Raw genomic sequence first — 57,671 nt, 5'->3', positions numbered from 1 at the left:
AACTATCTTTTCATTTAAACAGCAAAGCTCATAGGACACTATAAAAGAATCTGACCTCCGGTAGAAAGCAACAAGCTTAACGCGCAAAAGCATCTAAATTATCATCTATTTCCCAAACAGCAACTGTATTAAATCATATTATACATCCGTATTTTATATGTAAATTTATGTACCCAAAAATTGATATTATGGATGATTTCATTGCAGCGCGTGCGCAGATGGCTATATCTCTTGGCTTCCACATTATTTTCGCCTGCGTAGGAATGGTGATGCCCTTCTTAATGGCTTTTGCCCACTGGAAATACCTTAAAACCAATAACGAAGTATATAAAGGCCTTACAAAAGCCTGGAGCAAAGGTGTTGCCATCCTTTTTGCTACCGGTGCCGTTTCAGGCACCATGCTTTCCTTTGAACTTGGACTTCTCTGGCCGGGATTTATGAAACACGCCGGGCCTATTTTCGGAATGCCTTTCTCTTTAGAAGGAACTGCTTTCTTTATTGAAGCCATTGCAATAGGTTTTTTCCTGTATGGCTGGGATAAATTTAACAAATGGTTCCATTGGTTCTGTGGATTTCTTGTAGGATTAAGCGGACTGGCCTCAGGAATTTTGGTGGTTGCTGCCAATGCATGGATGAATTCACCTTCAGGGTTTGATTATATTAATGGACAGTATGTAAATATAGATCCTATTAAGGCTATGTTTAATGAAGCCTGGTTCCCACAGGCGCTCCATATGACTGTTGCTGCATTTTGTGCTACAGGATTTGTAGTAGCCGGAGTTCACGCTTATTTAATAATGCGTAAAAAGAATGCGGAATTTCATACCAAGGCATTTAAAATAGCTGCCGGTTTTGCACTGATTGGTGCATTTGGCGCGCCCTTAAGCGGAGATGTAGCCGCTAAATCGGTTGCAAAAAGACAACCTATTAAACTTGCTGCGATGGAAGCCCATTTTGAAACGGAAAAAGGTGCTCCATTCATTCTTGGTGGTATTCCTGATGAATCAAAAGGAGAGGTAAAATATGCGATTAAGATTCCAAAAGTGTTGAGCTTCTTGGTAAGCAATGATTTCAATGCTGAAGTAAAAGGTCTGAATGACTTCCCAAGAGATGAATGGCCTCCTGTTGCCATAGTTCACTATTCTTTTCAAATTATGATCTTCTTTGGTGTTGTGATGATATGCATCGGAAGTGTTTATTTATATGCTTTTTTATTCAGGAAAGAATGGCTTTCTAAAAACTGGCTTCTAAAAACATTTCTTTTCGCGACTCCTTTTGGATATATTGCGCTGGAAGCAGGCTGGACGGTAACTGAAGTCGGCCGGCAGCCCTGGATTATCTACGGTGTGATGAGGACTATAGATGCGGTTACCCCGATGCCGGGAATTCAGTATTCTTTCTACTTTTTCACAGCTATATTTGTTTCTTTATCATTGATCATTATTTTCCTTTTGAGAAGACAGATCAAGATGGTCCCAAAACTTTACGACCCTACCGATATTCAGTTTAAAACTAAAAACAAAGAATTATGATTTACGTTGTTATAGGCTTTCTTTGGCTTTCCATGTGTCTTTATCTTATTTTAGGCGGAGCTGATTTCGGAGCAGGAATTGTTGAACTTTTTACTTCTAAAAAGGCGCGTCCCAAAACAAAAGAAATTATGTATGAATCCATCGCACCCGTTTGGGAAGCGAATCATATGTGGCTGATTATTGCCATTGTTATTCTTTTTGTAGGATTTCCGGAAATTTACACAACAATGTCGACCTATCTTCATATTCCTCTAGTTCTGATGCTTTTGGGAATCATCGCAAGAGGAACCGCTTTTACATTCAGGCATTACGACGCCGTGAAAGATGACTGGCAGATTTTATATACCCAAATCTTTTACTACGCAAGTCTATTAACACCTTTTTTCTTAGGACTTATTGCTGCAGCTACTGTTTCTCAGTCGATCAATCCAGATGCTAAAACATTTTTAGACCTGTATATTTTCAGCTGGCTGAACTGGTTTGGTGTTGCCGTAGGTTTATTTACAGTTGCCCTTTGTGCTTATCTGGCATCAATTTTTTCATTAAGAGAAACCCGTGATAAGTTGGATCTAACCTTAATGATCAAAAAATCTAAACAAACTATGATCTTCGTAGTCTTAACAGGAGCATTGGTATTTTTAACAGCGTATTTATCTGGTATTCCTTTGGTAACTTGGGTCTTTTCAAAACCATTGGGTATTATGGCTATTTCCTTTGCTACCGTTGCTTTAGTATTAATTTTCCGCGCAATGAAAAACCGAAAATTACTTCCGGTACGTGCGCTGGCAGGCTTCCAGGTGATTATGATCTTAGTCGCTGCAACCTATCAGCACAATCCGGATATCATCCTATTGGGAAACGGACAGCATCTTTCATTGCTGGAACACATTGCTGCCCCGAAAACAATTTCAGCACTAGGCTGGGCTTTGATGCTGGGATCGCTATTTATATTGCCTTTTCTCTTTTACCTGATGTTTTCTTTCAGTAAATTAAAAAAATAATAATAAATAATTTTTAAAGTTTCATAACTTCTAAATATAAAGAAACTGATGTAGAATTCTACATCAGTTTCTTTTTAAGATTAAATATTATAATTGTTAGCCAATGATATCAAGTCTACAAATTAATCTTTAATGAACTTTGTCTGATAGCTTTTTTTGTTTGTCTTTATTAGCAACAGATAAGTTCCTTTTGTAAGATTGGCTACGTTATTTTTCAGAACAAATGTTTTTACTATTGATCTTCCCACCATATCAAAAATTTCTACTGACTCCAACTTTTCATTATTATATAATTGTATATTGAATTCATCCTGAACCGGATTAGGATAAATAGATAGTTTCCCTGCTTTATCTATTTCTGATGTACTTAGCACTGCAGTTCTAATATACCTTGACAAATATGTTTTATATGATCCCATTGTATATCGATATTTATTTATAATCAGAAACTTATTTCCTGGTACTATTTTAGCATCAATTATAAATCCGGTATTATCTTTTGTATAGTAGAAAGAATTATTATTAAAAGTATAATCTTCAGCACCATTAGACTTTAGTCTCATAATAATTTTCATATCAGGATAATTTCCAGGACTACCACCAATCATTTTTCCTCCAAAAAAAACGATATTTCCATCTGAATCAAAATCAGCAGTATAAAAACTTGGCTTTATAAATTCTGTTATAGTTTTTACTCCATTTATTCCAAAATTAGTATCGATTAACCCATTAGAAGTATACTTCTTAATTGTCATTGTAGATGAAACATTATCAATAGAAAAAGTAATAATTTCATCAGTATTTTTATTCAAATAGAATGTTCCTAAAAGCGCAGTTGGATTACCATATGTTGTATCTATGTTACCATTAAAATCAAGTCTGGAGCTTCCAGCCACATTACCTATGTATAAATAATTATTAGAGAGTCTTATAATTGAAGTAGCAGTATTAAAGTTGAAATTGTTATCAGTTTGCCCATTAGACAGCAGTTTCTTTATTTTACCTGATAAATCTTGAAGATACAAATTTGAATTATTATCAATAAATGCTTTTTCAATTGGATAATTTATTGTCACAGTACCATTAACACCGTAAGACAAGTCCAAAACTCCATTTGAATCATATTTATTTATAGTACGACCTAGATTTGGGGACGATAGATTCCAAAATATATAAATATTTTGATCATTAGCAACAAGAGTTTTTCCAGGTTCAAAATTGGCTACCGGAATCGGAATGGATCCATTAACTCCAAAACTCAAGTCATAGCTTCCGTCCTGAGTTTTTTTTTTCAGATTTAACCCTCCAGTTGACAATAGAGTATTTCCATTTGGTGTAAATAGATATGGAAATGTCTCCCAACCAGTAGGGCCTCCAATATAATTTGGATCAGAAGTTACATAAAATTGACTTTTAATACTAATTACTAAAAGGAAAATAAAAAGATAAAGTAGTTTCATAAAGTTTGTTTTTTTATCCTCTCTAGAAAATTTGTATAAATATAGTATTTCTTTTCAAAATATTATGGTAACTTTATTATAAAACGATTTCTAACCAATTTTCCCTTAACGACTTTTCTTTATTTCACATTAAATTTCATTTCTGCACTAATAAAAACTGTTTAAAACAACTAATTATCCCATTAAAAAAACATCAATGAGTATCTGTATTTTTAACTTTTTCATTTTCTAAAAAGTTAAATTTCTAGTCAATCTTTTAGAAATTGCTGATTAGGCATTATGTTATTATGTGTGTTATTCCCCTCAATATTATAACAATTGATAATTCTGTCATTTATATGAAATACATAAGTATTGGCCCCTATAAAAACTCATTGCCTGCAAAATTGTATTGATAATAAAAAATTAATATTAAAATCCTAATAGATAAATATTTCTTATTAAAGCTGATATTTTCATTAAAGATCATTCTAAGTTAATCCTCAAATATCTAGACAAAAAAAAGCGAACGTTAAGTTCGCTTTTTTTTGTCTAGATATTTTTTATTTTATGTTAGCTTAATCATAAGAATATCATCAATCTTCTCCACTTTTACCAAATTATTCTTAGTTAAAGTCTTAGAAGCCTTATCCCATTTCTTCCCTGAAAGCTTACTTGCCGTCTTAACATCATTTAGAGAAAGCTGGTCACCTGATTTTAAAATATCAAGAATTGCTTTTTCATCCTCTCCCAATTCAATTTGAGCCACTGCTTTTTCCGGTCTCATCTGAGGGAAAAATAATACTTCCTGGATAGATGCATTATTCGTAAGGAACATAATTAATCTGTCCATTCCGATTCCTAATCCTGATGTTGGCGGCATTCCGTACTCCAACGCTCTAAGGAAATCTTCATCAATAAACTGTCCTGCTTCATCATCTCCCTTCTCAGCCAGTTTCAGCTGTTCCTCAAAACGCTCTCTCTGATCGATCGGATCATTAAGCTCTGAATACGCATTTGCAATTTCTTTTCCGCAAACCATTAATTCAAAACGCTCAGTAAGGCCTTCTTTACTTCTATGTTTTTTAGTTAAAGGTGACATTTCAATCGGATAATCCGTAATGAAGGTCGGTTGAATGAAGTTTCCTTCACATTTTTCACCGAAGATCTCATCTATCAGTTTTCCTTTACCCATCGTTTCATTCACTTCAATTCCGATTGACTTGGCAAAATCAAACAATTCCTGCTCAGTTTTTCCAGTGATATCAAAACCTGTGAATTTTTGGATAGCTTCTGTCATTGAAACTCTTGGATATGGAGCTTTCCAGCTGATCTGATGTTCCCCGAAAGTAGATTCAGCATTTCCGTTCACCTGGGTTGCACAGAATTCCAATAACTTTTCAGTAAAATCCATCATCCAGTTGTAGTCTTTATAAGCTACATAAATTTCCATAGCGGTAAATTCCGGGTTATGGGTTCTGTCCATCCCTTCATTTCTGAAGTTTTTAGAGAACTCATACACTCCGTCAAAACCTCCCACGATCAATCTTTTCAGATATAATTCGTTGGCAATTCTTAAATATAATGGAATATCCAACGCATTATGATGCGTTATAAATGGTCTTGCCGCTGCTCCACCTGGAATTGACTGTAGAATAGGTGTTTCCACCTCAAAATATCCTGCAGTATTAAAGAAAGTTCTCATCGCATTGAACAATTTTGTTCTTTTTACGAAAATTTCTTTGATATGAGGGTTTACTGTTAAATCTACATAACGCTGTCTGTATCTTAGTTCAGCATCATTAAAGGCATCATGCACAACTCCATTTTCATCAGTTTTTGCCTGAGGAAGCGGACGTAATGCTTTTGTAAGCAGGGTGAAGTTCTTAACCAACACTGTTTTCTCTCCAACCTGTGTTGTGAATAAATCACCTTCAATACCAATAATATCTCCTATATCTAAAAGGTGTTTGTAAACTTCATTATACAAAGTTTTGTCTTCACCTGTACAGATCTCATCTCTATTAAAATATACCTGAATTTTACCTGTAGAATCCTGCAATTCAGCAAAAGAAGCCTTCCCTTGAATTCTGCGGGACATCAATCTACCAGCGATCTTCACCTGTTTATTTTCAGAGAAATCCTGTTTTATAGACTCAGTAGTGTCTGTAATTGTATACTCATCCGCAGGGAATGCATTTATTCCCATTTCTCCAAGCTTGGTCAGCTTTTCTCGTCTAATGATTTCTTGTTCTGATAATTGCATTGTATCTATTTAAAATAACGTGCAAAATTAGTGATTTTTGAATTGATGGTCAATGCCTTTTCTCAGAAATTTATTAAATGTAGGAGAAGAATGTCAATTGTGAAGTGTCAATTGGCTTCGCCGTGAAATTATCAGCCCGAATTATTAACAGTTTAATTGTCAATTGTGAATTTGTTTATATCGTTATCAATCCACCATTCACTTGCGAAGCAAATTCATTTTTCACTTTACATAACAATCTTCCGATCTTGCTCAGGAATAAAGGTCCAGGCTAATATTCTGCTTATTTTCTGGCCTTGCGCCATATCAATAGTTTTGAACTCTATCGCTTTAACTTTCTTTAAAAGTGCAGTCAGTGGATGCAGATGATCTTTTTTAGAAACCAAACAGGTAAACCAAAGTACCTGTGATGAATACAAAGCACTTTCATGAATCATTTTTGTGATAAAGGCCAATTCGCCTCCTTCACACCATAATTCGGATTGCTGGCCACCAAAATTAAGATGAGCTTTCTGAGTTTTTGATTTATTAAGATTCTTTGTTTTCCTAATATTTCCCTTTATGGCAGACTCTTCAGAGTCATGAAAAGGAGGATTGCACATTGAAAATGTGAACCGATCTGTACTGCCAATAATGTTTTTAAAGATATGAGCCGGATCAGGCTGCTGCTTTAATTGAATATTCGAAGATATATCCGGATTATGCTGTAAAATATGTCTTGCATTCTCCAGGGAATTCCGGTTGATATCTGTTCCCAGCATAGTCCATCCATAGGATTGGTGAGCAATTAAAGGATACACAAGATTGGCTCCTACTCCAATATCCAACCCCGTTACAGAAGTTCCTGTCGGGACATCTTTATGGTGTTCAGCCAGTAAATCGGCAATATAATGTACATAATCCGCCCGCCCCGGAATGGGAGGACAAAGGTTAGAATCAGGAATATCCCAGTCCTGTACATTATAAAAATGCAGCAACAGGGCTTTATTAAGCAGTTTTACAGCCTTTGGAAGGCTGAAATTAATTGTCACCGTTTGATAGGCATTCACAAAAACATACTGCTTCAGTTCCGGCACACAAGAAATAAGCTGATCAAAATCATACGGATTACGATGCAGATTTCTTGTGTGCAGACTGGACTTTTCGATAGTCATATTTTATTTTTTCTGACTTAAAATATAGGCTACCATTTTTTTTGCATCTTCTTGAGATACCTGAGGATGGGCGGCCATAGGAACACTTCCCCAAACTCCACTTCCGCCTTCTATAATTTTGGAAGCCAGCAGGTCAATATCTTTTTCCGAATATTTCTCTGCGATTTCCTTATAAGAAGGTCCTATCATTCTCTCGCTGGCAGAGTGACATCCCGAACAGTCTAATGTCGCGATAATCTGATCACCTGAAAGGTTTGATGCCTCAGGTTTTGAAACAGATTGCGTTTCAGAAGATGTGGATTCCACTGCCGTATTTTCTTTTTTAGAACAGGAAAAGATCAAAAGACCTAACGCTCCTGCCAAAAGGAATTTTTTCATTATTTTTTTGCTGTAGAATCTGTTTTAGCAGCTTCAGGAGCAGGCGTTACGGGAGTCGCAGCTACCGGTGCTGCAGGTTTTGCTGAAGAATCTGCTACAGTAGGTGCTGCTGGCTCTTCAAGCATGGTGTTGCTGTCTTGCAATGTATGATCTGGTTTTTTAGAACAGTTTACAACAAATAAACTTCCGATAAATGCAATTGCTAATACTTTTTTCATTATTTTTTCTATAAAATTTAAGCAAAAATATAAAAAATAAATGGTTGAAATAATGATATCTGACCACTTTACCTACATTTTCAGGAAATTTTAAGATTATTGTTTATTATTAGCAAAGAAATTTTAAATTTAAACGATGATAATACTTTCTAAAATACTGTTTTTCACCAGTCATCATGGTTTTTATACAACGATTATTCTTTTTGTATTTTTTGGGCTGCTTTTTAAGATAATGAAAAAGGTCTGGCTACTCATTCCTATTATTCCGCTGGCTATTCTGAACGGATTGGCCGGTGAATATTTAAACGCATGGTTCCTGAACACATATGGAGTTGAAAGCACAGCAATTATAACATCTGATACTGAAACAAATTCCACACTGAATGAGCGGTATATTCATGATTATGAAGCTATTGTAAAGAAACAGGATGGAACATATGTAGACACTTTTTTTTCAACTACAACAGCAGCCATCTACCCTCTCGAAAATGCCATCAGAATTCCGCAGGTAGAAAAAGCGTTTCCGGTAAAGTATATTCCGGGATATGAGAAAAACATTGTGATTCTTTACTACCAGTCTGAAGAAGGAAAAGTGCTGTTGGAATACGAAAAAAAGGCCCCTGTAGAATCTGCAAGAATCAAATATGAAACAGACAAAACCAATAAAAAATTCATTCAGGAATATATTGAAGCTTTGGAGGAATACAACAGGTTCAATGAGAAGGCAGAAAACAAAATAAAAATTGAAGAATTAAGAAAAGAATTGTCACAGCTGAAATAATGATTCCAGCTTTAAGTTTTTTTAAGTGGTATTTTTATTTGTTTTTATCATAAAAATTTTTCTACATTTGTCACATGTTTACAATGAGCAACAATACATGGTGGTGGCTTTCAAACTCTTCGTCGGGTCTGGAGTTATTGTCACGTTGCTAATTTTGCAATACAAATAATTAACAATAATATATAAAGGCTTTGACGGATACCGTCAGAGCCTTTTTCATTATGTACCATCAACAAAAAATAAACAGCAAATGCTTAATCAGAAAATAAAAATAAAAACAGTATCAAAGAAAACATTGGGAGACTTGCAGACTCCGATGAATATTTACCTTCAGATCCGCGATAAATTCAGAGATACAATTCTTTTGGAAAGCTCGGATTCTAAAAATATTGATAACAATTTTTCTTTCATCGCGATCAATGCTGTGGCAGGAATTGAAATTAAAAACCTTAAGGAATTTGAAATAAAACTACCCAATTCTGAACCGGTTAAACAGTTTATCATTGATAATACCATTACAGATGTATTTGCAGAGTTCAGCAATATGTTTGAGTGCGAAAAGACCAATGATCCCATTGAAGAAACTGCCCAAAGCCTTTTTGGATACACCAGCTTTGAAGCAGTACAGTTCTTTGAAAATGTCACATTAAAAGCACAGAGCCCGGAAGTAGAAATCCCAATCCTTCGGTACAGATTATACCAGTACGTCATTGCCATTAATCATTATAATGACGAAATGCACATTATTGAAAACCAAATGGAAGGGGTGAAATCCGATCTTCATCTTCTGGAAAATTTAATTAAGAATAAAAATTCGGTGATCTACCCATTTGAAAAAACAGGTGATGAAACCTCCAATATTACTGATGAAGAGTATATTGAACTGGTAAAAACTGCACAGAAGCACTGTATGCGAGGGGATGTTTTCCAACTGGTGCTGAGCAGAAGGTTTGAGCAAAAGTTCCAGGGTGATGAATTCAATGTTTACCGTGCTTTGAGAAACATCAACCCTTCTCCTTATCTTTTCTTTTTTGATTATGGAAATTACAAATTATTCGGTTCCAGCCCTGAAAGCCAGTTAATCATTAAAAACAACCAGGCTGTTATCCACCCAATTGCGGGAACATTCAAAAGAACGGGACATCTGGAAACCGATCTTCAGGCGGCAGAAGCTTTAAAACATGATCCTAAAGAAAATGCAGAACATACAATGCTGGTAGATCTGGCAAGAAATGATCTGGGAAAACTGGGAAAAAATGTAACGGTTACCAAACTGAAAGAGATCCAGCTTTTCTCTCATGTCATCCACATGGTAAGTGAAGTGACGGCAGATCTTCCGGAAGATATCAATCCTTTAGAAATGGTTTCAGCGACTTTCCCTCAGGGAACGTTAAGCGGAGCACCGAAACACAAAGCCCTTCAGCTGATTAATCAATACGAAAAAGATTCCCGTGGGTATTATGGCGGATGTATCGGGATGATAGGACTGAACGGCACATGCAACCAGGCTATTATGATCAGAACTTTTTTAAGTAAAAATAACACGCTGTATTACCAGGCTGGTGCAGGAATAGTTGCCAAATCAAATCCGGAAAGTGAACTGCAGGAAGTGAATAATAAGCTCAACGCGCTTAAAAAAGCCGTAGAAAAAGCAGAAAAAATAGGATACTAATACACAAAGCAGCAAGAAATGAAAAATACGATAGAACCATCAGCATCCAAAGTCTTAGTTTTCGACAATTATGACAGTTTTACTTACAACCTTGTTCAGATCATTGAAAGAATTCTGAATCAAAAGGTAGATGTCGTAAGAAATGATAAAATCACCTTGGAAGAAGTTGATCAATACGACAAAATAATACTATCTCCAGGCCCCGGAATTCCTGAGGAAGCTGGTATATTATTAGATCTTATCAAGAAATATGCACCCACCAAAAGTATATTGGGTGTATGTCTGGGACAACAGGCGATTGCTGAAGCTTTTGGAGGAAGTCTGATTAATCTTTCTGAGATCTTCCATGGAGTGGCAACCTCCACTGAACTGGTAAAAGACGACACTAAACTTTTTAGCAATTTGTCAAGTGGCTTTGAAGCCGGCAGATATCACAGCTGGGCGGTCAGCCGTGAGGATTTCCCTGCAGCACTGGAAATTACCGCTGTTGACAAAGACGGAATGATCATGGCTCTGCAACATAAAACTTATGACGTACATGGCGTTCAGTTCCACCCCGAAAGTATTTTGACTCCTGAAGGAGAAGTGATTATTAGAAATTTCCTTTTACATTAAATTCCAACCTCATGCAAACACCCTCAACCACTATAAAAACTCCTCAAATGAAAGAAATTCTGGAATACCTGTTTAATCATCATACCTTATCCAAATCTGAGGCTAAGGCTATTATGATTGAGATCGCGCAGAATAAGTTCAACGCGACAGAAGTAACGGCTTTCATCAGTATTTTCCTGATGCGAAGCATTACCCTGAAAGAACTGGAAGGTTTCAGGGAAGCCTTGCTGCAAATGGCTGTTTCCGTACAATTAGATGTCGCTGATGCACTGGACATTGTAGGAACCGGAGGAGATGGCAAAAATACCATCAACATTTCAACGCTGGCTAGTTTTGTAGTGGCGGGAGCAGGACAGAAAGTAACCAAACACGGAAATTATGGAGCCTCAACCATTACAGGTTCATCCAATGTTTTGGAAGAGTTGGGGTATCAGTTTAAAAATGATTCCGACCAGCTGAATGAAGAACTGGAAAAAGCCAATATCTGCTTTTTGCATGCGCCTTATTTTCACCCAGCCCTCCAATCTGTCGGTTTATTGAGAAGATCTCTGGGATTAAGAACATTTTTCAACCTGTTAGGCCCGTTGGTAAATCCTGCAAAACCGCAATTTTCAGTAATTGGAGTCTATAACCTTGAAATTGCCCGGATCTATCAATATTTGTTACAAAAAGACGACAGAGACTTCATTTTGGTTCACGGACTGGACGGATATGATGAGATAAGTCTTACCCACGACAGCAAGATTATTACAAAAAAGGGCGAAGAAATTTATTCTGCCGAAGATCTTGGTTTTGATCCTGTAAGCCATAAAAGTATTGAAGCAGGAGAAACCCCTCAGGAATCCGCAAAAATATTCCGGAATATCCTGGAAGGAAAAGGAACAGTACAGCAAAACTCTGTGGTACAAGCGAATGCAGCGGTTGCGCTTTATCACACCCATAAATTCGGAAGTTATGATGACTGCCTGCTGATGGCACAGGAGAGTTTAGAAAGCGGAAAAGCTTTAAAAAGCCTTGAAGCACTACTTCATTGATAATGATGTTCCTCAAAAAAATCGATAAATGTCATTCAGAACGAGGTAACACGAAGTGAAGAATCTTATTCATTATATGATAAAATTTATATCATGAAAATAGCAGCAGCTCATAATTATTATGTTTATATCCTGACAAATAAGAACAGAACTGTACTATATACAGGAGTAACTAATGATCTAAAATCAAGATTGTATTGGCATTTAAATCCGGAGATTGAAAGTAAAATCCATTTTACCACAAAATATAAATGTTTTTATCTTGTCTATTATGAGCATTCACAAGATATAGAGCAGTCAATTATTCGAGAAAAACAGATAAAAGGATATTCGAGAATGAAAAAAGAAAAACTTATAAATAATTTTAATCCAAGCTGGGACTTTTTAAATGAAACGATAGAAAAGATTTCTCACTACATTTCATTACGTTCGAAATGACAGTGCAAATGTCATTCAGAACGAAGCAACGCGAAGTGAAGAATCTTAAAGAAAAACACAATAAAGATTTCTCACTTCATTACATTCGAAATGACAGTGGATATATTTTAATAAAAGAACACTTCAATGACAATATTAGACACTATTATAGAAAGGAAAAAAGAAGAAATTGCTTTTTCGAAGTCAAAAATCTCTGTTGAGCAATTAAAAGGTTCGGAGTTTTTTGACAAAAAAAAATTCTCTTTACAAGAATCTATACAAAATAAGACTGGGATCATCGCTGAATTTAAAAGACAATCCCCATCAAAAGGAATCATTAATAATACGGTTTCCCCTTTGGAGGTGGCAAAAGCATATGAAAACTTCGGGGCAAGCGGAATCTCCATTCTCACTGACAAAGATTTTTTCGGGGGAAGCTTTGAAGACATTATCACTGTTCGGAAAGAGATCAGTATTCCTATTCTTCGAAAAGATTTCATGGTGGATGAATATCAGTTTTATGAAGCAAAAAGCATGGGTGCTGATGCGGTTTTATTAATTGCCGCCTGCCTTTCTCCTGGCCAGGTTAAGGAGTTTACCGCGCTTTCTCATGAATTGGGGATGGAAGTTTTACTGGAGATCCATACCGAAGAAGAGCTTGCTCATTATCATTCCGAAATAGATCTGGTGGGAATCAACAACAGGAATTTAAAAGATTTCAAAGTTGACCTCCAGCATTCTATTCAATTGAAAAACAAACTTCCGAAGAATACTTTATCTGTTGCTGAAAGTGGAATTTATTCTCTGGAAGACTTCCATTATTTAAAAGAAAAGGGATTTAACGGTTTTCTGATGGGCGAATATTTTATGAAAAATACAGATCCTGCCCAAGCATTTGAAGAATTCACAAGCAAAGCAATATAGATATGAAACCACAACAGATAATCCATGCAAAATCACCTAAATTAAAGGTATGTGGGTTGACCCAGCTCGATCAGGTCCAGGAATTAATTTCTATGGGTACGGATTTGCTTGGATTTATCTTTTATAAGAAATCACCAAGATATGTATTGAATCATCTGCATGCGGAAGATCTGTCAACCATTGACCATCAGGGAAAAGTGGGTGTTTTTGTTAATGAAGATCTTCATACCATCACAGAAATCGTTCAAAAAGCCAATCTAAATTTTGTTCAGCTTCACGGCGATGAAAATGAAATTTTTATTGATGAATTAAAAGAAAAACTGGATTCCAGCGTTCAATTGATCAAAGTAATCAGAATAGGAAGTGAAAAGCAGGAAGTGATCCGTATGATTGAAAAAAACATTAACCATCAATCATCTGGCATTGATTATTACCTTTTTGATACTGATTCAAAAGATTTCGGCGGAACAGGAAAACAATTCGACTGGAATGTTCTGAATGAATTTGAAATGCCGGTTCCCTATTTTTTAAGTGGCGGTATTTCAGAAGATAATGTGGAACATGTAAAAAACCTAAGACAACAGCCTTTTGCATTAGATATCAATTCGAAATTTGAAATAAAAGCAGGAGTAAAAGACGTAGACAAAATAAAAAAATTCAAACACAATTTTCGATAATGAAAAGTATGTAAAATGACTTTTCGCAAAAACGTAGACTGACAATGATGAATATACACCAACTAAAAAAAACATTTTATAAAACATTATTTCCACCAAAATTTGAAAATGAAAGAATCCAAACCTTATACAATTTTGTCTCTCAAAATGAGAATAAAGTCAAACATTGGGAAATAGACGGATTATTATCTCAATTCATTAATATTATTAAAATTTATAATGAAACTGATATCGAGTATTTTTTCAAAACGATTAATTTATGGAACAGCTATTACCTGGTTATTATATCTGATAAATTTTTAGATCCTCTGGTAAAGGCCAATATAACGTATGATTTTGGAAACATTTATGCTAAAATTTTCCTTACCTACGAAAATCTGGATTCTTATTTTTTAATTGATAATCTTGAGATTGCGGTTACCATGTATGATTCAAAATTAGATAAAGACACTTTAGTGAATGTAGCAGATAAAATCAAGCTCCTGTATGAGAAAAAACTGATTACCAGGCAGCAGTTTGATTATAATATGACTTTTATAAATAATTTAACGGATGCATTACCAGATTAAAAAACCAGACGAATTAACGGAAACTGAAATACAAAATATTCTGAAATTATGGGATATCTCAGCGTGGAGCACCATGACATCAAAAGATTTCCGTGCTTTTTTCATTCAGTCTGAGTTTCATGTTCTTCTTGATTCCATGGAAGGAATACAGGCTCTTATCCGGCTAAACTTTGATTTTACACTGGAAATCTCCGGTAAAAAATATCATTTTGCAGAAGCTGTCGGCCTTGTTTCCGCTGAAAAAAATAAAGGATATGGCAAAAAACTGATTCAATATTTTTTCGAAAATTGTGTTCAGAAAAACAGAGATGTTATTGGATTCTGCTCCTCTGAATTGCGTATTTTTTATGAAAAATGCAAGGTCCCTATTTTATATAACAAAGCAAAAGAAATACAGGAAAAAAATGATTCCGAATGGATGAGCAGCGAAGATGATGATATTTTAATTTTCAATGCATCCGAGGAGAAAAAAACAATACTGAATCACCTCGATTCTACTAATAAAGCCTATTTAATACTATAAAAAGAAATGAATTATAAAAACCCCGACGAACACGGATATTATGGAGAATTTGGAGGTGCCTTCATTCCCGAAATGCTCTATCCGAATGTAGAAGAACTGAAAAACAACTATCTTGAAATCATTGAATCTGAAGATTTCCAGCATGAATATCAAAACCTGCTTAAGGATTATGTAGGACGTGCCACTCCACTCTATCTTGCCCAAAATCTGAGCAAGAAATACGGAACCACTATTTATCTGAAAAGAGAAGATCTCAACCATACCGGTGCTCATAAGATCAATAATGCTCTGGGACAGGTATTACTGGCCAAACGCCTCGGAAAAACCAGAATCATTGCAGAAACAGGAGCCGGACAACACGGTGTTGCGACTGCAACGGCCTGTGCACTACTGGGACTGGAATGTATCGTTTATATGGGTGAAATAGACATTCAGAGGCAGGCTCCGAATGTGGCAAGAATGAAAATGCTGGGTGCGGAAGTCATTCCTGCCACTTCAGGTTCAAAAACACTGAAAGATGCTGTTAATGAAGCTTTAAGAGACTGGATCAACAACTCTGTAACCACTCATTACGTGATCGGAAGTGTAGTGGGACCTCATCCTTTCCCTGACTTAGTCGCAAGATTCCAAAGTATTATTTCTAAGGAAATCAGAGAGCAGCTGCAGGAAAAAACAGGCCGTTCAACTCCGGATTATGTGATTGCCTGTGTAGGTGGCGGAAGTAATGCAGCGGGAACATTCTATCATTTTGTGAATGAGGAAAATGTAAAGATCATTGCTGCTGAAGCAGGCGGCCTGGGCATAGATTCCGGTAAATCTGCAGCGACAACATTTCTGGGAACGCTAGGTGTTTTACATGGAAGTAAAAGCCTCGTAATGCAGACTGAAGACGGACAGGTTATTGAACCTCACTCTATTTCAGCTGGTTTGGATTATCCCGGAATTGGCCCGTTTCACGCTCATTTATTTAAAGAAAAAAGAGCTGAATTTTTCAGTATCAATGATGAGGAAGCCCTTCGATCTGCTTTTGAACTTACCAAACTGGAAGGTATTATTCCGGCGTTGGAAAGTGCGCATGCTCTGGCAGTTTTAGATAAAAAGAAATTCAATGAAAATGATGTAGTGGTCATCTGTTTAAGCGGGCGTGGGGACAAGGATATGGAAACTTATTTAAAAAATTTGTAAAATGTCGGATGTAAAAAGTATAATGTCTTTCTTTATTATACTTTTTACGTTGTACATGATACATCGTACTTAATACAACAATATGAAAAAACTCAACATATACTTTACCGCAGGAATTCCGCAATCGGAAGATACTGCAGATATTATACGGCTTATTCAAGATTCCGGGGCAGATATGATGGAAATAGGAATGCCTTATTCTGATCCGGTTGCGGACGGACCTGTAATTCAAAAAGCCCATGAATTGGCTTTACAGAACGGAATGACGATTGAGAAACTTCTTTCTCAGTTAAAATCCATAAAAAATGAAATTAAAATTCCGGTTATTTTAATGGGATATATCAATCCTGTTTTGAGCTTTGGATTTGAAAATTTCTGTAAAGAGTGTTCCGAAAGCGGAGTTTCCGGTTTAATTATCCCTGATTTACCTCCTATTGAATTTGAAAAGAATTGTCAGAAAATTTTAGAAAAATATCATCTTAATTTCACCTTTCTGGTGACTCCTGAAACAGCTGACGACAGAATTCTGTATTTGGATTCTCTCAGTTCCGGATTTTTGTATGCGGTAAGTTCCTCATCTACCACCGGAAATAACAATGCCGTTTTAAAAAATGAAAATTATCTTTCAAGATTGGCAGCTCTTCCTTTAAAGAATCCTGTAATGATCGGTTTTGGAATACAGTCCAAGCAGGACTTTGAAAATGTTACCGAAAAAGCAGACGGCGGTATCATCGGAACAGCTTTCGTAAATATCCTGCTGAAAGATAAAGATTGGAAGAATACGGCCATAGATTTTATTAATTCAATAAAAGGCTAAAATTCACTAAATTTGTATGTCAAAAAAATGGTATGAAATCACGATTTCACATAACCATTGAAGAAAACAGACCTGCCATATGAATACAAACCCCAATAAAGTAGTCGCATTTGAAGATTTAGGGATAAAAGAATACCAACCCGCATGGGATTATCAGGAACAGCTGATGAAAGGGATTATTGATACCAAAATACAAAACCGGAATCTGCCTGCTGAAGAACACCATACCACCTCCAATCATTTTCTTTTAGTGGAGCATCCCCACGTTTATACGTTAGGAAAAAGCGGTCACGAAGAAAATATGCTGGCCGGAATAGATCAATTAAAAGAGATTGATGCTACTTTCGTGAAGGTTAACCGCGGTGGTGACATCACTTATCATGGTTTTGGACAGATCGTTGGTTACCCTATTCTGGATCTTGAAAATTTCTTCACCGATATCCATTTATACATGAGAAATCTGGAAGAAGTCATTATCAGAGCCATTGCGGAATTTGGTCTTAAAGGCAAACGCTCACCGGGAGAAACCGGAGTCTGGTTGGATGTAGGAAAACCTTACGCCAGAAAGATCTGTGCTATGGGAGTAAAAGCTTCACGTTGGGTAACACTTCACGGTTTTGCCTTGAATGTAAATACAGATATGCGGTATTTCGAATATATAATTCCCTGCGGAATCAAAGACAAACAGGTGACATCGGTGAAAAGAGAACTTGAAAGAGAGCTTACTCCTGAAGAAGTTGATCACCTGAAAGCAATGATCAGAAAACATTTTGCAGATGTTTTTGGCGCTGAATTAGTGAATACATAAAAGAAACTTAAAAAAATAATATCAACCCTGCCGCTTTTAGTGGTAGGGTTTTTATGTATTCTGACCCTTCATAAAACTGGATTTATTAATTTTTTACTAAAATTTTATCATTTATATAGAATTTTTATTTACATTTAATATCACATAAAAGTGAAGTATTATAAAAACAACACATCATTAAAAAATTTATGCAAACTCCCATTACACCTAAAAAACCATAACCAAAGAAACACACCATTAATCACTAAATATAATAATCATGAGAAACTTTTTTTTATCAATGATGGCATTTGTGACGATTTTGTCATCTACAGCCTGCTCGGATTCTAGTGCCAATCAGGATCCTAATTTAACCAGCAAAGAAGCTAATATCGCTTTGAAAGACATTGGAAAGACTGTTCCGGTAGGGATAGACGATGAAAATGGAAAACTGAAAGTTTCATTCATTGTGACGGCCCAGTTTTATACCATTGAATCCACCAAGGAAAATCAAAAGTACATCGACATCATCAGACAGGCTGTAAAAGATGAATCACCTGTCCATGTTTACATCATACCTAACACGACTACCATCGCGAAGGTTGAAAAAGGAACTGAGGAAGATGTGGCATATTTCAAATCTGCATTAACTAAGGAAGTACGCACTGAGACAAGCAAGTTAACCAGTGTTATTCCTGATCTGGCTACATTAAACAGTCTGTTTGCACAGATCAAAAGCCAGTCTTGCGGAACAACCACGGCTTCATCACCTTGTATTACATTCAGATATCCTGTAGACGGATGCTATGCTAGAGCTCACAAAATGAGACAGATCTTAATCAACAACGGATACGACAGTGAAAAGCAGTTTGTATACGGAAATCTAAAGGCATCTACCGGTACCTGTTGTGTAGCATGGAGTTATCATGTAGCTTTATTAGTAAGCTTTAAAAATTCTGCGGGAGTTACTGAAAAAAGAATTATTGATCCTTCCCTTTTCGCCAGCGGACCTGTAACGGATACTGCCTGGAGAAATGCATGCATCAATACGTCATGTGGATCTGCATCCGTATCTTCTTATGCGAACACTGCTGGAAATGTATATTACAGAAGTCCGGCCGGTTCTTTACTGTATGACAATAATTATATCAATACGAATTGTGTACTTACTACATTTTCACTGTTGTCAGGATGTTCTCCTTCACCGGCTCCTGATGTATCAAGCTGTGGCTTTTAATTTATTATAACTTATAAAACAGCTTCTGCCGTTATTATTCTTATATTGGCAGAAGCTGTTTATCAATACTACTTTTTATGAAAGCATGGACCTATATACTATTCTTATTTATGATAACATCCTGCTCCGGAAATTCGGCTAATGCAAATTTGCAGGACTTAACATGGTACAACAAAGCAACCATAAGCCAAATTTCGGAAGATCCCGATCATCCGAAGGAATTCCTGCGTATATCTATCGGGATAAGTCCGCAGGTTTTTTACCTGTCGAAAAAAAATGCATCCTATACTTCCCTGCTGGAGAAACTTAATCAAAGCCTTCAGAAAGGGAAAAAATTCAATATCGGCATTGAGAATAACACGAATATGATCAAGCAGATTAATGAGAGTAAATAATTCCTGATCCATGTTTATCTTATAACAGAAATTCCTGCATCTACTTTTATTTCGGCTCCATGGATATAAGATGCTTCTTCTGAAGCAAGAAAAAGAACAACATGAGCTATTTCCGAGGGTTCGCCTTGTCTTTTAAAAGGGATTGTCGGGATAATATTCTGAACAGCCTCTTCAATCTGCTGCGTATTCAGCCCTGTATTATTAAAAATATTAGTCTTAATGTGTCCCGGACTGATACCATTTACCCGAATGCCTTTTTCCGTTAATTCAGTCGCAAAAGTTTTAATAAAAGACTGCACAGCCGACTTTGCTGCTGAATAAATAGAAAAGTTAGGCATTGCAATTTCAGTCGCTACAGAGCTGTTAAACACCACTGAACCTCCGCTTTTCATCAAGGGTACTATTTGCTGAACTGTAAAAAAAGGTCCTTTTACCAATACATTGAACAGTTCATCGAAATCATTTTCATTTACGTCTTCAATGGGAGTGAATTTTCCATACCCTGCATTCGCAAAAACCAGATCAATAGTATCTGTATACAGCTTCACAGCCTCCTGTAAGCTCATCAAATCTTTCATATTTCCCGCGTTGGAAACAATTCCAAAAGCTTTATCTCCTAATTGCTTAACTGCCTGATGGACGGTTTCCTCAGTTCTTCCTGTAATAATGGCACTTCCGCCTTCGTCAATAAATTGCTGGGCCACCGCATAGCCCATTCCGTTGGTTCCGCCCGTTATCAAAGCGAATTTGTCTTTAAATCTTTGCATAATTTTTTGTTTAAAATTCTCCCACAAAGATTAGAATATCCCTGTTTTTTAGAAATCCGAAACCTGCGGAATTTCATCATTATTGATTTTATCTAAAATGTATTTTTCGAAATTAGATTGTACACAATTTAATTTGGCGCTATCTTTGCCATGTTAATTACATCTGGGAAATATGCTCAGAAAATTATTTTACATATCAATAAAAAATATAAAACAATGTCATTATTAGAAGACTTAAACTGGAGACATGCGGTAAAAGCATATGATCCGACAAAAAAAGTATCAGAAAAAGATTTATATACTATTTTAGAAGCGGCAAGGCTTGCTCCTACTTCTTCAGGGCTTCAGCCATTCCGTGTGATCGTAGTTGAAAATCAGGAATTAAAGGAAAAAATGGTTCAGGGAGCATTAAATCCTGAAGTCATGAGAGATTCTTCCCACGTTTTGGTATTTGCTGCCTGGGATCATTATTCTAACGAAAAGATTGACAAAGTATATGATCATCATACCGATGTAAGAGAACTTCCAAGAGGACGTTTCGGAAGTTACACCGATAAGATCAAAGAAATGTACAATGCCCAGACCCCGGAACAACATTTTGCACACACTGCCCGCCAGACTTACATTTCATTAGGTTTAGCGATGGCTCAGGCTGCTGAATTAAAAATCGACAGTACACCGGCAGAAGGGTTTAGTAATGAAGTGGTGGATCAGATCCTTGGGCTAAAAGAATTAGGATTGAAAAGCGTAAGCTTACTGTATCTTGGATACAGAGATGAGGAAAAAGACTGGCTTTCTACGATGAAAAAGGTCCGCGTTCCTATGGAAGAATTCATTATTAAAAAATAAAGTCTGTACAAGGCTTTGCCCTACTCTTATGGAAAATTTAAAAACTCCCAAATTAGAAAATCAGATCTGTTTTCCGTTGTATGTGATTGCAAAGGAGATCACCGGATTATACCGTCCTTTTCTTGATGAGTTGGATATCACCTATCCTCAATATCTTGTAATGATGGTCCTTTGGGAAAACGACGGTCTTACCGTCAGTCATATTGGTGATCAGCTTTTCCTCGACAGCGGTACCCTTACTCCACTTCTTAAAAGACTGGAAGCAAAAGGATTTATCGCAAGGAAAAGAAATAAGGAAGATGAAAGAGTGGTAGAGGCATTTCTTTCAGAATCAGGGAGAGAACTGCAGAAAAAAGCTTGTGAAATCCCGGGTAAAATTCTTGAAAAAATAGATGTTGAGCCCGAAGATCTGGTACAACTGAAAGAAAACATTCAAAAAATAGTAAGCAAAATAAAAAAATAAAATATGAAAACATTATACACAACCAGTGTTACCGCTACAGGCGGAAGAAATGGACAGGTAAAAAGTGAAAACGGAGTGTTGGATCTTGAAGTAAAAATGCCAAAAGCATTAGGCGGTGCCAATGATGATTTTGCCAATCCTGAAATGCTTTTTGCAGCAGGATATTCAGCGTGTTTTGACAGTGCTCTGAACAGAGTTATCAGTTTGTCGAAAACAAAAACCGGTGAAACCACTGTAGTAGCTAAAATAAGCATCGGACAACTGGAAAATGGCGGATTCGGATTGGCAGCAGAGCTGGATGTGAATATTCCGGGAGTATCTATTGAAGAAGCACAGGAACTGACTGAAAAAGCGCATCAGATTTGTCCGTACTCTAATGCAACAAGAAATAATATTGAAGTGAAGCTTTCGGTAACGAATAACTAAGTTAGAATTACTTTGATTACATACAATCTGTTTCCTTTGGAAGCAGATTTTTGTTTTTAATCTGATTTATAATTTATATTTGTTAATAGCAATAATTTTTAATGAAAAAACAATCCACTTTTATAGCCTTAGGTATTATTCTAATTTTCAATAGTTGTTCAAAAAACAAAGAAAAATCTTCCGAAGCAGCTGCTTTTCAATATATTCAAGAAAAAAAAGCTGATACTTTAAAAGAGAAAAATTACATCGCCATTTTTGATGGTACAACTAACAAGATATCAACTCTATCTCAACAAGAATTAAAAATCATAAATAAGAATTTAATTAAAGCTGTTGAGGAATATAATGCTTTATTAAAGGCTAAACTTGAAAAATCAAATAAGAAAGATCCCTCTTCTACATTAAACTATGAAGAAGAAAAACTCAACCTAAGAAATTATTACAGACAATATTTTGTATCAACTGATAAATCCGGTGATAAAACAGTATTCATTTTTTGCTTTTGTTCTTATATGGATATTGATGATTCCTGGAGAAAAGAAAAAATGCAGGTATTTGATGGAGGAAGCTGCTATTTTAATCTTGAAATAAATATCACAAAAAATTCTTATTCAAAATTACAAACTCACGGGTTAGCTTAACTAAATTACCTATATATTATTTAGAATAATTTTTTCTTCAATCTTACCTTAACTCTCAAAATTCAAATAAACATTGAAAAAACTACTCACACTTACCGTTACAATTTGCACCTGGCTGGCTATATATTCACAAAATACCTATGTATTTTTGGGTTCATTTAATAGAGACAAAACTACAGAAGGAATTTATGTGTATCAACTCGACCCCAACAGTGGAAATTTGTCGAAAATCACCACCGTAAAGAATATTTTAAATCCATCCTATTTAACAGTATCACCGAACGGAAAATACATTTTTGCCTGTACTGAAAGTAAAACTAAAAATGCAGGAAGTGTAAGCAGTTTTGAATTTAAACCTGAAGATAAAGCGCTGGTTTATATCAACAGCCAAAAAAGCGGCGGAGAAAATCCCGTGTATCTAACGGTTCATAAAAACGGAAAATGGCTGGTCAATGGAAATTATACCGAAGGAAGTGTTTCCGTATATCCTATTTCAGAAAACGGAACCATTCAACCTTTTGTTCAAAGTTTCCAATTTACAGAAGGAAGTATACATCCGGAAAGACAAGATCGTTCTCATATCCATTCAACTGTTTTTTCTCCTGATTTTGATTATCTTTTTTTACCGGATTTGGGAGCAGATAAAATAAGAACATATCATTTTGATAGTGGAAAAACTGAACCATTACAAGCTGCAGAAAAACCTTTCACACCTACCCCATTAGGAAGCGGGCCCAGACATTTCACTTTTCATCCGAACGGAAAATTTGCCTATTGTATTGATGAACTAACGGGAACGGTAGATGTTTATACTTATAAAAATGGACAATTAAACAGTATTCAAAGAATCAACACCCACTCTGAAAAGTATAAGGATAATTTTGAAAGTTCGGACATTCATATTTCTCCTGATGGTCAATATCTGTATGCATCCAACCGAGGAAGTGAGAACAATATCGCCATATTTTCTATTCATGATGATGGAAAACTGGAAACAGTAGGCTATCAATCAACCAAAGGAAAACATCCAAGAGTATTCGCCATTGATCCAACCGGCAATTTCTTAATTGCTACCAACGCAGTAAGTGGAGATGTTGTTGTATTTAAGCGAAATTTTAAAACAGGGCTTCTCAAAAAAGTGGGTAAAAAATTGAAAATAAAAAATGTTTCCTGCGTTCAGATTAAAAAATATTAATCACTTTTTTATAAACACCTATCTATTCTAGCTCATATTACTTATCTAATAATATATCATTAAATGAAAACAAATAAATTACTCCTTTTATTTACACTTCTTATATTTTCTGTTGGATATTCACAAATCGAACAAATAAAAAAAATTGACAGTATTTTTGACAAGAAAACTGAAGAAATTCCTGTGAAAAATAAAAATTCAAAAAAATATTGGAAATACGCTTCTGAAATTAACTCTCAAAGAATTGCTGAATATGATCAATTATTGCATGAAATATATCAAAAAGATTGTGCTGAAATTCCAACATTACAAATCCAACAGGAAGACAAAATCATTAATTATAAAAATAACGGAATTAGTGGCTTTCGAGAGGAAATGTTTAAAAATGTTAACCTCCAAAAACATCCATTTCTTCCAAATTTAACCGGACTAACTTTAAAATCTGAACTAAAATGGGTTATAGATGAAAATGGTTCCATTAAAAAGGTTGAAGCAATAGGTGAAAATGAAGCTTTTAATACTTTAACAAAAATTGCTTTATATAAAACAGAAGGAAATTGGATCCCAGCTCAAAAAAATGAACGAAACATACGGTCAAGTTTCAGATTTCCTATTACTATTCAAATTGAGTAGAAAACAATAGTGATATTAGGTTTTCGAAAACGAATAACTAAGTTTGAATTACTTTGATTATACACAATATGCTTCCTTTGAAAGCAGAGTTCTTGTTTTAATGGGAATGATAAATAGAAATTGCTATTCTTTAAAAAAGATTTAATTTTATGGTGCTGCTATCAGTAAAGATTTCAAAACAAATAACCAAAAACGATTAAACATTAAGAAAAATGAAAGGAAAAGAATTCACGGAATTAAGTGACCAGGAATTATTAGACAAAAGAAAAAAACTAAAATCTGCATCTATAATGAATGCTCTACTTACTGGATCTTTCATCGGAATCGCAGCCTACATCACTATAAAAAACGGATTTGGATTTTTCACATTTTTCCCATTAATTTTTGTGTTTCATCTCATAAAAAACAGAATAGATCAGAAAGAATTAGAAGAGGAAATTAAATCCAGAACTTTAAAACAAAAGGTTGTGTAATAATCCATAAATGAAATTAGTCATCCCTATATTTTTTATTCTTTTACTTTTCAATTGTTCTAAAACTAAAAAAAAGGAAGATCAATTATTCGTTGTAAAAAATAATTTCAGTGTATCTGGTTTTTATAAAAAATTGGATAGTTTAAACGAAGCTCATAGTAAAAATGACTCTTTAGAAGCACCCATAACCACCAATGACAAAAGATTAAACAAAAATTATGTGCATGGAGCCATTCACTTTTTAATTCTTGATAAGGATAACTCATATTACGTCATAGACAACTTGAAACCATTTTTACTATGTGGAAATACAGGTGAATTCTTGAAGCAGGATTCAATTGATTTTATAGAAAAAAGTAATCTGCTGACTGATCGATCCCAGCCGATAAGAACATCTGAAATAACAAAAATCCTTAAGCAGCATCAAAATGCAATTGTAAATACGGAAAATACAAACCCGTTAAACATTTCTTTCGCTTTAAAAAATGACACTTTGAAAGGTTCAACAATGTATCGTATTATAAGTTTCATGGAAAACAATGGAATGAAATCTTACACCATCCGGAGAATGAATGCATACGAACTTAAAAAAGCCAAATAAAACATAATATTCACTAATTACCTCGTTTTAGAATCACTTTTCTTATACGCATCCACCGGTTGATAGGTATTATTCTTTTCTTTTTCCTTTTTATCTGAAATTAAGATCCCAAAAAGATGGTCAACTTCATGTTGGAAAATGACCGCTGTAAAGCCTTCAATCATTTCGGAATACTTCTGTCCTTTCAAATCAACATACTGCACCTGAATTACTTTGCTTCGGTAAAACTGGTCTCTGAATTCAGGGATGGAAAGATCGCCTTCGGGCCCCAAATTCTGAAGCTCCGATCTCCAAACGATCACAGGATTAATAAAATATTCTATCGGATCACCTTCTTTGTCAAAACGCTGTACCCAGACAATCTTTCTGTTGATTCCTACCTGTGGCGCAGCAATTCCTACTCCGCCATCTGTTGAAAGAAGTGACGCTTTCATTCTATTAACCAAAACAGCTGTATTCGGGTCAATGGGATCGACTTCTGTGGAAAGACTGAGTAACGTTTTATGCTGGTTGCTGTCAGTTGTCTGATAAATAGGCAGTGCGGTACTGATATCTCCCTGGTTGATAATCGACAGTTCATTGGGACTCAATTTCTGAGCATTGGCCAGACTGATGCAAAGCAGGAATAGAAAGGATATTTTTTTCATTAGTATTGAATGTTATACAAATATAGAAATTGCGAATCAGGTTTTGGCTAGAACCTTTTGATTTGTTTTCATAAAATAGAAATGGGCTAAAGCCCATTTCTTATGAATATATTCAGTATTTTTTTTAACCACAGATTTCACGCATTTTTCATAATAAAAAATCTGCATGATCTGCTCAATCTGCGAGCGACACAACCTAAAAAGTCTTCGTCATATCCGTCGGAATAATCAGATTGAACTCCGTGGGCTTATACTCTTTTTCAGGAACTTTCAATTCAGGATTTTCAGATTCAAAAACAGAGATCACCGCCATTTTCAAGGTTGGATTTTTCTGTTTGATGTACCAGTAAATTCCTCCAAATTCTTTGCTGTGGTAATTTCCATTATAGTGAATAAACGTTTTTCCGGCCTGCCAGCTTTTCAGAATAGATTCAGCCATGGTGGCATCTTTTGTAGCCTGGGCAGCAATAAAGTTCATTACCTTAGTCCCTTCTGCATGTTCGCCCATCATTGCTTTCATTTCCGTATAGCCGGGAGTATCCAGCGTAACTTTAATTGGAAGTTGTGCGATGTATGTTTTTTCTTTTTCACTTAATCTATTGAGTGATTCTAGACCTTCTTTTGACGTCTGAGAAGCATATCTTCTCGGAATATTAGTCGCAACAAAGGTTAGCTTTTTATCTTTGGCAAAATCTACCAGCGGTTTATAATCGGTCGGGTAATTATTCCATAAGCGGGCAGAATCTTTCAGCGTTTTCGCATCAAATTTCCCACTCAGATATTGGTTTAACTGGAATTGATTGTCTCTTTCAAACATTTCCGCACCCAGCATAATCTGGCCGTTTTTCTTTTCATATAAAGCTTCGGTAATTTTCAGCTGAAGCCAGTGATTGATTGAACTGTTGTGATTTTCACCAAAGAAAACCACATCATATTGTGCCAGCTCTTTAACCAATTTATATGTCTTGATTTCCTTTCCTTTTTGATCATAAAATTGATAGGCCTTGAAGTTTTGAGCATGTAATGAACAAAAGCCGACAAACAATATCGCGATGAAAATATTTTTCATTGTATTGAATTTTAATGATTTTTTTAATATTAATTATTTTCACAAATATCACCAATTTTTTATCAAGCAGCTTCCTTGAAAATTTAATGTTTTTTTGTTGGAAATCGCAAAGGCGCAAAGATTTGGATTTTTAGGAAACATTAAGGCGCAAGAAAATTAAAAATTTTCAGCAAGTATTCATCTACAACGTTATAAATTTTATCTGCGATAAAATCCTTGCGCCTTAAAAACATGATCTAACCTATAGTATTGCGTCTTTGCGATTTAATAGTTAAAAAATCAGTTTTATTACTATTATATTTAAATGAAATAAAAAGCCGTCTTGAAAAAACAAAACGGCCTCCATTCAAATCATCTAATTATTAATTCTCTAAAGAAGCAACAAGATCTTTCCACTCCTGAAGTTCTGGAATTCCAGGTTTTCTTTTTCCAAAGAACTGAACGATAAAATCCCCTTCTTTATTAAATACTTCAATAGCGGTAACTTCTCCGTCTTCAGTAGGTTTTTTAACGATCCATGCTTCTGCAATTTTCGTTACATCCAAATGTAAGTTGAAATCAGGATCCATGACGTTGAACCACTGCTGGTGCCAAAGAACTTTTTTCACCTCTCCTGTGTGAATCTGGATAAGGCCTCTATTTCCAACAAAAACCATGATCGGAAGGCTCTTTTCAGAAGCATCTTCAAGAACATTGACCACTTTAGCATTATCAATTTTGGTAGCATATCCTTCAGGAGCCAAACGTAAAGCCTGTGTTCTGCTTACTCCGAATTTTCTTGTCATCATGAAGAAATCATGAGTATCTTTTAATTCTGTCCACGATTTTTTAAATCCTTCTGCATCAATTTCAGAATCCGGTTTTTCAGCCGGTTTTGGAGCTACCGCTTCAAAAGTAAATTCCACATTCTGATCTTCCGCTTTGAATTTTTCAACGATCGCATCGAAAGCTTCTGCATTGCTGTCTTTTGTCAAATAGATTTTATGCAGAGCCAATCCGTCTTTTCCAAAGAACTGAAGACTTTTTCTGTCTCCTTCCACAACGCCGAAAGCAAACTTCCATGCGCTAAGGAAAATTCTAAGGTCGATATCCTCTCCAACGAAAAGCTGTGCATGGGGACTGCTGAAATCTCCGTTCAGGTAGGTTCCTTTTCTCTCATTTACACACTCATCATTACGGGTAAGCGCCATTACTTTTCCTAATTGTTCTACATCAGTCAGGATATTCTGGAATTCCGGCTTTAAAACGGTCACGCCTTCACCTATACTTGTTATTAATAGTTCAGCTTCGCTTACGCCTAATTCTACAGCAGCATTTCTTATTCTTACATGTGGATTTTCTGCTTTCAGAGCTTCCCACTTACTTTTGAGATCGTTTACTAATGTGCTCATTGTATTATTATTTTTTTATGGTTAAAACTGTATAAATTCTTTTTATTTTTTCGTTTTCGGTTTTGCTTGTAATTTTTTCTTCTTTTTCAGAAATTTTCATTCTTTTAAAATGACTTTTAGAAACTAGTTCTTCCATTTCATCGTTGTTGTATAAAGTAAAATTATACTCAGTAAAAGGAAGTCTTTCCATGAAATCTCTTTGTCCAAACGTTAAAACAAAGGTTCCGCCATCCTTCAGAACTCTGTAAATTTCATTTAAAAATTCAACGGGTTCTTCCCAAAAATAGACGGTATTCACCGTACATATTTTATCGAACGTCTTGTCTTGAAAAGGAAGTTTTTTTCCTTCATACAAAACAAAATCAGCCTGATTTTCAAATGCTTTATTTAAGCTTTTGGCTTCCTGATGCATGGTTTCAGAAATATCGATTCCTGTGTATTGTATATTGTTAGCAACAGATAAAATACTTTTCAGGTGTCCGGCGTTTCCGTGGCCTATTTCAAGGATATGTTCATTATCTTCTATCAGAAGAGTTCTGATGCTTTCCAGGGTCATCCCTATGTTGGTGGCATTCATCATCTCGCCGATCTCAATTCCTTTTTCTCCCTGGGGATTGGCAAGATGTTGGGCAAGGATTTTCAGTTCATCTTTTTCCATAGTTATCCAAAAATGATCATTGGGTTATTTGTAATGGGATGGTCACAGATGGTACACGGAAAATTATAGGCTTTGCTGATGGTATCAGCAGTGAAAACTTCCTGTGGTGTTCCGTGGGCTGCAACTTTCCCTGATTTCATCAGTAAAATTTTATCTGCAAACTGCGCTGCCAGATTGAGATCATGCAACACAACAATAGCTGAATTGGCTTTCTGCGTAAATTTTTTAATAATTTCCAACGCTTTATACTGATGTTTTACGTCTAAATTATTTAACGGTTCATCTAAGAAAAGAAGTTTATGAGCTATGTCATTCTGAAGCTGTGCCATCACTCTTGAAAGATGTACACGCTGCTTTTCTCCTCCTGATAATGTATTGTATTCCCTGTCTTTCAAATGAAAAACATCGGTTTCATACATCATATTATTCATGGCTTCGAGGTCTTCTTTTCTGGGCTGCGCATCGAAATATGGATACCTGCCCATCATGACCACATCTTTTACTTCTAATGTGATGTCATTGCTGTTGTGCTGGGAAAATTTAGCTTTATGCCGAGATAATTCCTTCACTTCCCAGTCTGTAATAGGTTTGTCTTTAAATACAATATTTTGTTTTCCCTGTTTTACTTCATTAGCTAAAACACTCAGAAGACTGGATTTTCCAGCTCCGTTGGGGCCGACAATTGCTAGAAATTCGCCATATTCCACAGAGACATTTATGCCATCCAGAATATGAAATTCTTTATGCTTGTAACTGACCTGATGTGCTTTTATCATTATAGCAATTTTTTAAATTTGAGCAGAATAGCGATAAAAATAGGGCCTCCTATGAGAGAGGTCAAAATACCAATCGGCAACTCTGAAGGAGCCACAATACTTCTGCTGAAAGTATCTGCAATCAACAGTAAAATGCTTCCGCAAATGGTTGACAACGGTAAAATGAACGTATAATTTGATTTGAATAAAAGTCTTAAAATATAGGGTACGATAAGCCCTACAAAACCAATAGTTCCTGAAAATGCGACACATGTTCCCACCATTAAGGAAGTGATGATCACAATCTGCTTTTTCAGCCTTTCTACATTGATTCCTAAGTGTTCAGCATCTTTTTCGCCCAGCATCATTGCATTCAATGCTTTACCCTGCGGAACCAGGATGATATAGGAGATAATCAGAACTACGGTTAAAATGATATTTTTCGTCCAGGTTGCGGCCGCGAGGCTTCCCATATTCCAGAAGGTAAGATCCCTTAGCTGATCATCTTTAGAAATATAAATCAGAAAACCTGTAATTGAAAACCCGATAGAGGTAATGGCAACACCGCTTAACAGCATCATCACCACATTGGTTTTTCCTCCGCTTGTGGAAATTCTGTACACCAGCATCATGGCTAATAAGGCGCCTAAAAAAGCTGAAATACCTACCAGTGAAAACTGCACCATTTCAGGAAGATATTGTTTGAAATGTCCTCCTAAAACAATGGCAATGGCAGCAAGTAATGTAGCTCCTGAAGTTAAACCTATCGCTTCCCCGGTTGCCAAAGGATTTTTAAACAGCCCCTGCAGGCTGGTTCCTGAAACTGCCAGCATACTTCCGATAAGAATGGCCATGACAATTCTGGATGCTCTTACATCCCATATCACATATTTATCACTTAACGATAAACTTGTGTCTCCTGCGATTACTTTTCCTAACACTTCAAACGCAGATCTACCACCGAAGTCGTAAACCCCTGTATTGAGAGACCATACTGCTATGATGACAAGCAGTATGGCACTTATCGTTAAGTAAAAGTATAATTTACTTTGTGTTCTCAATTAATAGTTTGTTTAATCCTACTGCAGCCTCTCCTAATCTTGGTCCGAAACTTGAAACCAAGCCTCCGTCCATTGCGATGATCTTCTTGTTTTTACCAGCGTTGGTCTGAGAAACACCCGGCATTTTCAATGCACCTTCGTTTCCTCCGGCACCCTGTAATCCTGTTGAGAAGAAAAATAATACATCCGGGTTAGCTTTTACAACTGCTTCAGGAGTTAATGGTTTGAAATCTTCGAAATCAGTTACAGCATTTTGTCCGCCTGCAAGGCCGATCAATGCATCCATTGGAGTTTTTGTTCCTGAAACCATCAGCATATTTCCTCTGGCATAGATGAATAAAACTTTTGGCTTTTTAGCAATCGGCTGGATCTGCTTAAGGTCAGCATCGATTTTATCATTCAATTTCTGATAATCTGTATTGCCTAAGGCTTTTGCCACCTGCTCTATTAATTTTTTAGTTCCTGCTACTGTAAATTCCTGATCAAAAACCTCAGCTTTAATTCCTGACGCTTTGATCTTTCCTAGTAATTCCGGGTTTACATCTTTATTAGAAGCAAGTACTAAGGTAGGCTGTACCGCCATAATCGGCTCGATAGTCATTGATCTTACGTGACCTAAATCTTTAGCCGTAGCTTTTAAAGATTCGGGATATGTACTGGTAACATCGTATCCTACGATTTCTTTCTCGTGTCCTAAGGCACTGATTATTTCTGTAACACCGCCACTCAGGGTAACGATTTTATTATTGCTTTTTGGCGCTTCAGAAGAGGTTTCTGTTGCATTTTCTTTTTTAGCCCCTTCTTCTTTTTTGCATGAATACACTGCTAAAAGAACAGACGCTACCAGAATGATTTTTTTCATGATATACTATTTATTTGATTTATTATAAAGGCTTATATTCAAATTGAGGGAACCCTCTTTCGCCAGCTACACCAGTTCCGTCTGTTGTACTTTTCGTAAGTCTGGTAAATTTCAGTTTGAAGTAATATCCTTCCGCATCTTTAATTACATAGAAACGATCACCATAGACTTCAAGACCGTTATTGCCAACGGGATTTCTCCAGTCTGCACCAATTACTCTGTGGTCATTATAAATAAATTTAGACTGATCTACATTCCCAATTTTAAAATTATTATAGGCATCCAGTCCGGATCCTGAAGTTACCATCACTTCATAAGCTCCTACTCCGCCCACATTATTATTATTTACAAAATCAGCATAGATATAGCTTCCCGCTCCGGAAATTACATTGGTGAATACTGTAAAACAAAGATCCCACTTGTTCTTTTCAGGCTGAATAACTACTTCTTTCTTATTTTTAAGGCTTACAAAATTGTAGTTGTATGCTGTATTTTTAGCGACGACAATCTCAGAATAATTGGACCCGTCCAGATCCGCAGATTTTACTTTGTATCCGTCACCAGCTCTTACAATCTGAACTTTTTTCCAGCCTCTGCTGTCTCCTCCTGTGGTTACAGATCCTACCGCAACACTTCCCGTATAAATTTCTTTACCCATATTCACAAGGTAAATTCCGTTTTCCGAATCATTGGCTTTGATCTCGTCAATGGCAGTGTAATCTGTTGGAAAATTTCCTTTTACACTATCAATATAAATTTCGTTGGCTGGATTGAAGTTAGCAACCTGAACTTGGTTTTTTAAGGTAGAAACGCTTGCCTCCGTTACCTGCTCGAAAGTTGTTACATTAGGGATTTTTGCTGCTGCCATCATAATGGACGAGTTTAAAACAACTTTAAAGGCATTTCCGGAATAGAACGCAAGATCCCAATCTGTTCTTTTAGTTAATTTTTGTACAGGCCCTTTCGTAACAGGGTCAATTTCACTAAGATCAATCCAGACCTGGTTGGGCTGCGTGGCACCTCCTACCCTGGGATCTGCAATTGCCCCTTCAATGGGAGCTACTGCGACCGCATCTTCATTATCATTAATACAAGATTGTGAAATAAATGAAGCCCCTATTACAAGGCAAAAAAGTATTTTTTTCATTGTAGTTCTTTTAAAAATTATAATTGAGACGGGCAAAATAACTTCTGCCATAGAAAAGATTCTGGTTATCGGCACCTGCATTATGACTGTCTCCGGCAACCGTGGTATTTCTGATGGATGAAACATCAAAAATATTTTTTACTCCTAAGCTTAATTCCACATGATTATTGAAGAAAGGCTGCGAAACGGTAAAATTCATCATATTGAAAGCATCAATTTCTCCTAGCACATATTCTCCCGGATTTGTTGGATCCTTTGCATCTGCTTTATGAACATATTGTCTGCTTTTCCCTGTATATTTGTAATAAAGTGCGAAAATCGTTTTGGTAGAAGGTAATGTATAGTTGGTGCCTAAGTTTGCTTCCACATAGTAGTTGAAATCATCCGGCGAAGTAAGATTTCCGGTATTCATCACTCTGGATATTCCCATGGCAGAAACTCCTGTATTGATGCTCCAGTCTCCTTTTCTTACATTCACCCCGCCACCGAATAGTATCGATTTATAATTATCAACATTTACATAAGTATATTGAAGCGGGCTTGGATTGGTAATCACACTTTCGATTCTGTTTTTTACATTCAGATACATTCCTGAAAGGCTGAAATTGAATTTCCACCCTGCAGAAGAATGGGTGATATAATCCCAGAACAGTCCTGCTGAATATCCGGTTTCAGGTTTCAGGTTTTCGTTTCCTCTGATATCGTGGTTGTTATCCACTAAATACGTATACAACTCATCATACGTTGGAAATCTGTTGGCAGAACCGAAAATTCCCCGAAGATCTGAGTTTTCCGTAAAATTATATTTTGCGGTAAATGAATAATTAAATTGAGAATCAAATTTATCGCTTAAAGCCAATCGTACTCCAGGACGTACGGAAAGATTATCAATAACTTTCCATTCCGCAGACAGGAAATTGGCATAATTGAAGATCGTTCTGTTGATATTATCCTTACCTGTAGTTCCGAAAGTTCCCGTAGAGCTATCGGCAAAACCTTTGGTCCTGTCTAATTCATATCCAAGCTGGAAATTGAATTTTTCACTATCCAGAAAATTACTGAACATCCCTCTTGAGTACAACACTTCAGATTTGTAAAACGTATTTTTTTCATCTCTTGAAATTTCCCTTCTGTTCGGAACATCATATTTGTAATCCTGATATTTTCTTTCCTGGCTTTGGTAAGAGAAATCACCATTATAATTGATCCTTCCAAGTTTGGTCTGGATATTAAACTGATGAATCCATCTTTTGGTAAAATAATCCTTATCATCTGATGTGAAGGTTCTCTGACCCTCACCCAATGGAAGTGAAGTCACTCTCGGATCGTAGAAATTGATATTTTCTGAAAGGAAGTTGATCTTATAAAATAAGGTCGTATTGTTTTTGGAATACCGAACTGCAGCATTGGTAATCAGCTGATCTTTTGGCTGCCATTCATAACCTCTAAGATTGTCATTATCCGGATTGAAATATTTATATCCATTGTATTTTCCTTTATATCCCTGAAAATCATTATGATTTATATCTGCTGTAATCGTCCAGTTTTCAGATAATTTATATCCTAAGTTTAAGGATTGAATGTGTCTTCCGTTTCCTTTTTTAAACCAGTCATAATCCTTTCCTACGGTTTCTTCCTGTAAAGAAAGCAATGCATTGAATTTTTTAGAATACGTTTTTTTGGTAATGATATTGATCACTCCTGCTACTGCATTATTACCATATTCTACTCCCATTGATCCTTTTACAATCTCAATACGCTCTATGTTATTGACATTCAATTTAGTAAGATCAACAAGATTTCCCATTCCCTGGTCACTTACCACCGGAATATTGTCGATCAGTATTTTGGTATATTCACCACTCAATCCCATAATATTGGCATTGGAATCACCACTGCCTCTATTGGGCTGAATCAGGATATTAAGATTTTGATTGAGAACTTCTGCAACGTTGGTTACAGCCATATTTTTAATCTGCTGTGCATCAATTACTTCAACTTTATAGATAGATTTGTTGATGGATTGCTGCATGTACTGCCCGGTGATGACAACTTCTTCTATCTTCTTCTGATTAAGAGAATCTTTTTGCTGTGCACTGATCCAGAAAATCGTGGACAGTGACAGTATAGAAAGCACTTTCTTCTTCATAGACGCAAAATTTTTGGCAAATATACTTCTTTATTTAGAACAATTAAAAATAATTACTTATTTTTGTAGAATAATTCTAAATAAAGATAACGTTATGAAATTAAAACTACTTTTAGGAACTTTAATGCTTACGGCGATTACCGCTAATGCACAAGTAGCTACAATTAATGAAAACTTTGACAACTTTACTCTTGGGAATACCACTTTTCCACAAAATAACTGGTCAGCGGTAGTAGCAACCAATATTTTACCTTTTCCACCGGCACCTATGATGATTGTTGCGGGTACGACAGATAAATTCATTCAATCTTATGCCGGTAACAGCGGAACTTCACCTTCATATCTTATTGCTCCGCAGATTGTAGCTCCTTCAGGTGATAAAAGTGTATCTTTTATTGCAGCGCTGGCAGCAACATCTCCTGGTACAGGAACTATCCAGGTTGGATTAGCATCGAATCCTGCTGATATGTCAACTTTTGTAGCCGTAGGAAATGCCATATCTTTAACTACTACAACGTACCAAAATTATAGTATATCTGTTCCTGCTTCCACTTCTTCTTATTTAGTTTTTAAATTTACACCAACAGCAGCTCATACTGCCATACAGCTTGATAATGTAGTGTATAATACGACTACTTCCCTAGCCGTTACAGATGTTGCAAAATCGAAAGAAGACATCAAATTCGTTGTTAATACAGATAACACTGCTTTACAATTCGTAACCAGAAAAGATCCTAAAAATATCCAGATCTATTCTGCAGCAGGACAAAAAACAGCTGAAGGAAAATTAAACGGTCAGAAATTTGACATCAGCGGTTTACAGGCTGGTGTATATTATTTGCTTATTGAAACTGCTGAAGATTCATTAATCAAATCAAAATTCATTAAAAAGTGAGACTCATTAGATTCACTCTTATAATGTAAGGCCGGTTTATGAATTTCATAAACCGGCTTTTATTTTTTAAATATGATCACTACACCTTGTATTGAAAAGACTTTATATAATATTTTCTGAAGTAGGATTAAAGGTAAACACGACAAATGTCATGTTTTTATTTAGAACAATTAAAAATAAATATATACTTTTGTACAATAATTCTAAATAAGGAAATCATATAAAACCTTTACCTGTTATGAAAACAAAATTACTCTTGACCTCTTTGTTTGCTCTTGCAGTTCAGCAAACAGCAATAGCACAAACAGATGCTAACGGATATACAACAGTTAATATGACGATGGGAACCGGATATCAAAACCGTGTATTTTTTGACTTAAGCGCCAATAATATGGTATCTCAACCGGCCAATTCGTGGGATGTAGCTTTTTACAGAGCTTCATCAACTAATTTCGGAACAAGAATCAATGATGCACAGGATATCAAAGCATACCAGGCATCTTCCAACCCGGCAGACTGGAATACCATCACTACCAACAGCATAGCTTCTTACGGAGCGCCTCTCTTTAATATTGACAATACAAACTATTTACAGGAAGGAGCCTTCGAACAAGGTTCTGCCACTTATGGATGGGGAGAATATAATCCCGGCAACCACCATGTAGAGGGAAAAGTGATCTTTATCTTACAGTATGCATCCGGTGCATCTGTAAAATTCATGATTGATGATTATTTTGGAGGTTACACTTTTAAATATGCCAAATGGAATTCCGCAACCTCGTCATGGGACGCTACGCAGACCAAGACTATTGCTAACGGCACTGATGATGCATTTTTCAATTATTTTTCATTCACTACAGGGGAAAAAGTAGCTAATCTGGAACCGGCAAGAGCCAACTGGGATATGATGTTTACAAGATATTATACCGATTATCCTTATATCGATCAGCAGGGTAACCCTCAGACAATGAAATACAGAATGTCCGGTGTGATCCAAAACTCCGCTAACATTACAGTTGCAAAGGTACAGCCAGAAACGCAAGCAACTGCTTCATCTACCATTCCGGCTTCTACAGCATTTTCAAGCAATATTACGGCTATTGGCCATTCATGGAAGCCAACATCAGGAGCTTATACGGATGTGGTATATTACATAAAGCAGGGTGCAGATTATTACAGAATGTATTTTACTTCTAACGAGGGTACACAGACTGGAAATATGTACTTCAAATACAAAAAAATAACGGGTACTCTGGGGATCACAGAAGTTAGCAAAAAAGCTTCTTTCGGAATTTATCCAAATCCTACAACAGCTGACAAAAAAGTAACGGTATTGTTTGATGTTAAAGAAAAGGCATCTCAAAAAGGAAGCGTGGAAGTATATGATCTATCAGGAAAAAGAGTGCATTCGGAAGAACTTAGCAATCAAACCGGTTTCTATAAGCAAGACTTGAATTTATCTCACCTGACTTCCGGAAATTACTTAGTAAAAATCACCTACGGAGGCAGTACGGAAACCAAAAAACTTATCGTAAAATAAATTAAATTTTTAATACTTTCTATTTTTTCTATAAAAAGGCTGCCTACGAATTGTGGGCAGCCTTTTATATATTGTAATGGTAGATTGATAGTTGATAGTTGATAGTTGATAGTTGATAGTTGATAGTTGATAGTTGATAGTTGATAGTTGATAGTGTAAAATTACTAAGAATCAAGATTATAGACGTTAGATCTCAGATGCGAGACTATCAATTTAATATGCAGGATAAACTCTAAATACTAAAAACCAACAACAGACAACCAAACTAGTATATCTTAAACCCTTTATACACTTCTGTGGATCTTTCCGTCATTCTTGACGAGTCTCTCAGAAAATTTAAAAGATGGTCCTGCCCTACATGCATATTATGATGCTCAATGCTTTCCCACAGCTCAATCAGGAAAAAGGTCCCTTTGTTGTCTTTGTCTTCTATCAGGTCATACTGAAGGCATCCTTCTTCTTTTCTGGTCTCTTTTACCAGATTTTGAAACAGCTCTACCGCCTCCATCAGATAGTTTTCACTGAACTTAAAAAGCGCAATTATATGTAAACTCATATTCTATTTTTATGGGTGTAAAAGTAGAATATTTTCAAAACCGAATGTGATTTTAGGTATCTTATTTTTCCACAACATACACAATATTTAATTAAATACTGATTTATAAATAGTTATAGAGCTCATCACAATTACCAAGGTTCCAATTATCACAAACATTTTCTTTACAGGAAGTCTTGAAGTAAGCATCGCAGAAAAAGGAGCTGTAATGATTCCTCCGATCAGTAATCCCAGAATAATATTCCAGTGCTGGATTCCCAGCGTAAAGAAGAATGTGATTGCAGATGTAAGTGTAAGGATAAACTTAGCTACGGTAGAACTCCCAACAGCAAACCTCGGGGTAAAGGAATTTTTGATCAAAGTTCCGGTTACCAACGGTCCCCAGCCTCCACCGGCAAAGGAATCTATAAAACCTCCTATGGCACCTAATCTCGTTAAATTGGTTTTTCTTTTTAAGGATTTATTTTGTTTTGGCTTAAAAGCATTAGACAGAATCTGGAATCCAAGGTATAAAGTATAAAAAGCAATTACTGTTTTAGTGATTTTAGAATAATATTCTCCCAGATACGTCAGTGATAATGCTCCGATAATAGCTCCTATCACAGCAGGAATCGCCAGTTTTTTCACCAGACTTTTGCTTACATTTTTCAGTTTGATGTGGCTAATGCTCCCTGCTGCTGTTGTAAAACTTTCCGCAGAATGAATACTGGCACTCACAATATGCGGTGGGATATTCAGGAATAAAAGGGTGGTCGTACAGATCACACCATACCCCATTCCCATTGATCCTGCAACGATCTCGGCCAAGAAACCGATCAGAAGCATCCAGTAAAATATATAATTATCCTTCGCCAAAATGACCAGAAGCTCGTCCAGATAACCCAGCTCATACATCGAAAAAACGCCAATACACAGTATCGCGATTGTGATGAAGAACACATTGAGCCTTATCTGAATTTTTTTTGAAATGACCATATTATAGGATCATCACTGCTCCCACAGTTGAATTACTGGTTTCATCAATTAAAATAGCATTTCCAGTATCACGGCTGTCTTCGAAACTATCAAAAACCAATGGTGAAGCTGTCTTCAATCGTAATTTTACGACTTCATTCAGTTTGATATTTTCGGTAACCGGTATTTTTTCAAGGGTATTGACATCAATTTTATATTCAATTTCCTTGATAATAGCTTTTAATACTTTGGATTTATGCTGGATAAAATATTTGTTTCCTTCCTGCAGTTCTTTTTTGTCCAGCCAGCAAACCACGGCTTCAATTTCATTTTCAACTTTTGGAAGACGGTCTGTTTTCACTAAGAAATCTCCTCTGCTGATATCGATATCATCTTCAATATGCAGCACGGCAGGCTGATTGGTAAAAACAGATTCCACTTCTTTTCCGCCGGTTTCTATTTTGGATATTCTGGTCTGGATATTTTGAGGAAGTACGGTAATTTCATCTCCTTTTTTATAAATCCCTGAAATCACTTCCCCGGCATATCCTCTGTAATCGTGGTACTCATCAGTTTGGGGACGGATAACGTACTGAACCTGGAATCTTGGGTTTTCTGTATCTTTAAGTTGGTCAATTTCAACATTTTCAAGATAATCAAGAAGCGCAGGGCCTTCGTACCAAGGTGTATTAGCAGATTTATCTACAATATTATCGCCCTGAAATGCTGAGATGGGAAAATAGTTCACATTCATTAATCCCAATTTTTGGGCAACCAGTTCATATTGCGCTTTAATATTATTAAAAACTTCTTCAGAATATTCTACCAGATCCATTTTATTAACTGCTACCACTACATTCTTCATTTTCAGCAGTGATGCGATAATGGAATGTCTTCTCGTCTGCTCGATCACCCCTTGTCTGGCATCAATCAACACTACGATAAGCTGAGAATTGGAGGCACCGGTAATCATATTTCTGGTATATTGAATATGTCCCGGAGCGTCAGCAATAATGAACTTTCTTTTGGGGGTGGAAAAATACCTGTAGGCTACATCAATGGTAATCCCCTGCTCTCTTTCTGCCCGTAAGCCATCGGTAAGAATGGCAAGGTCTATCCCATCCGAATTTTTATTCTTTGAATGCTTTTCCAATGCATCCAGCTGGTCGATCAATATATTTTTGCTGTCGTACAGGAGTCTTCCGATCAGGGTACTTTTACCGTCGTCTACACTTCCTGCTGTTATAAATCTTAATATGTCCACGTGTCGTTGAGTTATGAATTAAATATGTGAATGATGAATGATAATGGATATTGCTGAGCCGCAATTCCTGTTTAAAAGTAACCGCCTTTTTTCCGGTCTTCCATGGCGGCTTCTGTTACTCTGTCATCAATTCTTGTTTCACCGCGCTCAGAAATCCTGGAAGCTGTAATTTCATTAACAACCTCATCTAAAGTTTCAGCATTGCTTTCCACTGCTGCGGTACAGGTCATATCACCTACTGTTCTGTAACGGATTCTTTTATTGACGATGGTATCATTTTCATCAATCTGAATAAAATCTGAAACGGCGATGAGCTGTCCTTCAAATTCAATCACGTCTCTGTCATGAGCAAAATAGATAGAAGGAAGCTGAATATTTTCTTTTTTTAAATAACTCCAGACATCCAGTTCTGTCCAATTTGAAATAGGAAACACCCGTACGTTTTCCCCCTTACTGATCCTTCCATTGTAGATATTCCACAATTCAGGACGCTGTAATTTCGGATCCCATTGTCCGAATTCATCACGAACAGAGAAAAAACGTTCTTTAGCTCTTGCCTTTTCTTCGTCTCTCCTTGCACCGCCGATACAGGCATCAAACTGAAATTCTTCAATCGTTTCCAACAGCGTATGAGTCTGAAGCCAGTTTCTGGAGGCAAATTTACCTTTAGGTTCCGTTAATTTTTTCTCCCGGATCGTGTCTTCCACCTTTCTTACGATCAATTCTGCACCGATCGTTTTGGCTAAATAATCTCTGAACTGTAATGCTTCCGGAAAATTATGTCCTGTATCAATATGTACCAAAGGAAAAGGAATTTTCATAGGTGCAAAGGCTTTCATCGCCAAATGAACCAGCGTTATAGAGTCTTTTCCGCCGCTAAAAAGCAGTGCCGGTTTTTCAAACTGAGCCGCAATCTCCCGCATGATATAAATGCTTTCGGCTTCCAGCTGTTCCAGATAGTCTAATGTATGGGTACTCATTATTATTTTTGAAAATGTTAATTAATTGGTATGCAGACCGCATTCTTTATGTGAAGATTCCCACCACCACCGTCCGGCGCGTTGGTTTTCGCCTTCTTCTATTGCTCTTGTACAAGGCTGACATCCTACGCTGATAAAGCCTTTTTTATGCAATGTCAGTTCCTGAACTTTATGCTGTTCAAGATAATCCAGAACCTCCTGATAGGACCAGTGAATGAGCGGATTGTATTTGTAAAGTTTACGTTCTTCATCCCATTCGATCACCGGCATATTTTCACGGTTTTCGGATTGTTCGGAACGAAGCCCTGTAATCCATACATTTGCATTTTCCAATGCACGGTTTAAAGGTTTTACTTTTCGTATAAAACAGCATTCTTTTCTGTTTTCTACAGAGTGGTAAAAAGCATTGATTCCTTTTTCATTGACGTACTTTTCCACTTCAGAAGCGTCCGGAAAATAGACTTCCGTATTCACTTTATATCTCGAATTATTCTTTGAAAGCAATTCGTAATGTTCATAAAAAAGTCTTCCCGTATCTAAAGTAAAAACTTTTACAGGAAGCTTGTTCCGGAAAATCATATCTGTAATCACCTGATCTTCCTGACCCAATGAAGTTGAAAAAACAACTCCATCAGAGAATTTTGTTGAGATAAATTTCAATGCCTCTTCTGCTGAAAGCTGTTTCAGGGTATCTGCATCTTCTTTTGAAATCATAGTGTATCATTTGATGTTCATGCAAATATCTAACAAATTAATTACTCTACCAAACAAGTAGACTAATTATTCAAAAAAAAGGATCTGATCAGTCGATCAAATCCAATAACGTTTTTTCTTCTAAAATTTTGAGTGAAGCGTCGCGAACCTCGATCAACACATCATGCAGACCGCAATGATCTTCGTTACAATCTTCACATTTCTCGTAAAAGTTCAGACTTACACATGGAAGCATTGCAATAGGGCCGTTTACCAAACGGATAATTTTTGCAAGCTTTACATTTTCAGGTAATTCCCTTAAAAAATATCCACCGCCTTTTCCTTTTTTACTATCCAGAATATCTGATTTTTTAAGTTCAAGCAGAATATTTTCCAGGAATTTCAATGGGATCTTTTTATGTTCCGCAATTTCGGAAATAAGAACCGGGCCTCCATTCCTTTTTTCTACAAGGTATGAAAGTGCCTTAAAAGCATATTGAGATTTTTTTGACAACATTACAGCAAATTTAAGAAAATAGTTTCAATTGGATGATTATAATATTGAATGGTTGTTAGTTGTCTGTTTTTAGTTGTTGGTGTTTTGTTTTTAGTGTTTAGCGTTTGGTGTTTGTTGTTTAGTATTTGGTGTTTAGTGCTTGCTGTCTGATGTCTGATGTCTGATGTCTGAAAAATAAATCTCCACTTTTGCCTTTCTGCCATTAAATTATTAAGTTTGTTCTATGTTCAGTAAACAAGAAGCACAGCAGTTAAAAAAGGAGTTTTGGACGGCTTTTGGTAAGTCATTTCCCAGAAAATGGATTTTATATGATACGAAAGTGAAAGATCTTTCATTTAAATTTAATGCCGACAATAAAAAGGTAGAAGTGTCACTGGACATTGAAATGAAAGACGAAATCTTCCGGAATGCCTATTATGAAAAGATCTGGTCTTTAGAAGACATCCTAAAAGATTTCATCGGTGATTTTCATAAGGAAGAACATTTTACGCTGGAAAACGGAAAAGTGATCAGCAGAATCTGGATCGAAAAACACGGAGTTTCTGTTTTTAATAAAAATACATGGCAGGACATTTTCGAATTTTTTGTAGAGAAAATGGATGGTTTTGAGAGGTTCTATTACGAATATGAAGATTTCATAAAAGACGTGTAAGCAGTTTATAATGACCGCTATCGTTGAATTGCTGACAGAATTATTGATCGGAATCTTTCAATCTATTGTTGAAGGGGTTCTCCATGAATTTTTATTAGGATCGGTCCGCTTTATTTTCAGAAAAATTCGCGCTTTTTTTTAATATATCCAGGTTTTAAATAATCAGGAAAACAGTCACATAATGGAAATTTTAGAACAATACAATTTGCGTTTTGTCCGTCGTCCCTTCATTTTTCATCATGGGAAGACAATCGTGAAGAAGCAGGCTGTACACGATGAGGAAGATGAATATTGGGGATATTTTCTGAACCGCTACTCGGATCCTGATGATATTGATGCCATTATTACCACTATTGATGGTATCGTTAATGAAGGTTTCCATCCTCCTGAATCTGCATCAGACATTTATTTAGAGTCGATACACATTGAATATACAAATACAGCACTTCTCTTTCAAACCAAGGATGATGTCCTGATCCGGGAAGTTCCTTTTGAGGAAGTCAGAGAAATCCTCCTGCTCTGGAAAAGTTTCATTATGACTCCTCTTTCACCCTCGTCTCCCACTCATAAAAATACTTTTCAAATGCTGGTAACTACCTACTTTGAAGATCACAACAGAAAACGGATCAGTATTCCTGAAGAAGCTTCTTTGTACCATTATAAAGTTTATGAAGAAAATGGAACAATTCTGAAAAGAGAAGAATATGACGAACATAAATTGCTCACAGTTTTCTATTATCTACAGGATCATGAAACAGAACAGGAGGCCATAGAAACCATTGGTAAAGATTATGCAGGAATCGAAGGGTTTGCGGTGGTAAAAACTGAAAAACTTAATGGGTATACAAAAGAGGTCAATAGATTTTATACTGCTGACGGTATTTATGATGAATTCTGTATTACGACCTTATTCGATCAGAACAACTGCATGATTTATGAACGGGAAGAAAGTTATTTCAAGGGAGTTCATGATATTGAAACCCGGAAATACTATATTGAGGATGCAAAAGAAGTCTTTGAATTTGTCTATAAAAACAGCGGAGAACTCCTGCTTATGAAGGGTTTTGAACCTCCATTTGTTGCTGAAAATAACGGAAGCATTACCGTTTCTGAAATGGAACTGTTTTTTCCTGACTTTTTATCTCAGCATCCTTATTATAAAAATGCAGAAATGATTCCCTGATTTTGTGGTTTTTAATATCTTTGAAGATAACAATCAAGTGGTGAATGTAAAATAATACCAGACCTGTTTCAATCAATGTAAGAAATACCATTAAATACATTTCTGTTAATAAAGAATAATCAGTTTTTAAGAGAATGCAATGCCCGTTTCCGGCTTAATGACAATGCAACAACGAAATACCCCTAAGGACATGAAAAAAGTATACAAAAATATTTTCGGAGAAACCGTTTCAAAAGCTGCAGCGGAACAATTGAATGAATATCATCTTTATTATTATCTGAAAGATTCCGGGCTCCTGAAGCAGATAGATTTTGTAAGTGATGATGAAATATACAATATCAATTATTTCCTTGATGAAGAAGATGAGAATGAAGTATTCAATGATTTAAAGGAGAAATCCAATTTCTTCGATATAGAAAAAAAGGAAACATTCGATGACTTTATTATAACAACCAACAAGCTGTATTCATTAACAGTAGATGAGGAACCGCTGATTTCAAAATCCATTTTCACAACTAAGGATCCTGAAAATTTCATCTGTTCTCAGGTCATTGATAATGAAACCCTGGAACCCGTATTGGATAGAACGACCAAATGCTGGTATACCAATGATGAAAACGGAGAAAAATATGCAGCTATAGAATTCAGTTATCAGGAAGACGGAAAACTGGAACTCGCGATAGACAAAACCCCTAACCGTGAGGACGACCAGGAATGGGAATATTATGATTACGGAACCTTTCAAAATCTTCAGAAGAAGTTTGAGGAAGATATCAGCTATTATAAAACTGCAGCCATGCTTCCTAAAAAAGCGAGTAAAAACTCTTAGAATAAGTATTTATAAAAAGTCATAAATATTCACAATTTCATTTAAAATTTACATAGAGGCAAAGCATCACTATGCTTATTTTTGTATTTTAGACCTCATAAAAGTACCGGTTTGCGGGTGCTCAACCATTCTTTGACATTGTACCCGGTGAGGACTCACCAAACCACAACCCGCAACTTACTTTCTATTCTCTCATCACATACATCACAACTTAATAATAACAATGGAAAACAACTCGTTTATTTTTACTGACGGAACGGATCCTAAAATGATTGAAGCGTACAAAAAAGCGCAGGATACCTTTAAATATTTCTGGAGAGAGCAATCCTGGGAATACAGAAGAATTATTCCCGGACTTAATCTTGCATGCGTAAAAGCTGCCTTTTCACAGGAAGATCCGGAAACCGGAAAGAATATTGTAGAACATATGTGGATCAATGACATTGATTTTGACGGCGACCACGTAAAAGGTTACCTCATCAATGAACCTAATGATCTCACGAATATACAGCCCGGAGATTATTTTGAAATTCCTCTCAATGAAATCAGCGACTGGCTTTTTGCCATCACTCCATCAGTAAAAAAGCCTACAGGACTTTCAAAACTCTTCTCTTCTTCTCAGGAACCTATACCTAAAGCGTACGGCGGATTCACTATCCAGAAAATGCGTGCTGATATGCCGGAAGATGAAAGACAGGAACATGATGATGCCTGGCAACTGGATTTTGGAGATTTTAATGATATTGAAGTCGTTCACGAACAGAAAGAAAAACCTGAAAATCTTATTGAACATCCGATGAGCAGGAATATGAAGGAAGATTTCGTTAAATTCTTACAGGAATATCCGAATGAATTAACCAATACGGATGATAACGGCTTAAGTCTTCTTCACAGAGAAACTATTGCCGGAAATTTAAGTTCTGTGGAAGTGATTCTAGAAGCCGGAGGTGATAGAAATCTTCAGTCACAAAAAGGAAAAACAGCATTGGACTATGCGAAACAGTTACAATGGGAACATCTTATTCCTGTGCTGGAAAATTAATAGACAAAGAGAAGCTTTAACGTTTCTCTTTTTTGTTACGATTATTTACCAAATGACAAATATTAAAAAACTAAGTTTGATTAACTTGCTGTCATGAAAGAATTATTTGAATATATTTTAAGATTTGGAAATCTCAATCAGCAGCAAATCGATTTTATGTCCAGTAAAGCTGTGGAAATAGAGCTTTCCAAAGACGAATATTTTTCGGAAGCCGGAAAAATTGCCAGCCAGGTCGGGTTTATTGTAGAAGGTATTCTTAGAGTCTGCTATTATAATAACAAAGGCGAAGAAATCACCAAATACTTTATTGAAGAAAATAATCTCGTCGTAGATCTGGAAAGTTTTGATAATGAAATCTGCTCCAGCAGTTATGTTCAAGCTATTACAGATTGTAAACTGATCGTTTTTTCCAGAAAGGACTGGCTGGAACTGTTACAGACCATTGTCGGCTGGGAAGTGATCGTCCATAAAATTATTTCAAGAGCACTCATTCAAAAAGTAGAAAGAAGAAGTCCTCTGGTTTCAGAAGATGCCACAACCCGCTACCTGAAATTTATGGAGATTTACCCTAATGTCGTCAACAGAATTCCACTTTCCTATATTGCTTCTTACCTGGGAGTGACACAGTCTTCGCTGAGCAGAATCAGGAAAAATATCAGGTGAATGAAATGAGAATCAAGAACCGGAAAACAAGATGTTATATGCCCGTTATATTTTTTTGCTTTTTGCCAAATGACAAATACAATCTTATTTAATTGGCGGAATTTTACCTCATCAATTAAAAACAAAGAATATGAATTCAGTATTAATTACAGGTGCCAACAGAAGCATCGGCCTGGAAACGGCAAAACAACTTTCAGCAAAGGGATTATTCGTCTATCTGGGAAGCCGGAATCTTGAAAAAGGAGAAGCTGTTGTCAAGGAACTTAATGATCAGGGATTTCAGCATATCAAAGCCATTGAAATCGATGTTACCAATCCTGATTCCATTGCAGCCGCAAAAAATACCATTGAAAAAGAACAAGGAAAACTGGATATCCTGATCAACAATGCAGGAATTCTGGGAACAAATCCGCAAACTGCTGCAAATGCTTCTATTAAAGATATTCAGGAGGTATTTGACACCAATTTCTTTGGGGTAATCAGTGTTACTCAGGCATTTTTAGAACTGCTGAAAAAATCAGAAAGTCCAAGGATCAGCAATATCACGTCCGGACTCGGGTCATTAACGTTACACAGCGATCCGAACTGGAAATACTATCATGTAAAAGCAGCGGCCTACGGTCCTTCAAAATCAGCGTTGAATGCCTACACCATTGTTTTAGCTTACGAATTGAGAGAGTTGCCATTCAAAGTCAATGCAATTGACCCGGGATATACCGCAACCGATTTTAATGGCCACAATGGTCCGGGCTCTGTAGAAAGTGCCGCCTCTTTTATCGTTAAACACACGCTGACGGACGAGAATGCTCCTACAGGACAGTTTTTCAGCAACGATATTGAGGATGAGACTGGAATGAGTCCCTGGTAATTGTTTTGTATTATATAAAGTATATATTGTAAAAAGTATAATGTATTAATGTAATTAAAAGAGAGACTTTTCGGTTTCTCTTTTTTTAATAGTTTTCTTTTCTATCGTATTGATCAAATTTTTCAGAATTTTTATATGCATAATACTCACCTTTCTCAGCGGTTATTCTGACATATTTTACAGGAACAATAACCTCCCCCTTTCCGTTAATCAGACCAAATTTACCTTTCTTTTCAACTTTAAAAACAGAATCAAAATTCGTTATACTGTCATAATCAAAACCAGTTAAAAACTTCTTATCCTTATATAAAGCTAAAGCATTATTCTGTTTAACAACATAAAATAACTGAGAGGATGTGATGAGGTATCCGATATGGTCGTAGATAAGATCCAGGATTTTTTTATCATCAACACTAACGAGTCCATATTTGCCATGATCACTTACCAGCATTGTTTCATAATCCATATTTTCTATGGTATTATAACTGTACAGTTCTTTCCAGGTTTCGGTAGACACTATTGCCTGTTTTCCGTTTTCTTTCTTTGTGAGCAGTCTATTTTTAAGACTTAAAGCCTGCAAAGAGGTATATCCCGGACCCAGTTTTTCCTGATAATGTAGGTCTATTATGTTGACATTTTTTCCTGCACGAACCTCCAATTGATTATCTTTATAAGAAGAAAAACACGTTCTGATGATGTTATCATATTCCTTACTGAGCTTTTTATTCCTAAGATCAATAAAAAAGGATTTTCCCTTTTCAGTGGCCTGGATACCAAAACCATCATTTTTAATCATCTGATATTGGAAAGGAACTAAAGTTTCATCTTTATTATTGACAATACCAAATGCCGTTCCGTTGCTTACCACTGCAAAATTTTTATTGGCATACCGTACAGAAGGATAGACCGTCTTGTATAATGAAGGATCCAGTTTATTCTCAATCTTAAAAACAGAATAGGACATTGTCCCATTTTTAAAGCCCGAAGATGGAAAAGGCTTATCACTGTACTTACTGTAAAGAACCGGAGGATGCATTCTCGTATCATCCTGGTCATATATCTCTATAGCATAGGTGATGTTTCTATTCTCTTCCGCTTTTTTATCTGACCCTCTACCATATGAAGAAGCAACAATCCCGTTCTTTATTTTGGGTTCGATAATTTTCTTACTAATAAGATTGGCCGAATATGTAGAGGTATAAAGACCTCCCGCACAGTTGGATCCTGAAGGAAGATCATATATAATCGTACTGAAACTGTAAGAATCAGGAGTTTCACTTACTTTATAGATGGGAAAAAAATGGACTTCCCCGGAATCCTTTGACTTCCTGAGAATAGATTTCTTCAAAAGCTCATACATCCATTTTTCTTCATTATTCATTGCCTTTATGCTCTTATAAGTAGAAAGATCCTGTGAAAAAATATTCACAAAAATAAAACAGAAAAATAGTAAGCTAATCTTCATCCTTATTAATTAAACTTTCTTTTCCTCAACCAGAAGAACAAAGCTCCCAACAGTCCGATGATTACTAAAGGAAGCAGTAGATTGATCCATTGCCATTTACTTTTTTCTTCGGTAATTCTTTGTCTGTCCAGTAGTCTTTCTTCGATGTTACGGTTTCTGAGCTCCATCAGGTTGCTGTCGTCCAGCAGATAATCCAGAGCATTTCTCAGGAACTGCTCGTTTCCGAACTGCTCATTGGTCAGCATGTCTACCCCTAAAGGTAATGGTTCTCCTTTGATCACTTTATTTCTCCCGACATCGCCGTCAGCAATAACGATCATTTTATTATCGGGACTTTGGCTTTTAAAACCTGGGTAAGATTTCCTTTCAATTCTTGATGCATACGCAGAACTAAACTTCCCTTCCAGTGCTACCGCAAAGATCTTCGGGGTACTTGGCTTTTCCATTTGTCCCAGGCTGTCTACACTTGCAATTTCTTTAAGATCAACATAATTCGGAACCTGCTTTAACAGGGTTCTTTCACTTGATTCAAAAAGAACTCTGGTTTTAATATTTTTCCTTCCCAAAGTATCAATAGATGTTGGGAATTCAAACTTCACAGGATTGATATTTTTCGTCACAGGATTATCCTGCTCAGCAATTCCCAGTGGGAAATACGGCCAAGGAAGGCTTGTATACTGCGGGTTCCCTCCTACTTCTCCGGTTACCAGTCTCAGTAAAGCAAACTTTTTAACATCTTTGACCAAAGCCGGATTGATCCTGATTCCATAATTGAAAAAGAAATCCGTCATATTGATATCCACAGGGAAAGGCATTATTTTTTTAGACCGGGTCAGCGTATCCATTTCTGCATTCACTGCGTCGATCATCCAAAGTGTTTTACCCCCGTTCATGATAAACTGGTCAAGGATTACTTTTTCACCGTCTGTAAAAGCTTTTCTTGGCTTAGCAATAACCAGTGCACTCATCTGTTTTAATAAAGGAAGATCGGCAACCGTAAGCTCAGTCTGATTTTTAGGAATAATAGGACCTGCGTCATAATTTTCCAGTGCCAGATGCATAAAGCCCTGGAATTCATCGGGACTTAATTCGTCCTGACTCACCAAAATCCCTACTTTTTTTCTTTTATCGGCAGAAATATTTTTAATATTCGAAACAAGGCTGTATTCGAGTCCTTCAATAGATCTTGTCAGCTGCTGATCTGCATCAATCCCTGTCTGCTGTACTACCAACGGGATAGATACGCCCCGTTTGTCATAACGGATCACCGCATACGGAAACAACGTAATCTGAGAAACTTTTCCGTCTTTGATATCAGGCAATACAGAAGGCTGCATTCCCATCGCCATCAAAGTATCCTGAGACATTTTGGTTTTAATAGGATCTATGAATTTGAAATCGATGTTGGGATTGATCTTTCTGAACTCTTCCAGCATAAATTTCGTTTCTCCCTGCAGCTGTTTAAAGCTTGCCGGAAAATCACCTTCCAGGTACACCTCAACTGTCATTGGCTTTTTAACAGCCTTTAAAACTTTCACGGTGCTATCGGAAAGAGTATATCTTTTTTCTTTGGTTAAATCTAAACGTATTCCTGATACTGCCAGAATAATAACTAACGGCAGCACCACAAAAAGTAAAATTCCTAACGGAGATTTAAAGGATATCTTCTTCATAATTCTACTTTTTTTTATTGATAAAATGATTCGACAATACTAATGAAACACCGATAATCAAAACAAAATAGGCAACATCCCGAAAATCGATAAGCCCTCTTGTAAATCCTAAGAAATGCTGGTAAAAACCTACATTCTGAAGAATAAAGTCGGCACCGCCTAATAATTTATAGCTTGCCAGCTGCTCGATTCCGAAATACATGATGAAGCACATGAAAATGCCCAGCAGATAAGCCATGATCTGGTTTTGAGACAATGAAGAAGCTAAAATTCCCACGCCTGAAAAAGCCGCGATAAGAATAATCAGTCCGATATAGCTTCCGAAAGTCATTCCCATATCGATATTTCCGGCAGGAACTCCCAGCACGTAAACGGTATAGAGATAAATCAGTGAAGGAATAAGGCATAAAATTCCAACAATCCATACGGAAAGAAATTTTCCGATAACAAGATCTGAAACTTTCAGCGGTTGTGAAAAAAGCCAGTCCAGGGTTCCTGTTTGATGTTCTTCCGCAAAGGATTTCATGGATAATGCAGGCATAATAAACATCAGCAGCCAGGGAACCAACTCAAAGTAACTCTGTAAAGAGGCCATCCCGATTTCAAATATATTAGAATCGTTATCGAAAAAAAACAGAAAAAGAGTCGCTATCAGACTGAAGGCAGCGATAATGATCCATGCGCTCCAGTTTCCGAAGTAACTCCAAAGTTCTTTCTTTAAAATTGCAATCATAGTTTTTTTGTAAAAAAGGTAAAAGGTAGTACAGTCTATAATACCTCAACCATTATTTCTTCTTTTTATTTTTATTAACGAGTTTCACGGTCATCATGATCAACACTACCAGAACGAAAAATCCGGTAATTAATTGCCACCAGTATTCAATAGCCATCGATTTTAAAATCACGGTAAAGACGACAAGGAATAAAATGAAAGTGGCAATTTCATTGGCCTGTCTCAATTTTATATTGGCTGTTTCAAGGGTATTTCCGTTAAGGGCTTTCAGCAGCAGCACTTTTTTCCAGCACCAGTAATGATAGACGGCCAAACCGATCAGGAAAGTCAGTTTTAAATGAAACCAGGACATCTTCATCAATCCGGGATTCAAAAAAATCATAATCAATCCGCAAACCGCCATGATAATGCCGGCCGGAACGGTGATGATATTCCATAGCCTTCTGGCCATGAACGTGTACTGCTCGCGCAAAATTCTTTTTTTATCTTCAGCAAATTCGTCTGTATCTTTATAGTAGACAAAAATCCTTACGAGATAGAAAATTCCCGCAAAATAGCTCACCATAAAGATGATATGCAGGGCTTTTATTATGGTATAAAGCATTGTTGGATATGCTAATGGGTATAAACTTGGTCTGTTACTGCTGTACTGGATTCGTCTTTCTTCAGGATGATCTTTTTTGCTCCCAATTTGGTATAATATTTCTCCATTTTGTTCAAGTGATCATCACTGGTCTCTTTTCCTTCGATCTGATAACCATAGTCGCTCCAGATTTTGATCACGAACAGATCTTTCACCAAAATTCTATAATTCGACTGCTCAAACATACCGGAAATATAGCTTTCCATATCTTTTTTGGAGACAAACTGATAAATGAAAACTCCGCCGTCATTCAGATCGTCATCGGGATTATCATAGGTAAATGCATAGACTGTTTTACTCTTTGAAGCGATATCACCATCCGTAACTTTAGCAATAATGTTGGGATCACTTGTCACAAAGGGCATTTTTGTGATCCCAATATTTTTCATTTCCTGACTTATTCTGGCAGGTTTCATCCCCTGCAGTTCAACATTTTTAAGATCGAAATCCATAATGTTTTGTGCAGAGAAGCTTTGAAAACAAACAAAACCAATGATCAGCAATATTTTTTTCATAAACCTGCTTTTATATGTATGATTAAGAAATTACATTAAGCTCTCTTCCTACTTTTTCAAAAGCAGCAATTGCTTTATCCAAGTGAGCTCTTGTATGAGCTGCAGAAAGCTGAACTCTGATTCTCGCTTTTCCTTTTGGTACTACCGGATAGAAGAATCCAATAACATAAATTCCCTCGTCCATAAGCTTTTCAGCCATTTTTTGAGCAAGAGGCGCATCATATAGCATCACAGGAACAATCGCAGCATCACCGTCAGGAATATCAAAGCCTTTAGCTTTCATTTCCGTTCTGAAATACACTGCATTTTCCATGACTTGATCACGAAGTGAAGTATCATCAGAGATCATCTCCAACACTTTTAAAGCTGCCCCTACAATTCCGGGAGCCAATGAATTAGAGAATAAATAGGGACGAGAGCGCTGTCTCAGCATGTCGATGATTTCTTTTTTACCGGAAGTAAATCCTCCCAATGCACCGCCAAGCGCTTTTCCTAAGGTAGAAGTGATGATATCTACTCTACCCATTACTTCATTCGCTTCGTGGGTTCCCCGTCCTGTTTTTCCGATGAAACCTGTAGCATGAGAATCATCTACCATGACCAATGCATCATACTTATCAGCAAGATCACACACTCCTTTCAGGTCTGCAACAATACCGTCCATTGAGAAAACTCCGTCGGTAACGATGATTTTGAAACGGTGGTTCTTTTCAGAAGCTGCAATTAACTGCGCTTCCAGATCCGCCATATTATTATTTTTGTAACGGTATCTTGCTGCTTTACAAAGACGAACTCCATCTATAATAGAAGCATGGTTCAGTTCATCTGAAATAATAGCATCTTCTTCGGTGAATAAAGGTTCGAAAACCCCTCCATTCGCATCAAAACAAGCTGCATACAAAATAGTATCTTCAAGTCCCAGAAACTGAGCGATCTTCTCTTCCAATTGCTTATGAATATCCTGAGTTCCACAGATAAAACGAACCGATGACATTCCATATCCATGAGAACCAATCATGTCCTGAGAAGCTTTCATCACTTCAGGATGGTTTGATAATCCCAAATAATTGTTGGCACAGAAGTTCAACAGCTTTTTACCGTTCGCTTCTATTTCCGCACTCTGTTGAGAAGTAATAATTCTTTCTCTCTTGTAAAGCCCGTCATTATCAATATTTTGAAGTTCGTTCTGTAAATTTTGAAGATATTTTTCAGAGATCATTTTTAGTAAATTTTTAGATGCGCTAATTTAGTAAAAAGGCTGTAAAGTATAAGCTTTTATGGTTTTAATTCTAAAAATTTGAATGAAATACTGGATTTTCATATAATAGTCTACTATTTTAGTAGGATAATATTTATCTTTGTCTTTCAAAATTCATGAAAATGAGGTTATCACCAGTAGAAAGAGCTAAAACATTATCATCCCGAGATTTTTTAAATACTTATATGAAACCCCGAAGACCTATCATTCTGAAGGATTTTGTAGATCCGGGAAGCCCCGCTTTCAAAAAATGGAATTATGAATACTTTAAAGAAATTGCCGGAAATCAAAAAGTGAATATTTACGGAAGCGAACTGGAATCACTGGATCGTGTGGCCAGCAAACCTATTGCCCAATCTACCTTTTCAGAATATCTGGATATAATAAGCTCCTCACCTACTGAAAACAGACTTTTTTTATTCAATTTATTAAGCCTGTATCCGGCGCTTAAAGATGACATCCATTACAATGATGTCACCAACGGCAAAATATTAAAATGGCTCCCCTTTATGTTCTTTGGCGGTGAGGGTTCTATTACCAGAAACCATATAGATATTGACATGTCTCATGTGTTTATTACCCAGTTTCAGGGGATTAAAAGAATCTGGCTTTTTCCGTGGGAACAATCAGATCTGATGTATAAACTGCCCTATAATTTTCACAGCATCACTAATATTAAAGAACCGGATTATGATGAATTTCCTGCACTGCGCTACCTCAACGGGTATGAAGCGGTCATAGGGCCAGGCGAAACGCTTTATATCCCTTCCGGATGGTGGCACTATATACAATATGAAACAGAAGGGTATTCTGTTTCTGTGAGAGCATTACCTTCAAGCTGGCTTGAAAAGTGGCGGGGGTTTAAAAATGTAGTGCTTATCCGGTATTTTGATAATGCCATGCGAAATATTTTCAGAGAAATCTGGTTTCGGCACAAGGTAAACAAAGCAAAAAGAAAAGCTTTAAGAGCCATAAAAAAACAAAAAAGCTTCCTGATTTGAAAGCTTGTTCTATATTAATTATTAACCATTAAAAATTTTATACCATGGAATTACTTTATGCCATAACATCCGCTGAACGTTCTCTGTATTTTTTCTATCCTATTTTTTACTAATTTTCCAATTATTAAAAAAGCCTCTCCATAATTATTTAAAACAATAATACAGGAGAGGCTTAGTTATCTGGATTACCTGATCCAAAGGCTGGATTTATATAATCTTCTAATTCTAATGTTTGATGAATTTGATACTCTTTTCGTTAATGCTGAAAATGTACGTCCCTGGAATCAATTCTGAAATAGGAATCGCTTTGTTAGGCTGATAAGTATCTTTTTTCATTAATCGCCCGTCGATAGAATGAATGCTGTAATCTGCTGCTTTATGAATTCCCTTTATGTACAGTTCATTTTTGGCAGGATTTGGATATAATGCAAAGTTTTCAACCTCAACAGATGCTGTACTTAACGTTGTATCTTGTGAAACAGTTGAGTTTTTCTCTAGAATCTGGTATTCATAATTAAATTCAACACTGGCAACCGGAAAGGAAACTGTTTCATAGAAATACTGATTGTTGGAAGTGTTATTCAAAGCAAAATAAGCAGTTTCTCCTGCTGTTCCAGTAACTTTGATTGGTAACGGCATTTCAAAGAAGCTCACTGAAGCATTACTCTGTGTCTGAGACGCTTTAAAAATCATCTGATTTCCTGATTTCTTCCATTTAATAGTATACGTAGGATATCCCTGTCCGTACAGCCAGTCATTAAAAAACTCAGTAAAGTCTTTTCCGGTAGACTGCAGAAACGAGGCTTTAAAATCATTCGTACTGGCATATCCATACGCAAGATTCGGTCTTGCATGATAGTCCTTCAACGCTTGATAGAAAGCTGTGTCACCCAATATCCACTTAAGCATTCGTACAATATATCCTCCTTTTGCATAAGAAAGTCTGCTGCTGAAAATACGGTCTGTATCGGAAAGTTCTGCATCAGAAACATAGGTACTTCCCCCGGTACTTCCTGTAATAAGGTTTTTCTGACCTAATAAATAGCTCATAAACTGGGTGTTAGTCATTAAGAGTTTTTCATTGGCAAGGTGTTCTCCAAAAGTGGCAAATCCCTCATTCAGCCAGATATCATTCCAGGTAGCGCAGGTCACTTTATCTCCAAACCATTGGTGGGTTAATTCATGAGCAATAATATCCTTGCTCCAGCTCCCCATAGAAGACATGGTTTGATGTTCCATACCTCCTCCCCACTGGAATTGCATGTGCCCATACTTTTCGTTTCGGAAAGGATAAGGTCCGAAATACGTCTCAAAAGTCGTCATGATCTGTTTGGTCCATTCTATATTGGCCATTATCGTGGTATTGGAATTGGTAGACGGATATACATAATTCACAAATGGAAACGGGGGATTTCCGATGGTGCTGTTCAATTTTACATAATTGGTAATGGAAAGCGCAATAAGATAGGCTGAAGTCGGATAAGCTGTTCTCCAGAAGGTAAGCTTCTGCCCGTTCGGAAGAGAGGTTTCAGACATCAATTTTCCATTTGCTGCCACATTATATTGTGAAGGGGTTGTAATTTTAAAATCAAACCTTTCAATTTTGTCATTAAGGCTTTGTTTGGTAGGAAACCAGTCCTGAGCGCCATACGGTTCACTTAGTGTAGAAAGAATAGCAGTTCCGCCTTGAGTTCCGTTAAAAAAAGCATCGTAATCCTGTGAAGGAGCTCCAGAATAATTAATGGTCAGAGAATCCAATGTATTCGCCGGAAGCGATGCTGGAAAATCTATTTTCAGTTCTTTGGTAGGAAGCTGTTGAAATGTGATATCAGTTCCATGATATTTCACCTGAGATACAGACAGTTCATCCGAAAGATCAAAATAGATGGTACTCATATTCTGATTCGGTTTAAAATGGGATGTTACAGAACCCGAAATAGCATAGATGGAGGGATTCAAAGCAACATCCATCCGCTGATACTGAAGGTCATAATTTGAGGTATTAGGATTTACATTGTAAGCGATCATTTTTTTAGCAAAGGATTTCTTTTCCATTGCCACCAGTCCTTTCCTGTCAATATTATGTTCATTCTGAGCGTAAAACTGCTGCGGTACCAGCAGTCCCAAAATAAAGAAATAAAGTATTCTCATAGTCAATATATTATTGAGCCCAAATATAAATAAAAAACTGCCTCATTAATGATTAAATAGTTATCACAAGTAAAATAAATATATTTAAAAAAAATAATAGGCATTGAAGGAATATATAACCATAGTATTCATAATATTATTACTATTCCACAATTTTAATCTTGAATATTTTCCATCAAAAATTCACT

61 protein-coding genes are annotated in these 57,671 nt (G+C 36.3%); 33 read left to right on the top strand and 28 right to left on the bottom strand.

Annotated elements, in window-relative coordinates; translation table 11 throughout:
• Positions 1–188 precede the first annotated feature (188 nt).
• Together IW15_RS04520 and IW15_RS04515 are read left to right on the top strand one after the other, a co-directional pair.
• Positions 189–1,532: a cytochrome ubiquinol oxidase subunit I gene (locus IW15_RS04520; RefSeq protein ID WP_034709868.1), complete on the top strand. Its 1,344-nt coding sequence runs from the start codon at positions 189–191 to the stop codon at positions 1,530–1,532.
• Positions 1,529–2,533, top strand: a complete 1,005-nt coding sequence (locus IW15_RS04515) for a cytochrome d ubiquinol oxidase subunit II (protein ID WP_034709585.1) — start codon at positions 1,529–1,531, stop codon at positions 2,531–2,533. The genes IW15_RS04520 and IW15_RS04515 overlap by 4 nt, the downstream gene beginning before the upstream one ends.
• 122 nt (positions 2,534–2,655) lie before the next feature.
• Here IW15_RS04515 and IW15_RS04510 read toward each other — a convergent pair whose 3' ends face one another.
• The 5 genes from IW15_RS04510 to IW15_RS04490 all read right to left on the bottom strand — a co-directional run bounded on the left by IW15_RS04510 (position 2,656) and on the right by IW15_RS04490 (position 7,988).
• Positions 2,656–3,993, bottom strand: coding sequence for a T9SS type A sorting domain-containing protein (locus tag IW15_RS04510; RefSeq protein ID WP_034709584.1), 1,338 nt, complete (start codon positions 3,991–3,993; stop codon positions 2,656–2,658).
• A gap of 547 nt (positions 3,994–4,540) precedes the next feature.
• Positions 4,541–6,238: a lysine--tRNA ligase gene (gene lysS / locus IW15_RS04505; RefSeq protein ID WP_034709583.1), complete on the bottom strand. Its 1,698-nt coding sequence runs from the start codon at positions 6,236–6,238 to the stop codon at positions 4,541–4,543.
• A gap of 227 nt (positions 6,239–6,465) precedes the next feature.
• Positions 6,466–7,392, bottom strand: coding sequence for a 23S rRNA (adenine(1618)-N(6))-methyltransferase RlmF (rlmF, locus tag IW15_RS04500; RefSeq protein WP_034709582.1), 927 nt, complete (start codon positions 7,390–7,392; stop codon positions 6,466–6,468).
• A gap of 3 nt (positions 7,393–7,395) precedes the next feature.
• The gene (locus tag IW15_RS04495) at positions 7,396–7,770 is read right to left on the bottom strand and encodes a c-type cytochrome (RefSeq protein WP_034709581.1); all 375 of its coding nucleotides are present in this window, start codon (positions 7,768–7,770) and stop codon (positions 7,396–7,398) included.
• Positions 7,770–7,988, bottom strand: a complete 219-nt coding sequence (locus tag IW15_RS04490) for a hypothetical protein (RefSeq protein ID WP_034709580.1) — start codon at positions 7,986–7,988, stop codon at positions 7,770–7,772. Before IW15_RS04490 ends, IW15_RS04495 begins: the two co-directional genes overlap by 1 nt.
• A gap of 232 nt (positions 7,989–8,220) precedes the next feature.
• On the opposite strand from IW15_RS04490, the gene IW15_RS04485 reads away from it, so the two are divergent.
• From IW15_RS04485 to IW15_RS04420, 14 genes are all read left to right on the top strand, one after another.
• On the top strand, positions 8,221–8,769 hold the full coding sequence (locus IW15_RS04485) for a hypothetical protein (protein ID WP_228384300.1): 549 nt from the start codon (positions 8,221–8,223) through the stop codon (positions 8,767–8,769).
• A gap of 250 nt (positions 8,770–9,019) precedes the next feature.
• Entirely contained in the window at positions 9,020–10,441 is a 1,422-nt protein-coding gene (locus tag IW15_RS04480) for an anthranilate synthase component I family protein (protein ID WP_034709576.1), read from the top strand.
• An 18-nt stretch (positions 10,442–10,459) separates the two neighbouring features.
• Positions 10,460–11,056 carry an anthranilate synthase component II gene (locus IW15_RS04475; RefSeq protein ID WP_034709572.1) on the top strand — a complete coding sequence of 199 codons (597 nt, stop codon included), beginning with the start codon at positions 10,460–10,462 and terminating at the stop codon, positions 11,054–11,056.
• Positions 11,057–11,103: 47 nt separating this feature from the next.
• Positions 11,104–12,090: an anthranilate phosphoribosyltransferase gene (gene trpD, locus IW15_RS04470; RefSeq protein WP_034709867.1), complete on the top strand. Its 987-nt coding sequence runs from the start codon at positions 11,104–11,106 to the stop codon at positions 12,088–12,090.
• A 93-nt stretch (positions 12,091–12,183) separates the two neighbouring features.
• A complete protein-coding gene (locus IW15_RS04465; protein WP_034709570.1) occupies positions 12,184–12,528 on the top strand; it encodes a GIY-YIG nuclease family protein in 345 nt (114 codons plus the stop codon).
• Between the two features lie 126 nt (positions 12,529–12,654).
• Positions 12,655–13,431 carry an indole-3-glycerol phosphate synthase TrpC gene (gene trpC / locus IW15_RS04460; RefSeq protein ID WP_034709567.1) on the top strand — a complete coding sequence of 259 codons (777 nt, stop codon included), beginning with the start codon at positions 12,655–12,657 and terminating at the stop codon, positions 13,429–13,431.
• A 2-nt stretch (positions 13,432–13,433) separates the two neighbouring features.
• The gene (locus IW15_RS04455) at positions 13,434–14,108 is read left to right on the top strand and encodes a phosphoribosylanthranilate isomerase (protein ID WP_034709566.1); all 675 of its coding nucleotides are present in this window, start codon (positions 13,434–13,436) and stop codon (positions 14,106–14,108) included.
• A gap of 44 nt (positions 14,109–14,152) precedes the next feature.
• Positions 14,153–14,677 (top strand): hypothetical protein, encoded by a 525-nt coding sequence (locus tag IW15_RS04450; protein WP_034709565.1) that lies wholly within the window; start codon positions 14,153–14,155, stop codon positions 14,675–14,677.
• Positions 14,661–15,200 (top strand): GNAT family protein, encoded by a 540-nt coding sequence (locus IW15_RS04445; RefSeq protein ID WP_034709564.1) that lies wholly within the window; start codon positions 14,661–14,663, stop codon positions 15,198–15,200. Before IW15_RS04450 ends, IW15_RS04445 begins: the two co-directional genes overlap by 17 nt.
• 6 nt (positions 15,201–15,206) lie before the next feature.
• Positions 15,207–16,385 (top strand): tryptophan synthase subunit beta, encoded by a 1,179-nt coding sequence (trpB, locus tag IW15_RS04440; protein WP_034709562.1) that lies wholly within the window; start codon positions 15,207–15,209, stop codon positions 16,383–16,385.
• An 82-nt stretch (positions 16,386–16,467) separates the two neighbouring features.
• Positions 16,468–17,202: a tryptophan synthase subunit alpha gene (gene trpA / locus IW15_RS04435; RefSeq protein WP_034709560.1), complete on the top strand. Its 735-nt coding sequence runs from the start codon at positions 16,468–16,470 to the stop codon at positions 17,200–17,202.
• A gap of 79 nt (positions 17,203–17,281) precedes the next feature.
• Positions 17,282–18,010: a lipoyl(octanoyl) transferase LipB gene (gene lipB, locus IW15_RS04430; protein ID WP_034709557.1), complete on the top strand. Its 729-nt coding sequence runs from the start codon at positions 17,282–17,284 to the stop codon at positions 18,008–18,010.
• A gap of 259 nt (positions 18,011–18,269) precedes the next feature.
• A complete protein-coding gene (locus tag IW15_RS04425; protein WP_131368497.1) occupies positions 18,270–19,226 on the top strand; it encodes a protein-glutamine glutaminase in 957 nt (318 codons plus the stop codon).
• Between the two features lie 110 nt (positions 19,227–19,336).
• Entirely contained in the window at positions 19,337–19,621 is a 285-nt protein-coding gene (locus IW15_RS04420) for a hypothetical protein (protein ID WP_034709553.1), read from the top strand.
• A gap of 14 nt (positions 19,622–19,635) precedes the next feature.
• Here the strand turns inward: IW15_RS04420 and IW15_RS04415 are convergent, their stop codons facing one another.
• The gene (locus IW15_RS04415) at positions 19,636–20,388 is read right to left on the bottom strand and encodes an SDR family oxidoreductase (RefSeq protein ID WP_034709552.1); all 753 of its coding nucleotides are present in this window, start codon (positions 20,386–20,388) and stop codon (positions 19,636–19,638) included.
• A 216-nt stretch (positions 20,389–20,604) separates the two neighbouring features.
• Here IW15_RS04415 and IW15_RS04410 point away from each other — a divergent pair, with 216 nt between their 5' ends.
• The 8 genes from IW15_RS04410 (at position 20,605) to IW15_RS04375 (ending at position 25,669) form a co-directional block, all read left to right on the top strand.
• On the top strand, positions 20,605–21,237 hold the full coding sequence (locus IW15_RS04410) for an NAD(P)H-dependent oxidoreductase (RefSeq protein ID WP_034709866.1): 633 nt from the start codon (positions 20,605–20,607) through the stop codon (positions 21,235–21,237).
• Positions 21,238–21,265: 28 nt separating this feature from the next.
• The gene (locus IW15_RS04405) at positions 21,266–21,700 is read left to right on the top strand and encodes a MarR family winged helix-turn-helix transcriptional regulator (protein WP_034709551.1); all 435 of its coding nucleotides are present in this window, start codon (positions 21,266–21,268) and stop codon (positions 21,698–21,700) included.
• 3 nt (positions 21,701–21,703) lie between these two features.
• On the top strand, positions 21,704–22,126 hold the full coding sequence (locus IW15_RS04400) for an organic hydroperoxide resistance protein (RefSeq protein WP_034709550.1): 423 nt from the start codon (positions 21,704–21,706) through the stop codon (positions 22,124–22,126).
• Positions 22,127–22,227: 101 nt separating this feature from the next.
• Positions 22,228–22,767: a hypothetical protein gene (locus IW15_RS04395; protein ID WP_051881752.1), complete on the top strand. Its 540-nt coding sequence runs from the start codon at positions 22,228–22,230 to the stop codon at positions 22,765–22,767.
• Positions 22,768–22,840: 73 nt separating this feature from the next.
• Positions 22,841–23,962 (top strand): lactonase family protein, encoded by a 1,122-nt coding sequence (locus IW15_RS04390; protein ID WP_034709547.1) that lies wholly within the window; start codon positions 22,841–22,843, stop codon positions 23,960–23,962.
• Positions 23,963–24,025: 63 nt separating this feature from the next.
• Positions 24,026–24,595, top strand: a complete 570-nt coding sequence (locus tag IW15_RS04385) for a hypothetical protein (RefSeq protein WP_034709545.1) — start codon at positions 24,026–24,028, stop codon at positions 24,593–24,595.
• 212 nt (positions 24,596–24,807) lie between these two features.
• Positions 24,808–25,068, top strand: a complete 261-nt coding sequence (locus IW15_RS04380; RefSeq protein ID WP_034709543.1) for a hypothetical protein — start codon at positions 24,808–24,810, stop codon at positions 25,066–25,068.
• A gap of 133 nt (positions 25,069–25,201) precedes the next feature.
• Entirely contained in the window at positions 25,202–25,669 is a 468-nt protein-coding gene (locus IW15_RS04375) for a hypothetical protein (protein ID WP_131368495.1), read from the top strand.
• Positions 25,670–25,686: 17 nt separating this feature from the next.
• Here the strand turns inward: IW15_RS04375 and IW15_RS04370 are convergent, their stop codons facing one another.
• The 9 genes from IW15_RS04370 to IW15_RS04330 all read right to left on the bottom strand — a co-directional run bounded on the left by IW15_RS04370 (position 25,687) and on the right by IW15_RS04330 (position 35,408).
• Complete coding sequence (locus tag IW15_RS04370) at positions 25,687–26,316, bottom strand: peptide deformylase (RefSeq protein WP_034709539.1); 630 nt, start codon at positions 26,314–26,316, stop codon at positions 25,687–25,689.
• A gap of 196 nt (positions 26,317–26,512) precedes the next feature.
• Positions 26,513–27,385, bottom strand: a complete 873-nt coding sequence (locus tag IW15_RS04365; protein ID WP_034709536.1) for a ChaN family lipoprotein — start codon at positions 27,383–27,385, stop codon at positions 26,513–26,515.
• A 362-nt stretch (positions 27,386–27,747) separates the two neighbouring features.
• Complete coding sequence (locus IW15_RS04360; RefSeq protein WP_034709534.1) at positions 27,748–28,776, bottom strand: hemin-degrading factor; 1,029 nt, start codon at positions 28,774–28,776, stop codon at positions 27,748–27,750.
• Between the two features lie 7 nt (positions 28,777–28,783).
• Positions 28,784–29,434, bottom strand: a complete 651-nt coding sequence (locus IW15_RS04355; RefSeq protein WP_034709532.1) for a class I SAM-dependent methyltransferase — start codon at positions 29,432–29,434, stop codon at positions 28,784–28,786.
• A 2-nt stretch (positions 29,435–29,436) separates the two neighbouring features.
• Complete coding sequence (locus IW15_RS04350; protein ID WP_034709530.1) at positions 29,437–30,210, bottom strand: heme ABC transporter ATP-binding protein; 774 nt, start codon at positions 30,208–30,210, stop codon at positions 29,437–29,439.
• On the bottom strand, positions 30,210–31,250 hold the full coding sequence (locus tag IW15_RS04345) for a FecCD family ABC transporter permease (protein ID WP_034709527.1): 1,041 nt from the start codon (positions 31,248–31,250) through the stop codon (positions 30,210–30,212). Before IW15_RS04345 ends, IW15_RS04350 begins: the two co-directional genes overlap by 1 nt.
• Positions 31,234–32,112, bottom strand: a complete 879-nt coding sequence (locus tag IW15_RS04340) for a heme/hemin ABC transporter substrate-binding protein (RefSeq protein WP_034709525.1) — start codon at positions 32,110–32,112, stop codon at positions 31,234–31,236. The genes IW15_RS04345 and IW15_RS04340 overlap by 17 nt, the downstream gene beginning before the upstream one ends.
• A gap of 22 nt (positions 32,113–32,134) precedes the next feature.
• Positions 32,135–33,259, bottom strand: a complete 1,125-nt coding sequence (locus tag IW15_RS04335) for an HmuY family protein (RefSeq protein WP_034709862.1) — start codon at positions 33,257–33,259, stop codon at positions 32,135–32,137.
• A gap of 10 nt (positions 33,260–33,269) precedes the next feature.
• A complete protein-coding gene (locus IW15_RS04330) occupies positions 33,270–35,408 on the bottom strand; it encodes a TonB-dependent receptor plug domain-containing protein (RefSeq protein WP_034709523.1) in 2,139 nt (712 codons plus the stop codon).
• Between the two features lie 94 nt (positions 35,409–35,502).
• Between IW15_RS04330 and IW15_RS04325 the strand changes: the two genes are divergently transcribed.
• Together IW15_RS04325 and IW15_RS04320 are read left to right on the top strand one after the other, a co-directional pair.
• Positions 35,503–36,303 (top strand): T9SS type A sorting domain-containing protein, encoded by an 801-nt coding sequence (locus tag IW15_RS04325; protein WP_034709521.1) that lies wholly within the window; start codon positions 35,503–35,505, stop codon positions 36,301–36,303.
• A 238-nt stretch (positions 36,304–36,541) separates the two neighbouring features.
• Positions 36,542–37,843, top strand: a complete 1,302-nt coding sequence (locus IW15_RS04320; RefSeq protein ID WP_034709519.1) for a T9SS type A sorting domain-containing protein — start codon at positions 36,542–36,544, stop codon at positions 37,841–37,843.
• A gap of 265 nt (positions 37,844–38,108) precedes the next feature.
• Here IW15_RS04320 and IW15_RS04315 read toward each other — a convergent pair whose 3' ends face one another.
• The 6 genes from IW15_RS04315 to IW15_RS04290 all read right to left on the bottom strand — a co-directional run bounded on the left by IW15_RS04315 (position 38,109) and on the right by IW15_RS04290 (position 42,807).
• Positions 38,109–38,399, bottom strand: a complete 291-nt coding sequence (locus tag IW15_RS04315) for a putative quinol monooxygenase (protein ID WP_034709517.1) — start codon at positions 38,397–38,399, stop codon at positions 38,109–38,111.
• A gap of 87 nt (positions 38,400–38,486) precedes the next feature.
• Complete coding sequence (locus IW15_RS04310) at positions 38,487–39,374, bottom strand: sulfite exporter TauE/SafE family protein (RefSeq protein WP_034709515.1); 888 nt, start codon at positions 39,372–39,374, stop codon at positions 38,487–38,489.
• A 1-nt stretch (position 39,375) separates the two neighbouring features.
• Positions 39,376–40,617, bottom strand: a complete 1,242-nt coding sequence (locus tag IW15_RS04305) for a sulfate adenylyltransferase subunit 1 (protein WP_034709513.1) — start codon at positions 40,615–40,617, stop codon at positions 39,376–39,378.
• 71 nt (positions 40,618–40,688) lie between these two features.
• Positions 40,689–41,597 carry a sulfate adenylyltransferase subunit CysD gene (gene cysD, locus IW15_RS04300; protein WP_034709511.1) on the bottom strand — a complete coding sequence of 303 codons (909 nt, stop codon included), beginning with the start codon at positions 41,595–41,597 and terminating at the stop codon, positions 40,689–40,691.
• A gap of 21 nt (positions 41,598–41,618) precedes the next feature.
• Positions 41,619–42,311: a phosphoadenylyl-sulfate reductase gene (locus tag IW15_RS04295; RefSeq protein ID WP_034709509.1), complete on the bottom strand. Its 693-nt coding sequence runs from the start codon at positions 42,309–42,311 to the stop codon at positions 41,619–41,621.
• 88 nt (positions 42,312–42,399) lie between these two features.
• Positions 42,400–42,807, bottom strand: coding sequence for an RrF2 family transcriptional regulator (locus IW15_RS04290; protein ID WP_034709507.1), 408 nt, complete (start codon positions 42,805–42,807; stop codon positions 42,400–42,402).
• Positions 42,808–43,030: 223 nt separating this feature from the next.
• Between IW15_RS04290 and IW15_RS04280 the strand changes: the two genes are divergently transcribed.
• The 6 genes from IW15_RS04280 (at position 43,031) to IW15_RS04255 (ending at position 48,044) form a co-directional block, all read left to right on the top strand.
• The gene (locus tag IW15_RS04280) at positions 43,031–43,459 is read left to right on the top strand and encodes a DUF4268 domain-containing protein (RefSeq protein ID WP_034709503.1); all 429 of its coding nucleotides are present in this window, start codon (positions 43,031–43,033) and stop codon (positions 43,457–43,459) included.
• A gap of 181 nt (positions 43,460–43,640) precedes the next feature.
• Positions 43,641–44,642: a hypothetical protein gene (locus IW15_RS04275; RefSeq protein WP_131368493.1), complete on the top strand. Its 1,002-nt coding sequence runs from the start codon at positions 43,641–43,643 to the stop codon at positions 44,640–44,642.
• A 190-nt stretch (positions 44,643–44,832) separates the two neighbouring features.
• Complete coding sequence (locus IW15_RS04270) at positions 44,833–45,471, top strand: hypothetical protein (RefSeq protein ID WP_131368490.1); 639 nt, start codon at positions 44,833–44,835, stop codon at positions 45,469–45,471.
• A 223-nt stretch (positions 45,472–45,694) separates the two neighbouring features.
• Positions 45,695–46,513, top strand: a complete 819-nt coding sequence (locus IW15_RS04265) for a DUF2314 domain-containing protein (protein ID WP_034709498.1) — start codon at positions 45,695–45,697, stop codon at positions 46,511–46,513.
• 93 nt (positions 46,514–46,606) lie between these two features.
• Complete coding sequence (locus IW15_RS04260) at positions 46,607–47,176, top strand: Crp/Fnr family transcriptional regulator (RefSeq protein WP_034709496.1); 570 nt, start codon at positions 46,607–46,609, stop codon at positions 47,174–47,176.
• 130 nt (positions 47,177–47,306) lie between these two features.
• Positions 47,307–48,044 (top strand): SDR family oxidoreductase, encoded by a 738-nt coding sequence (locus IW15_RS04255; RefSeq protein WP_034709494.1) that lies wholly within the window; start codon positions 47,307–47,309, stop codon positions 48,042–48,044.
• A gap of 85 nt (positions 48,045–48,129) precedes the next feature.
• Here the strand turns inward: IW15_RS04255 and IW15_RS04250 are convergent, their stop codons facing one another.
• Genes IW15_RS04250 through kbl form a run of 6 tightly spaced genes read right to left on the bottom strand, consistent with a single transcriptional unit; the run spans position 48,130 to position 54,292 of the window.
• Positions 48,130–49,509 carry a WG repeat-containing protein gene (locus IW15_RS04250; RefSeq protein WP_131368488.1) on the bottom strand — a complete coding sequence of 460 codons (1,380 nt, stop codon included), beginning with the start codon at positions 49,507–49,509 and terminating at the stop codon, positions 48,130–48,132.
• Positions 49,510–49,514: 5 nt separating this feature from the next.
• Positions 49,515–51,182: a gliding motility-associated ABC transporter substrate-binding protein GldG gene (gldG, locus tag IW15_RS04245; protein WP_034709490.1), complete on the bottom strand. Its 1,668-nt coding sequence runs from the start codon at positions 51,180–51,182 to the stop codon at positions 49,515–49,517.
• Between the two features lie 4 nt (positions 51,183–51,186).
• On the bottom strand, positions 51,187–51,915 hold the full coding sequence (locus IW15_RS04240; RefSeq protein WP_034709488.1) for an ABC transporter permease: 729 nt from the start codon (positions 51,913–51,915) through the stop codon (positions 51,187–51,189).
• A gap of 52 nt (positions 51,916–51,967) precedes the next feature.
• On the bottom strand, positions 51,968–52,519 hold the full coding sequence (locus IW15_RS04235; RefSeq protein WP_034709486.1) for a CopD family protein: 552 nt from the start codon (positions 52,517–52,519) through the stop codon (positions 51,968–51,970).
• Between the two features lie 11 nt (positions 52,520–52,530).
• Complete coding sequence (locus tag IW15_RS04230; protein WP_131368486.1) at positions 52,531–53,073, bottom strand: hypothetical protein; 543 nt, start codon at positions 53,071–53,073, stop codon at positions 52,531–52,533.
• Between the two features lie 22 nt (positions 53,074–53,095).
• Positions 53,096–54,292, bottom strand: coding sequence for a glycine C-acetyltransferase (kbl, locus tag IW15_RS04225; RefSeq protein WP_034709482.1), 1,197 nt, complete (start codon positions 54,290–54,292; stop codon positions 53,096–53,098).
• A 161-nt stretch (positions 54,293–54,453) separates the two neighbouring features.
• Here kbl and IW15_RS04220 point away from each other — a divergent pair, with 161 nt between their 5' ends.
• On the top strand, positions 54,454–55,332 hold the full coding sequence (locus tag IW15_RS04220; protein ID WP_034709861.1) for a cupin-like domain-containing protein: 879 nt from the start codon (positions 54,454–54,456) through the stop codon (positions 55,330–55,332).
• A 225-nt stretch (positions 55,333–55,557) separates the two neighbouring features.
• On the opposite strand, the gene IW15_RS04215 is transcribed toward IW15_RS04220, so the two are convergent.
• Positions 55,558–57,483: a M1 family aminopeptidase gene (locus IW15_RS04215; RefSeq protein WP_034709480.1), complete on the bottom strand. Its 1,926-nt coding sequence runs from the start codon at positions 57,481–57,483 to the stop codon at positions 55,558–55,560.
• Positions 57,484–57,671 lie beyond the last annotated feature (188 nt).

The sequence above is a fragment of the Chryseobacterium soli genome, assembly GCF_000737705.1.
GTDB classification, from domain to species: Bacteria; Bacteroidota; Bacteroidia; order Flavobacteriales; family Weeksellaceae; genus Chryseobacterium; species Chryseobacterium soli.
This window is presented reverse-complemented; position numbering and strand designations above follow the sequence as displayed.

What these genes read in the sequence shown, in the direction of transcription:
- IW15_RS04260 (WP_034709496.1), top strand. Translation starts at nt 46,607, where the DNA reads ATGAAAGAATTATTTGAATATATTTTAAGATTTGGAAATCTCAATCAG.
- IW15_RS04380 (WP_034709543.1), top strand. Translation starts at nt 24,808, where the DNA reads ATGAAAGGAAAAGAATTCACGGAATTAAGTGACCAGGAATTATTAGAC.
- kbl (WP_034709482.1), bottom strand. Translation starts at nt 54,292, where the DNA reads ATGATCTCTGAAAAATATCTTCAAAATTTACAGAACGAACTTCAAAAT.
- IW15_RS04235 (WP_034709486.1), bottom strand. Translation starts at nt 52,519, where the DNA reads ATGCTTTATACCATAATAAAAGCCCTGCATATCATCTTTATGGTGAGC.
- IW15_RS04385 (WP_034709545.1), top strand. Translation starts at nt 24,026, where the DNA reads ATGAAAACAAATAAATTACTCCTTTTATTTACACTTCTTATATTTTCT.
- IW15_RS04275 (WP_131368493.1), top strand. Translation starts at nt 43,641, where the DNA reads ATGGAAATTTTAGAACAATACAATTTGCGTTTTGTCCGTCGTCCCTTC.
- IW15_RS04230 (WP_131368486.1), bottom strand. Translation starts at nt 53,073, where the DNA reads ATGAAAAAAATATTGCTGATCATTGGTTTTGTTTGTTTTCAAAGCTTC.
- IW15_RS04265 (WP_034709498.1), top strand. Translation starts at nt 45,695, where the DNA reads ATGGAAAACAACTCGTTTATTTTTACTGACGGAACGGATCCTAAAATG.
- IW15_RS04400 (WP_034709550.1), top strand. Translation starts at nt 21,704, where the DNA reads ATGAAAACATTATACACAACCAGTGTTACCGCTACAGGCGGAAGAAAT.
- IW15_RS04295 (WP_034709509.1), bottom strand. Translation starts at nt 42,311, where the DNA reads ATGATTTCAAAAGAAGATGCAGATACCCTGAAACAGCTTTCAGCAGAA.
- IW15_RS04410 (WP_034709866.1), top strand. Translation starts at nt 20,605, where the DNA reads ATGTCATTATTAGAAGACTTAAACTGGAGACATGCGGTAAAAGCATAT.
- cysD (WP_034709511.1), bottom strand. Translation starts at nt 41,597, where the DNA reads ATGAGTACCCATACATTAGACTATCTGGAACAGCTGGAAGCCGAAAGC.
- IW15_RS04365 (WP_034709536.1), bottom strand. Translation starts at nt 27,385, where the DNA reads ATGAAAAATATTTTCATCGCGATATTGTTTGTCGGCTTTTGTTCATTA.
- rlmF (WP_034709582.1), bottom strand. Translation starts at nt 7,392, where the DNA reads ATGACTATCGAAAAGTCCAGTCTGCACACAAGAAATCTGCATCGTAAT.
- IW15_RS04335 (WP_034709862.1), bottom strand. Translation starts at nt 33,259, where the DNA reads ATGAAAAAAATACTTTTTTGCCTTGTAATAGGGGCTTCATTTATTTCA.
- trpD (WP_034709867.1), top strand. Translation starts at nt 11,104, where the DNA reads ATGAAAGAAATTCTGGAATACCTGTTTAATCATCATACCTTATCCAAA.
- IW15_RS04340 (WP_034709525.1), bottom strand. Translation starts at nt 32,112, where the DNA reads ATGAAAAAAATCATTCTGGTAGCGTCTGTTCTTTTAGCAGTGTATTCA.
- IW15_RS04220 (WP_034709861.1), top strand. Translation starts at nt 54,454, where the DNA reads ATGAGGTTATCACCAGTAGAAAGAGCTAAAACATTATCATCCCGAGAT.
- gldG (WP_034709490.1), bottom strand. Translation starts at nt 51,182, where the DNA reads ATGAAGAAGATATCCTTTAAATCTCCGTTAGGAATTTTACTTTTTGTG.
- IW15_RS04520 (WP_034709868.1), top strand. Translation starts at nt 189, where the DNA reads ATGGATGATTTCATTGCAGCGCGTGCGCAGATGGCTATATCTCTTGGC.
- IW15_RS04415 (WP_034709552.1), bottom strand. Translation starts at nt 20,388, where the DNA reads ATGCAAAGATTTAAAGACAAATTCGCTTTGATAACGGGCGGAACCAAC.
- lipB (WP_034709557.1), top strand. Translation starts at nt 17,282, where the DNA reads ATGAATACAAACCCCAATAAAGTAGTCGCATTTGAAGATTTAGGGATA.
- IW15_RS04475 (WP_034709572.1), top strand. Translation starts at nt 10,460, where the DNA reads ATGAAAAATACGATAGAACCATCAGCATCCAAAGTCTTAGTTTTCGAC.
- IW15_RS04250 (WP_131368488.1), bottom strand. Translation starts at nt 49,509, where the DNA reads ATGAAGATTAGCTTACTATTTTTCTGTTTTATTTTTGTGAATATTTTT.
- IW15_RS04445 (WP_034709564.1), top strand. Translation starts at nt 14,661, where the DNA reads ATGCATTACCAGATTAAAAAACCAGACGAATTAACGGAAACTGAAATA.
- IW15_RS04495 (WP_034709581.1), bottom strand. Translation starts at nt 7,770, where the DNA reads ATGAAAAAATTCCTTTTGGCAGGAGCGTTAGGTCTTTTGATCTTTTCC.
- trpB (WP_034709562.1), top strand. Translation starts at nt 15,207, where the DNA reads ATGAATTATAAAAACCCCGACGAACACGGATATTATGGAGAATTTGGA.
- IW15_RS04420 (WP_034709553.1), top strand. Translation starts at nt 19,337, where the DNA reads ATGATAACATCCTGCTCCGGAAATTCGGCTAATGCAAATTTGCAGGAC.
- IW15_RS04355 (WP_034709532.1), bottom strand. Translation starts at nt 29,434, where the DNA reads ATGGAAAAAGATGAACTGAAAATCCTTGCCCAACATCTTGCCAATCCC.
- IW15_RS04360 (WP_034709534.1), bottom strand. Translation starts at nt 28,776, where the DNA reads ATGAGCACATTAGTAAACGATCTCAAAAGTAAGTGGGAAGCTCTGAAA.
- IW15_RS04255 (WP_034709494.1), top strand. Translation starts at nt 47,307, where the DNA reads ATGAATTCAGTATTAATTACAGGTGCCAACAGAAGCATCGGCCTGGAA.
- IW15_RS04405 (WP_034709551.1), top strand. Translation starts at nt 21,266, where the DNA reads ATGGAAAATTTAAAAACTCCCAAATTAGAAAATCAGATCTGTTTTCCG.
- trpA (WP_034709560.1), top strand. Translation starts at nt 16,468, where the DNA reads ATGAAAAAACTCAACATATACTTTACCGCAGGAATTCCGCAATCGGAA.
- IW15_RS04330 (WP_034709523.1), bottom strand. Translation starts at nt 35,408, where the DNA reads ATGAAGAAGAAAGTGCTTTCTATACTGTCACTGTCCACGATTTTCTGG.
- IW15_RS04510 (WP_034709584.1), bottom strand. Translation starts at nt 3,993, where the DNA reads ATGAAACTACTTTATCTTTTTATTTTCCTTTTAGTAATTAGTATTAAA.
- IW15_RS04310 (WP_034709515.1), bottom strand. Translation starts at nt 39,374, where the DNA reads ATGGTCATTTCAAAAAAAATTCAGATAAGGCTCAATGTGTTCTTCATC.
- IW15_RS04480 (WP_034709576.1), top strand. Translation starts at nt 9,020, where the DNA reads ATGCTTAATCAGAAAATAAAAATAAAAACAGTATCAAAGAAAACATTG.
- IW15_RS04490 (WP_034709580.1), bottom strand. Translation starts at nt 7,988, where the DNA reads ATGAAAAAAGTATTAGCAATTGCATTTATCGGAAGTTTATTTGTTGTA.
- IW15_RS04450 (WP_034709565.1), top strand. Translation starts at nt 14,153, where the DNA reads ATGATGAATATACACCAACTAAAAAAAACATTTTATAAAACATTATTT.
- IW15_RS04290 (WP_034709507.1), bottom strand. Translation starts at nt 42,807, where the DNA reads ATGTTGTCAAAAAAATCTCAATATGCTTTTAAGGCACTTTCATACCTT.
- IW15_RS04325 (WP_034709521.1), top strand. Translation starts at nt 35,503, where the DNA reads ATGAAATTAAAACTACTTTTAGGAACTTTAATGCTTACGGCGATTACC.
- IW15_RS04515 (WP_034709585.1), top strand. Translation starts at nt 1,529, where the DNA reads ATGATTTACGTTGTTATAGGCTTTCTTTGGCTTTCCATGTGTCTTTAT.
- IW15_RS04240 (WP_034709488.1), bottom strand. Translation starts at nt 51,915, where the DNA reads ATGATTGCAATTTTAAAGAAAGAACTTTGGAGTTACTTCGGAAACTGG.
- IW15_RS04395 (WP_051881752.1), top strand. Translation starts at nt 22,228, where the DNA reads ATGAAAAAACAATCCACTTTTATAGCCTTAGGTATTATTCTAATTTTC.
- trpC (WP_034709567.1), top strand. Translation starts at nt 12,655, where the DNA reads ATGACAATATTAGACACTATTATAGAAAGGAAAAAAGAAGAAATTGCT.
- IW15_RS04465 (WP_034709570.1), top strand. Translation starts at nt 12,184, where the DNA reads ATGAAAATAGCAGCAGCTCATAATTATTATGTTTATATCCTGACAAAT.
- lysS (WP_034709583.1), bottom strand. Translation starts at nt 6,238, where the DNA reads ATGCAATTATCAGAACAAGAAATCATTAGACGAGAAAAGCTGACCAAG.
- IW15_RS04370 (WP_034709539.1), bottom strand. Translation starts at nt 26,316, where the DNA reads ATGAAAAAAATATCCTTTCTATTCCTGCTTTGCATCAGTCTGGCCAAT.
- IW15_RS04485 (WP_228384300.1), top strand. Translation starts at nt 8,221, where the DNA reads ATGAAAAAGGTCTGGCTACTCATTCCTATTATTCCGCTGGCTATTCTG.
- IW15_RS04315 (WP_034709517.1), bottom strand. Translation starts at nt 38,399, where the DNA reads ATGAGTTTACATATAATTGCGCTTTTTAAGTTCAGTGAAAACTATCTG.
- IW15_RS04320 (WP_034709519.1), top strand. Translation starts at nt 36,542, where the DNA reads ATGAAAACAAAATTACTCTTGACCTCTTTGTTTGCTCTTGCAGTTCAG.
- IW15_RS04350 (WP_034709530.1), bottom strand. Translation starts at nt 30,210, where the DNA reads ATGATAAAAGCACATCAGGTCAGTTACAAGCATAAAGAATTTCATATT.
- IW15_RS04425 (WP_131368497.1), top strand. Translation starts at nt 18,270, where the DNA reads ATGAGAAACTTTTTTTTATCAATGATGGCATTTGTGACGATTTTGTCA.
- IW15_RS04455 (WP_034709566.1), top strand. Translation starts at nt 13,434, where the DNA reads ATGAAACCACAACAGATAATCCATGCAAAATCACCTAAATTAAAGGTA.
- IW15_RS04280 (WP_034709503.1), top strand. Translation starts at nt 43,031, where the DNA reads ATGTTCAGTAAACAAGAAGCACAGCAGTTAAAAAAGGAGTTTTGGACG.
- IW15_RS04215 (WP_034709480.1), bottom strand. Translation starts at nt 57,483, where the DNA reads ATGAGAATACTTTATTTCTTTATTTTGGGACTGCTGGTACCGCAGCAG.
- IW15_RS04270 (WP_131368490.1), top strand. Translation starts at nt 44,833, where the DNA reads ATGAAAAAAGTATACAAAAATATTTTCGGAGAAACCGTTTCAAAAGCT.